53 protein-coding genes, 1 pseudogene and 1 riboswitch (1 of these 55 running past the window's edge) are annotated in these 54,537 nt (G+C 62.0%); of the genes and pseudogenes, 24 read left to right on the forward strand and 30 right to left on the reverse strand.

From position 1 onward, the window contains the following. Positions 1-167: 167 nt before the first annotated feature. Complete coding sequence (gene kynA / locus ACNAZA_RS16110; protein ID WP_415797559.1) at positions 168-1,043, reverse strand: tryptophan 2,3-dioxygenase; 876 nt, start codon at positions 1,041-1,043, stop codon at positions 168-170. A gap of 171 nt (positions 1,044-1,214) precedes the next feature. On the opposite strand from kynA, the gene ACNAZA_RS16115 reads away from it, so the two are divergent. After that, positions 1,215-2,060, forward strand: coding sequence for a methylated-DNA--[protein]-cysteine S-methyltransferase (locus ACNAZA_RS16115; RefSeq protein ID WP_415797560.1), 846 nt, complete (start codon positions 1,215-1,217; stop codon positions 2,058-2,060). A gap of 104 nt (positions 2,061-2,164) precedes the next feature. Further along, entirely contained in the window at positions 2,165-3,103 is a 939-nt protein-coding gene (locus tag ACNAZA_RS16120; RefSeq protein ID WP_415797561.1) for a DNA-3-methyladenine glycosylase family protein, read from the forward strand. Here ACNAZA_RS16120 and kynU read toward each other — a convergent pair whose 3' ends face one another. The 6 genes from kynU to ACNAZA_RS16150 form a co-directional block, all read right to left on the reverse strand. Beyond that, a complete protein-coding gene (gene kynU / locus ACNAZA_RS16125; RefSeq protein ID WP_415797562.1) occupies positions 3,104-4,411 on the reverse strand; it encodes a kynureninase in 1,308 nt (435 codons plus the stop codon). Positions 4,412-4,484: 73 nt separating this feature from the next. Beyond that, positions 4,485-5,117: an arylformamidase gene (kynB, locus tag ACNAZA_RS16130; protein WP_415797563.1), complete on the reverse strand. Its 633-nt coding sequence runs from the start codon at positions 5,115-5,117 to the stop codon at positions 4,485-4,487. Continuing rightward, a complete protein-coding gene (locus ACNAZA_RS16135; protein WP_415797564.1) occupies positions 5,114-6,499 on the reverse strand; it encodes an amino acid permease in 1,386 nt (461 codons plus the stop codon). Before ACNAZA_RS16135 ends, kynB begins: the two co-directional genes overlap by 4 nt. Positions 6,500-6,598: 99 nt before the next feature. Further along, entirely contained in the window at positions 6,599-7,402 is an 804-nt protein-coding gene (locus tag ACNAZA_RS16140) for an AraC family transcriptional regulator (RefSeq protein WP_415797565.1), read from the reverse strand. Beyond that, positions 7,399-8,037, reverse strand: a complete 639-nt coding sequence (locus ACNAZA_RS16145; protein ID WP_415797566.1) for a LysE family translocator — start codon at positions 8,035-8,037, stop codon at positions 7,399-7,401. The genes ACNAZA_RS16140 and ACNAZA_RS16145 overlap by 4 nt, the downstream gene beginning before the upstream one ends. Before the next feature lie 67 nt (positions 8,038-8,104). Further along, positions 8,105-8,425 carry a YkgJ family cysteine cluster protein gene (locus tag ACNAZA_RS16150; RefSeq protein WP_415797567.1) on the reverse strand — a complete coding sequence of 107 codons (321 nt, stop codon included), beginning with the start codon at positions 8,423-8,425 and terminating at the stop codon, positions 8,105-8,107. A 311-nt stretch (positions 8,426-8,736) separates the two neighbouring features. Here ACNAZA_RS16150 and ACNAZA_RS16155 point away from each other — a divergent pair, with 311 nt between their 5' ends. Genes ACNAZA_RS16155 through ACNAZA_RS16165 form a run of 3 tightly spaced genes read left to right on the forward strand, consistent with a single transcriptional unit; the run spans position 8,737 to position 11,237 of the window. Next, on the forward strand, positions 8,737-9,033 hold the full coding sequence (locus ACNAZA_RS16155; protein WP_415797568.1) for a FeoA family protein: 297 nt from the start codon (positions 8,737-8,739) through the stop codon (positions 9,031-9,033). A gap of 56 nt (positions 9,034-9,089) precedes the next feature. Continuing rightward, a complete protein-coding gene (gene feoB / locus ACNAZA_RS16160; protein ID WP_415797623.1) occupies positions 9,090-11,015 on the forward strand; it encodes a ferrous iron transporter B in 1,926 nt (641 codons plus the stop codon). Positions 11,016-11,042: 27 nt separating this feature from the next. Beyond that, positions 11,043-11,237: a hypothetical protein gene (locus ACNAZA_RS16165; protein ID WP_415797569.1), complete on the forward strand. Its 195-nt coding sequence runs from the start codon at positions 11,043-11,045 to the stop codon at positions 11,235-11,237. A 253-nt stretch (positions 11,238-11,490) separates the two neighbouring features. Here the strand turns inward: ACNAZA_RS16165 and ACNAZA_RS16170 are convergent, their stop codons facing one another. The 4 genes from ACNAZA_RS16170 to ACNAZA_RS16185 form a co-directional block, all read right to left on the reverse strand. Then, a complete protein-coding gene (locus tag ACNAZA_RS16170; protein WP_415797570.1) occupies positions 11,491-11,850 on the reverse strand; it encodes a YkgJ family cysteine cluster protein in 360 nt (119 codons plus the stop codon). 103 nt (positions 11,851-11,953) lie between these two features. Continuing rightward, entirely contained in the window at positions 11,954-12,208 is a 255-nt protein-coding gene (locus tag ACNAZA_RS16175; protein WP_415797571.1) for a hypothetical protein, read from the reverse strand. A 38-nt stretch (positions 12,209-12,246) separates the two neighbouring features. After that, positions 12,247-13,170, reverse strand: coding sequence for an ornithine carbamoyltransferase (gene argF / locus ACNAZA_RS16180; RefSeq protein ID WP_415797624.1), 924 nt, complete (start codon positions 13,168-13,170; stop codon positions 12,247-12,249). 20 nt (positions 13,171-13,190) lie between these two features. Further along, positions 13,191-14,387: an aspartate aminotransferase family protein gene (locus ACNAZA_RS16185; protein WP_415797572.1), complete on the reverse strand. Its 1,197-nt coding sequence runs from the start codon at positions 14,385-14,387 to the stop codon at positions 13,191-13,193. A 276-nt stretch (positions 14,388-14,663) separates the two neighbouring features. Between ACNAZA_RS16185 and ACNAZA_RS16190 the strand changes: the two genes are divergently transcribed. Next, positions 14,664-14,990, forward strand: coding sequence for a DUF3579 domain-containing protein (locus ACNAZA_RS16190; protein ID WP_415797573.1), 327 nt, complete (start codon positions 14,664-14,666; stop codon positions 14,988-14,990). An 86-nt stretch (positions 14,991-15,076) separates the two neighbouring features. Here ACNAZA_RS16190 and ACNAZA_RS16195 read toward each other — a convergent pair whose 3' ends face one another. From ACNAZA_RS16195 to rpsT, 3 genes are all read right to left on the reverse strand, one after another. Next, positions 15,077-16,441: an MATE family efflux transporter gene (locus ACNAZA_RS16195; protein ID WP_415797574.1), complete on the reverse strand. Its 1,365-nt coding sequence runs from the start codon at positions 16,439-16,441 to the stop codon at positions 15,077-15,079. 92 nt (positions 16,442-16,533) lie between these two features. Continuing rightward, positions 16,534-18,237, reverse strand: a complete 1,704-nt coding sequence (mqo, locus tag ACNAZA_RS16200) for a malate dehydrogenase (quinone) (protein WP_415797575.1) — start codon at positions 18,235-18,237, stop codon at positions 16,534-16,536. Positions 18,238-18,589: 352 nt separating this feature from the next. Beyond that, a complete protein-coding gene (gene rpsT / locus ACNAZA_RS16205; RefSeq protein WP_120970239.1) occupies positions 18,590-18,883 on the reverse strand; it encodes a 30S ribosomal protein S20 in 294 nt (97 codons plus the stop codon). 208 nt (positions 18,884-19,091) lie between these two features. Between rpsT and murJ the strand changes: the two genes are divergently transcribed. Together murJ and ACNAZA_RS16215 are read left to right on the forward strand one after the other, a co-directional pair. Beyond that, positions 19,092-20,657 (forward strand): murein biosynthesis integral membrane protein MurJ, encoded by a 1,566-nt coding sequence (gene murJ / locus ACNAZA_RS16210; RefSeq protein ID WP_415797576.1) that lies wholly within the window; start codon positions 19,092-19,094, stop codon positions 20,655-20,657. Between the two features lie 110 nt (positions 20,658-20,767). Continuing rightward, complete coding sequence (locus ACNAZA_RS16215) at positions 20,768-21,616, forward strand: SirB1 family protein (RefSeq protein WP_415797577.1); 849 nt, start codon at positions 20,768-20,770, stop codon at positions 21,614-21,616. Positions 21,617-21,619: 3 nt separating this feature from the next. On the opposite strand, the gene ACNAZA_RS16220 is transcribed toward ACNAZA_RS16215, so the two are convergent. After that, positions 21,620-22,681, reverse strand: coding sequence for an AI-2E family transporter (locus ACNAZA_RS16220; protein ID WP_415797578.1), 1,062 nt, complete (start codon positions 22,679-22,681; stop codon positions 21,620-21,622). Between the two features lie 28 nt (positions 22,682-22,709). Continuing rightward, positions 22,710-23,762 (reverse strand): phosphoribosylformylglycinamidine cyclo-ligase, encoded by a 1,053-nt coding sequence (gene purM, locus ACNAZA_RS16225; protein WP_415797579.1) that lies wholly within the window; start codon positions 23,760-23,762, stop codon positions 22,710-22,712. A 343-nt stretch (positions 23,763-24,105) separates the two neighbouring features. On the opposite strand from purM, the gene hda reads away from it, so the two are divergent. The 4 genes from hda to folK are packed head-to-tail and all read left to right on the forward strand — an operon-like array spanning position 24,106 to position 27,651. Next, on the forward strand, positions 24,106-24,804 hold the full coding sequence (hda, locus tag ACNAZA_RS16230) for a DnaA regulatory inactivator Hda (RefSeq protein WP_346427111.1): 699 nt from the start codon (positions 24,106-24,108) through the stop codon (positions 24,802-24,804). Between the two features lie 60 nt (positions 24,805-24,864). After that, positions 24,865-25,569: an HAD family hydrolase gene (locus tag ACNAZA_RS16235; protein ID WP_415797580.1), complete on the forward strand. Its 705-nt coding sequence runs from the start codon at positions 24,865-24,867 to the stop codon at positions 25,567-25,569. Continuing rightward, a complete protein-coding gene (gene pcnB, locus ACNAZA_RS16240) occupies positions 25,566-27,155 on the forward strand; it encodes a polynucleotide adenylyltransferase PcnB (RefSeq protein ID WP_415797581.1) in 1,590 nt (529 codons plus the stop codon). Before ACNAZA_RS16235 ends, pcnB begins: the two co-directional genes overlap by 4 nt. Beyond that, a complete protein-coding gene (gene folK / locus ACNAZA_RS16245) occupies positions 27,148-27,651 on the forward strand; it encodes a 2-amino-4-hydroxy-6-hydroxymethyldihydropteridine diphosphokinase (protein ID WP_415797582.1) in 504 nt (167 codons plus the stop codon). The genes pcnB and folK overlap by 8 nt, the downstream gene beginning before the upstream one ends. 117 nt (positions 27,652-27,768) lie before the next feature. Here folK and ACNAZA_RS16250 read toward each other — a convergent pair whose 3' ends face one another. Beyond that, complete coding sequence (locus tag ACNAZA_RS16250) at positions 27,769-28,737, reverse strand: Bug family tripartite tricarboxylate transporter substrate binding protein (RefSeq protein ID WP_415797583.1); 969 nt, start codon at positions 28,735-28,737, stop codon at positions 27,769-27,771. A 120-nt stretch (positions 28,738-28,857) separates the two neighbouring features. Further along, entirely contained in the window at positions 28,858-29,904 is a 1,047-nt protein-coding gene (locus ACNAZA_RS16255; protein WP_415797584.1) for a CDP-6-deoxy-delta-3,4-glucoseen reductase, read from the reverse strand. Positions 29,905-29,999: 95 nt separating this feature from the next. Between ACNAZA_RS16255 and ACNAZA_RS16260 the strand changes: the two genes are divergently transcribed. Continuing rightward, the gene (locus ACNAZA_RS16260; RefSeq protein ID WP_415797585.1) at positions 30,000-30,926 is read left to right on the forward strand and encodes an SDR family oxidoreductase; all 927 of its coding nucleotides are present in this window, start codon (positions 30,000-30,002) and stop codon (positions 30,924-30,926) included. 5 nt (positions 30,927-30,931) lie between these two features. Here the strand turns inward: ACNAZA_RS16260 and ACNAZA_RS16265 are convergent, their stop codons facing one another. Further along, positions 30,932-31,621 (reverse strand): DUF4124 domain-containing protein, encoded by a 690-nt coding sequence (locus ACNAZA_RS16265; RefSeq protein ID WP_415797586.1) that lies wholly within the window; start codon positions 31,619-31,621, stop codon positions 30,932-30,934. 165 nt (positions 31,622-31,786) lie between these two features. Next, complete coding sequence (locus ACNAZA_RS16270) at positions 31,787-32,395, reverse strand: hypothetical protein (protein WP_415797587.1); 609 nt, start codon at positions 32,393-32,395, stop codon at positions 31,787-31,789. A 249-nt stretch (positions 32,396-32,644) separates the two neighbouring features. Then, a riboswitch (FMN riboswitch) is annotated at positions 32,645-32,803 on the forward strand. Between the two features lie 98 nt (positions 32,804-32,901). Between ACNAZA_RS16270 and ACNAZA_RS16275 the strand changes: the two genes are divergently transcribed. Further along, positions 32,902-33,444, forward strand: a complete 543-nt coding sequence (locus tag ACNAZA_RS16275; protein WP_120970202.1) for a 6,7-dimethyl-8-ribityllumazine synthase — start codon at positions 32,902-32,904, stop codon at positions 33,442-33,444. Between the two features lie 237 nt (positions 33,445-33,681). Then, positions 33,682-34,818 carry a branched-chain amino acid ABC transporter substrate-binding protein gene (locus tag ACNAZA_RS16280; RefSeq protein WP_415797588.1) on the forward strand — a complete coding sequence of 379 codons (1,137 nt, stop codon included), beginning with the start codon at positions 33,682-33,684 and terminating at the stop codon, positions 34,816-34,818. Positions 34,819-34,996: 178 nt separating this feature from the next. Here the strand turns inward: ACNAZA_RS16280 and ACNAZA_RS16285 are convergent, their stop codons facing one another. Beyond that, positions 34,997-35,914 (reverse strand): LysR family transcriptional regulator, encoded by a 918-nt coding sequence (locus ACNAZA_RS16285; RefSeq protein WP_415797589.1) that lies wholly within the window; start codon positions 35,912-35,914, stop codon positions 34,997-34,999. Between the two features lie 107 nt (positions 35,915-36,021). Between ACNAZA_RS16285 and ACNAZA_RS16290 the strand changes: the two genes are divergently transcribed. Both ACNAZA_RS16290 and ACNAZA_RS16295 read left to right on the forward strand, forming a co-directional pair. Next, positions 36,022-36,681 (forward strand): NAD(P)-dependent oxidoreductase, encoded by a 660-nt coding sequence (locus tag ACNAZA_RS16290; protein WP_415797590.1) that lies wholly within the window; start codon positions 36,022-36,024, stop codon positions 36,679-36,681. Positions 36,682-36,829: 148 nt separating this feature from the next. Further along, positions 36,830-38,053 (forward strand): sugar transporter, encoded by a 1,224-nt coding sequence (locus tag ACNAZA_RS16295; RefSeq protein ID WP_415797591.1) that lies wholly within the window; start codon positions 36,830-36,832, stop codon positions 38,051-38,053. Positions 38,054-38,062: 9 nt separating this feature from the next. Here the strand turns inward: ACNAZA_RS16295 and ACNAZA_RS16300 are convergent, their stop codons facing one another. Together ACNAZA_RS16300 and ACNAZA_RS16305 are read right to left on the reverse strand one after the other, a co-directional pair. After that, on the reverse strand, positions 38,063-38,755 hold the full coding sequence (locus tag ACNAZA_RS16300; RefSeq protein ID WP_415797592.1) for a PepSY-associated TM helix domain-containing protein: 693 nt from the start codon (positions 38,753-38,755) through the stop codon (positions 38,063-38,065). A gap of 7 nt (positions 38,756-38,762) precedes the next feature. Then, positions 38,763-40,847 (reverse strand): annotated as a pseudogene (locus ACNAZA_RS16305) (TonB-dependent receptor). 304 nt (positions 40,848-41,151) lie between these two features. On the opposite strand from ACNAZA_RS16305, the gene ACNAZA_RS16310 reads away from it, so the two are divergent. Beyond that, the gene (locus ACNAZA_RS16310) at positions 41,152-42,201 is read left to right on the forward strand and encodes a porin (RefSeq protein WP_415797593.1); all 1,050 of its coding nucleotides are present in this window, start codon (positions 41,152-41,154) and stop codon (positions 42,199-42,201) included. Positions 42,202-42,332: 131 nt separating this feature from the next. Here the strand turns inward: ACNAZA_RS16310 and ACNAZA_RS16315 are convergent, their stop codons facing one another. The 3 genes from ACNAZA_RS16315 to ACNAZA_RS16325 form a co-directional block, all read right to left on the reverse strand. Further along, a complete protein-coding gene (locus ACNAZA_RS16315) occupies positions 42,333-42,680 on the reverse strand; it encodes a DUF4148 domain-containing protein (RefSeq protein WP_415797594.1) in 348 nt (115 codons plus the stop codon). A gap of 345 nt (positions 42,681-43,025) precedes the next feature. Then, positions 43,026-44,429 carry a heavy metal sensor histidine kinase gene (locus ACNAZA_RS16320; protein WP_415797596.1) on the reverse strand — a complete coding sequence of 468 codons (1,404 nt, stop codon included), beginning with the start codon at positions 44,427-44,429 and terminating at the stop codon, positions 43,026-43,028. Next, positions 44,430-45,113 (reverse strand): heavy metal response regulator transcription factor, encoded by a 684-nt coding sequence (locus ACNAZA_RS16325; RefSeq protein WP_415797597.1) that lies wholly within the window; start codon positions 45,111-45,113, stop codon positions 44,430-44,432. It lies immediately after the preceding gene. Between the two features lie 161 nt (positions 45,114-45,274). Here ACNAZA_RS16325 and ACNAZA_RS16330 point away from each other — a divergent pair, with 161 nt between their 5' ends. Both ACNAZA_RS16330 and ACNAZA_RS16335 read left to right on the forward strand, forming a co-directional pair. Next, positions 45,275-45,778, forward strand: a complete 504-nt coding sequence (locus ACNAZA_RS16330; protein WP_415797598.1) for a cupredoxin domain-containing protein — start codon at positions 45,275-45,277, stop codon at positions 45,776-45,778. Positions 45,779-46,061: 283 nt separating this feature from the next. After that, positions 46,062-46,409 carry a DUF4148 domain-containing protein gene (locus ACNAZA_RS16335; RefSeq protein WP_415797599.1) on the forward strand — a complete coding sequence of 116 codons (348 nt, stop codon included), beginning with the start codon at positions 46,062-46,064 and terminating at the stop codon, positions 46,407-46,409. A 146-nt stretch (positions 46,410-46,555) separates the two neighbouring features. Here ACNAZA_RS16335 and ACNAZA_RS16340 read toward each other — a convergent pair whose 3' ends face one another. The 3 genes from ACNAZA_RS16340 to ACNAZA_RS16350 form a co-directional block, all read right to left on the reverse strand. Then, positions 46,556-47,524 carry a tripartite tricarboxylate transporter substrate binding protein BugE gene (locus tag ACNAZA_RS16340; protein WP_415797600.1) on the reverse strand — a complete coding sequence of 323 codons (969 nt, stop codon included), beginning with the start codon at positions 47,522-47,524 and terminating at the stop codon, positions 46,556-46,558. Positions 47,525-47,621: 97 nt separating this feature from the next. Then, complete coding sequence (locus tag ACNAZA_RS16345) at positions 47,622-48,872, reverse strand: CaiB/BaiF CoA transferase family protein (protein WP_415797601.1); 1,251 nt, start codon at positions 48,870-48,872, stop codon at positions 47,622-47,624. A gap of 270 nt (positions 48,873-49,142) precedes the next feature. Next, positions 49,143-50,336 (reverse strand): acyl-CoA dehydrogenase, encoded by a 1,194-nt coding sequence (locus tag ACNAZA_RS16350; RefSeq protein ID WP_415797602.1) that lies wholly within the window; start codon positions 50,334-50,336, stop codon positions 49,143-49,145. Between the two features lie 193 nt (positions 50,337-50,529). Between ACNAZA_RS16350 and ACNAZA_RS16355 the strand changes: the two genes are divergently transcribed. The 3 genes from ACNAZA_RS16355 to tenA all read left to right on the forward strand — a co-directional run bounded on the left by ACNAZA_RS16355 (position 50,530) and on the right by tenA (position 52,806). After that, complete coding sequence (locus tag ACNAZA_RS16355) at positions 50,530-51,474, forward strand: LysR family transcriptional regulator (RefSeq protein ID WP_415797603.1); 945 nt, start codon at positions 50,530-50,532, stop codon at positions 51,472-51,474. A 115-nt stretch (positions 51,475-51,589) separates the two neighbouring features. Then, positions 51,590-51,970, forward strand: a complete 381-nt coding sequence (locus tag ACNAZA_RS16360; protein WP_415797604.1) for a lysozyme inhibitor LprI family protein — start codon at positions 51,590-51,592, stop codon at positions 51,968-51,970. A 164-nt stretch (positions 51,971-52,134) separates the two neighbouring features. Further along, complete coding sequence (tenA, locus tag ACNAZA_RS16365; RefSeq protein WP_415797605.1) at positions 52,135-52,806, forward strand: thiaminase II; 672 nt, start codon at positions 52,135-52,137, stop codon at positions 52,804-52,806. A 361-nt stretch (positions 52,807-53,167) separates the two neighbouring features. Here the strand turns inward: tenA and ACNAZA_RS16370 are convergent, their stop codons facing one another. After that, on the reverse strand, positions 53,168-54,100 hold the full coding sequence (locus ACNAZA_RS16370; protein WP_415797606.1) for a LysR family transcriptional regulator: 933 nt from the start codon (positions 54,098-54,100) through the stop codon (positions 53,168-53,170). Between the two features lie 141 nt (positions 54,101-54,241). Between ACNAZA_RS16370 and ACNAZA_RS16375 the strand changes: the two genes are divergently transcribed. After that, positions 54,242-54,537 carry the start of a DMT family transporter gene (locus ACNAZA_RS16375; protein ID WP_415797607.1) on the forward strand. It continues 586 nt past the right edge of the window, so 296 of the gene's 882 nt are visible here — the first part of the coding sequence; it begins with the start codon at positions 54,242-54,244; the stop codon falls past the right edge of the window.

Raw genomic sequence — 54,537 nt, forward strand, 5'->3', positions numbered from 1 at the left:
GGGCGGGTTTGCTGGCGGGGGGGGCTTGGGAGGCGCTCTGAGCGGAAGGCATGGGGAGATTGTTGCGATGTTAGATTTTTCTCGCAGCCTAAAGAATTCAGGCTGCCCGCGCTGTCACCAAAGAGCAGCAGGGGCAGCCTGAATGGCGACGACTTGTTTCGGCTGGCTTACAGCTCGGTGCGCAAGCTCCAGATTTCAGGGAACAGCACCACGTCCAGCATCTTCTTGAGATAGCTCACGCCGCCGGTGCCGCCGGTGCCGCGCTTGAAGCCTATGACGCGTTCCACGGTGGTCAGGTGGCGGAAGCGCCACAGGCGGAAAGCGTCCTCGATATCGGCCAGCTTTTCGCCCAGCTGGTACAGATCCCAGTATTTGTGCGGGTCGCGGTAGACGGTGATCCAGGCCTGCTGTACGCCTTCGCTGGCCTCATAGGGCTGGGTCCAGTCGCGCTGCAGGCGGTCTGCCGGCACGTCAATGCCTTCACGGGCCAGCAGTTGTAGCGACACGTCGTACAGCGACGGCGCTTCGTAAGCCGCTTGCACCTGTGTCAGCAGATCGCTGCGGTGCTCATGGGGCTTGAGCATGGCGGCATTCTTGTTGCCCAGCGAAAATTCGATGCTGCGGTACTGGTAGCTTTGAAACCCGCTGGATTGGGCCAGATAGGGGCGCATGGCCGTGTACTCGGGCGGCGTCATGGTCGAGAGCACCGTCCAGGCGCTGACCAGCTGCTCCATGATGCGGCTGACCCGGGCCAGCATCTTGAAGGCGTCGGGCTTGGTCTCGCCCGAGGCATTGGCAATCGCTGCCGTGGCGGCGCGTACCTCGTGCAACATCAGTTTCATCCACAGCTCGCTGGTCTGGTGCTGAACGATGAACAGCATTTCATCGTGCGCAGGCGAGAGCGGGTGCTGGGCCGTGAGGATTTGATCCAGATGCAGATAGTCGCCATAGCTCATGTCGCGGCTGAAATCGAGCTGGGCTTTTTCATCGCGAACAATGGCTGCGCCGCCATGCATGGGGCAGCCGGAGGATTCGGTAGTCATGTCAGAGTCGTTCGTTATCGTGTGCGGTGCGCGCAGCGTAACCCAAACCCGGGCCGTCGCGTCAGCTCGCTGACATCGCTTTGATGGCGCGCCGCTGCAAAAACGTGGATGCGCCCGGTTTTCTTCTTGCGTACAGTGGGCTGCAATCCTGTGGCGATCAAAGCAAAAACCATGTCCGATAACCCCATCATCACCCAATGCTGCCGCTGGCTGGAGAGCGAAGAGCCCGCTCCCACGCTGGCCGAACTGGCCCGACGCGTGGACCTGAGCTCCTGGCAGCTGCACCGGGCCTTCAGTCGCGCCACGGGTTTGACGCCCAAGGCCTATGCCAACGCCCAGCGCGGCCAGAGTCTGCGCGCCGCCTTGCAGGCCGACCAAAGCAGCTCGGTGAGCGATGCCGCCTATCTGAGCGGCTATGAAGCCAGCAGCAGCTTCTACAAACATGCGAGCACCATGCTGGGCATGCAGCCCAAGGCCTTCAGGCAGGGCGGCGCGAGCCAGACCATTCATTTTGCCGTGGCCGAATGCTCGTTGGGCAGTCTTGTGGTGGCCAGCACCGCCAGGGGCGTGTGCTGCGTGCTGCTGGGCGATGATGCCCAGGCCCTGGTCGATGATTTGCAGCAGCGCTTTGCCGCCGCCGAGCTGGTGGGGGCCGATGCGCAGTACGAGCAGACGGTGGCGCGGGTGATCGCCTTGATCGAGCGGCCGGCCTTAGGCCTGGCGCTGCCGCTGGATATCCAGGGAACGGCGTTTCAGCAGCGGGTCTGGCAGGCGTTGCAAGGCATTCCCGCCGGCCAGACCATCAGCTATTCCGCGCTGGCCCAGCGCTTGGGCAAGCCCCAGGCCGCCCGTGCCGTGGCCAGTGCGGTGGCGGCCAATCCGATTGCCGTGGTTGTGCCTTGCCACCGCGTGGTGCGCAATGACGGCAGCATCTCGGGCTACCGCTGGGGGGTGGAGCGCAAACGGGCGCTGCTGCTGCGTGAAGCTCAGCAGGCCCAGCAGGCCAAGACCGCGTAACTCTCGCTTTGATAGCGGATAGCGCTGGTATTGAAATCATTTTCAAGCAAATAGTGTTTGAAACCTATATCTGAAATGCGCTAATCGCTCTCAAAATCATAAGAATGATGGCTGATATGTACTGCGAGATCGAGCTGCCGGCGCACTACCGCTGGCAGGAATTTGCGGCTTTTCATGGACGCGATGGCCAGGGTCTGGCCGAATGTCTGGATCAGGAAGGCAGCAGCCTGCACAAGGCCCTGCTGCTGCAAGGCGAGCCGGCTTGCTTGCAACTGAGCTGGGATGAGCACCATGTGGCGGTGCAGCTGCACGGCACGGCGGCCCACCAGCATCTGGAGCAAGCCGAGCTGCAAGCCATGGCCCGACGCATGCTGGGCCTGGCCTATCCGCCGCAGGCTCTGGATGCCGCACATGGCCGTCACCCCGAACTAGGCCCTTTGCTGGCGCGGCAGGCGGGCCTGCATGTGCCGGGCACGCCCACGCCGTTTGAGGCGCTGACCTGGGCCATCATGGGTCAGCAGATCAGTGTGGCTGTGGCCATCTCGTTGCGGCGCAAGCTCATCGCACTGGCCGGCGTGCTGCTGGATCAGGCTGCCGGTGAGCCGCAGCTGGCCTATCCGGATGCGGCCCGTGTCGCCAGGCTGGATGTGGAGAGCTTGCGCGCCAACCATTTTTCCCAGGCCAAGGCGCAGACTTTGCTGGCGGTAGCCCAGGCCGTGACCTCGGGTCAGCTGCCGCTGGATGACTGGGCGGCGCAAAGTGCTGCGGGCTGGTCTGCCGACCAGGTGCAGGAGGTGGAGCAGCGCTTGCTGGCCATCAAAGGCATAGGCCCGTGGACGGTGAACTACACCTTGCTGCGCGGCTACGGCTGGCCCGACGGAAGTCTGCACGGCGACGTGGCCGTGCGCCGCGCCATCGGTCTGCTGCTGCAAAAAACAAAGCCAGATGCGGCCGAGGCGCGCATCTGGCTTGATCAATTCCAGCCCTGGCGCGCCTTGGTGGCTGCGCACCTATGGGCATCGCTGAGCAATACGGCTTTCTGATCAGGTCACGGCGTTGATCTGGTTGAACTCGGCTTTTTGCCATTCGCCCGATTCCAGCACCTGGCGCAGATACTCCACGGCATTCCACACGTCTTCAAAGCCCACGTACAGCGGCGTGAAGCCGAAACGCAGAATGTCCTTGTGGCGGCCGGTGCCGCCATCGCCCTTGCGGAAGTCGCCGATCACGCCGCGCGCGATCAGCGCCTGCACGATGGCATAGGCACCGCTGTCCTTGCCAGCCACGCCCAGACCTTCATCGCGAGTCAGGCAGACCTGGGAGCCGCGTGCCGCATGCTCGCGCGGTGTCGCCAGACCCAGGCCGTGGCCCTGGCAGCGCTCTTCCACGAGCTGGATGAACAGGTCAGTCAGCGCCAGCGATTTCTTGCGCAGCGCGGCCATGCCTCCGAAAGCCTCGGCCTCGGTGTAGATGTCGATGCCGCACTGCAGCACGCTCATGCTGATCATGGGCTGGGTGCCGCAGAGATAGCGCTGGATGCCCTGGGCGGGGTGGTAGTCGGGCACGAACTTGAAAGGCTCGGCGTGGCCGAACCAGCCCGACAGCGGTTGCCAGAAGCGGTTGATCAGACGCGGATGGGCCCAGACAAAGGCCGGCGAGCCCGGGCCGCCGTTCAGGTATTTGTAGCTGCAGCCCACGGCAAAGTCGGCATTCGCAGCCTTGAGGTCGATGGGCACGGCGCCTGCGCTGTGGCACAGATCCCAGACGCAGAGAATGCCCTGGGCATGGGCGGCGGCGGTGACGGACGCCATATCGTGCATGGCACCGGTGCGGTAGTTCACATGGGTGAGCATGGAAATCGCCACATCGGCCTGCAGCGCACCGGCGATTTCCTCGGGCTCCAGCAGCACCAGCTCCAGGCCGTATTCCTGGCAGACGGACTGGGCGATATACAGGTCGGTGGGGAAGTTGCTGCGCTCGCTGATCAGTTTTTTGCGCTCGGGCGCATCTTCACGGGCAATGCGTGCAGCGGCGCTCAGCACCTTGTAGAGATTGATGGAGGTGGTGTCGGTAAACACCAGCTCGCCCTGGCCCACGCCCAGCCAGGGAGCAAATTGATTGCCCAGACGCTCGGGCAGGGTGATCCAGCCGGCCTTGTTCCAGGAGGTGATGAGGTCCTGGCCCCATTCCTGCTGCACCACCTGGGCGGCGCGGGCGGCGGCGGCCTTGGGCTGGGCGCCCAGAGAGTTGCCGTCCAGATAGATCACGCCTTCGGGCAGGGCAAAGCGATCACGCAGCGGGCGCAGCGGGTCCTGGGCATCGAGTGCGCGGCAGTCTTGCAAGGTAGTCATTGTCTTCCTCTATTTGTTTTGATAGCTGTCAGCGCAGATGGTAGCTGGGCTTGGGGCTGATTTTTCTTGAAACTCAACGCAGAGCGCGCAACACGGCGCGCACCGGGGAGGCATCGGCCTCGCTGAGCTTGAGCGGCAGGGCAATCAGTTCGTAATCGCCTTCGGCCACCGCGTCCAGCACCAGATTCTCCAGCACGCGCAGGCCGCGCGCGCGGATCACCATATGGCTGTCCAGACTCTTGCTGCTGGCCGGGTCGATGCTGGCCGTATCTATGCCAATCAGCTGCACGCCGAGATCGGCCAGCTTCTTGACGGTCTCGGGCGCATAGGCGGCAAGTCCCGGGTCCCAGACCGTGGGGGCGTTTTGGTAGGTGCGGACCAGCACGCGTGCGGGCAGGTCGGCGTCAACAGCGTGCTCTATATGCTGCCACTCGATCAGCGGGCCGCAGCCTATGGCATGAATCACGCGGCAGGGGCCGAGAAAGGCGTTCAGATCAACAGCGCCAATGGCCGCGCCCTGCGCGTCATAGTGCAGCGGTGCATCGGCATGGGCGCCCACATGGGGGCTCATATGAATGGCGCTGACATTGACCGGGCAGGCCGGGCCGATGGTGGCGCACCACTCCTGGCTGTAAGGCGTATCGCCCGGAAAGACCGGTGCGGCGGGATGAATGGCGGGAGAAATATCCCAGATCTGGCGAGTCATTGTGATGCTTTGGGCGCGCGTGGGCGATACCACACAGCATAGATCACCACCAGCACCACCAGGAACGGCACGCCCACCAGGGTGGTGGTGCGGAACTCCTTGGTAAACAGCGTGGTGATGATCACGCCGGCCATCAGCGCCGCGCCCAGCAGGGTGAACACCGGAAAGCCCCACATGCGGAACTGCAGGCGCTGGCCCGGGTGTTCGCGCTGCCAGCGGGGGCGGAAGAACAAATGGGTGACGAAGACCATGAACCAGGCAAACATGGCGCCGAACATGGCAATCGACATCATCAGCTCCAGCGACTCCTGGGGCTTGAAGTAATTGAGCACCATGGCCACGGCCATGCCCATGCAGGAGACGGCAATCGCACCCAGCGGCACGCCGCGGCGATTGAGGCTGCCCATGGCGCGGGGCGCATAGCCGCCACGCGAGAGGCTGAACATCATGCGCGAGGTGACGTAGAGCTGGCTGTTCATGGCCGACAGCGAGGCCAGCAGCACCACGAAATTGAGCACATGGGCGCCGCCCGGAATGTGCAGATATTCCATGACCTTCACAAAGGGGCTGGTGTCGGTGCTGGCATGGTGCCAGGGCACGATGGCCAGCATCAGGGCCAGCGACAGCAGATAAAACAGCACCAGTCGCAGCACCGTGGTCTTGAAAGCCGAGGTGACAGCCTGCCTGGGGTTTTCGGCCTCGCCGGCAGCAATGGCAATGGATTCCAGGCTCAGGTAGCTGAAGATGGCCACGATCACGCCCACCCAGGTGCCCCAGAGTCCGTTGGGGAAAAAGCCGCCGCCCGCCGTGTAGTTGGCAAAGCCCACGCCTTCGGGGCGCGAGCCGAACACCACATAGGCCCCGATCAGGATAAAGGCCACGATGGCCGCCACCTTGATCATGGAAAACACATACTCCACCTGGCCGAAGGCCTTGACGCTGGTGGCATTCACGGCAGCCAGAGCCACGGAAAACAGGGCCACCCAGATCCACTGATCGACCTGGGGAAACCAGTAAGCCATGTATTTGCCCACGGCCGTCACCTCCATGCCCACGGCCAGCACCACGGCCGCCCAGTAGGCATAGCGCACCACAAAGCCCGCCATGGGGCTGATGTAGTGCTCGGCATAGGCGCCAAAAGAGCCGCTGGTGGGGTGGGCCACCGTCATCTCGGCCAGACAGCCCATGAGCAGCAAGCCGATCAGCGCGCCTATCGCATAGCTGATGAGTACGCTGGGCCCGGCAAAGCCGATGGCAAAGGCGCTGCCCATGAACAAGCCAGTGCCAATGGCGCCGCCAATGGCAATCATGGTCATCTGGGCGGCGTTCAGTTGCTGGTGCAACCCGGTCTCGCGCTGCTGAATGCTGTCAAAGTCGGCCATATGCCCTGAAATCCCTGAGTCGCCAAAACCCGCAAGTATGAGCTGTATCGCTGTTGGCGATGGCTGGCGTCGCCGATTCCCGGGCTGCTGTGCAGGGGCTCAGCGCGGCAGGGCGGCGCGGGCGTAGCTGCCCGGTGTGAGCGCGTGATGGGCCTTGAAGCTGCGCTGCAAATGGGCTTGATCGGCAAAACCCATGCTGTGTGCGGCGGCGGACAGGGTGCTGCCCTGGGCTAGCAGGCGGCGCGCGCCATTGAGACGCAGATTGAGTCGGTATGCGCCGGGCGTCACGCCGGTTGCGGCCTTGAAATGGCGAATAAAGCGCGAGGCGCTCATGCCGCAGGCCTGCGCCAGATGCAGCACGCTGGGCGGATCTTCGGGGGATTGGTGCAAACTGTTGAGCGCTAGATTGATGGCCTCGGCGTTCATGGCGGGGTTTGCGGCCGTCGCGGCCCGGCCATGCTGGCGTAGCAGGGTCAGCAAGTCATCGCTGGCCCGGGTCAGCTGGGCCTGGTCTTTGCTATGGGTCTGAATCAGCGTGCATAGCTGTTCAAGCACGCCGGCGGCCCGGGGGCAGCGCAAAGCGGGCTGAACAAAGTCCAGGGCCTGCAGACCGAGGCGGGCATGGAGCCAGTCCGCATCCAGATAGAGCATGCGGTACGACCAGTGGCTGACCTGCTCGGGATTGCAAGCATGCCAGACGCCGGGTTCGATTAGCACCACATCGCCGGGTACGACCAGGCCCGGCCTCTGCGGATGCTGAAACCGGGCCTGACCGGCATCCACAATGCCTAGCGAGTACTCGGCATGCATGTGCAGGCGGTAGCAGTGCGCAGAGTTGCGGCTGACCCTGAGCTCGGCCCAGGCCAGCTGGGCATGGCGATGGAACTGGTGGCTGGTGTTCATGATGGCAGCATCATGCCTGCAACACTGGCAAGCAGCAGGGCGGCGAGCAACTGGTGAAACCCATGCTGGCGCCTGGCGTTGCACAGCCAGCGGCTCAAGGCCTTGCCCAGTACGGCCCAGAAGCCGACACCCAGCAGGCAGGCGAGCAGGGAAATCAGACATAGCGCATACAGGGCGCCGGGCATGGGCTTGCTTTGCGGGAGTGTGAATACGCCCACGGCCGACAGCGCAAACAGCCAGGCTTTGGGGTTGAGCAGCTGTATGGCCGCCCCCTGGGAAAACAGCTGCCAGGCGCTTTGCTTTGGCGGGCTCTGCTCATGCCCGGCTTGCTTGGCCGGAGCCTTGGCCAGCACCCATGCCAGGCGCAGCAGATAGGCGGCGCACAGCCACTGGGCTGCGGCAGCGAATGCCGGCATTTTGAGCAGTAGTTGCTGCGCGCCTTGGCCCATGCACCAGACGATGGCCGCATAGCTGGTGCTGGCGCCCAGCACATACACCATGGCCGCAGCTGCGCTGTGCTGGCCGTGGCGCAAGGCCATCACATTGACCGGCCCGGGGGTGATGGCACCGACCAGGGCAAAGCCGGCCATGGCAAGCAAGGGAGAAAGAAGAGGGGTGAGGGAAGGCGTGAGCATGCCCTCAGTCTGGAAGGCGATGCCGGTTTTGTATTGAACGCAATTGCGCGCCGGCGGGCTGCTGTCTTCAGACCAGGCCGCTGTCCAGTGCCGCCATTCCATGGCGCAGGCGCACCCGGTTGCAGGCGTCCGAGCCGGCGGAAAACTCCCGGCAGGGCGAGGGGCGCCATTCGTAAATGCCGCAACTGGCTTTTTCGCCCACCTTGCCCACCAGGGCCGCGCAGCGTGGGCGGGCCCAGTCTGTGCCGCGCATGCGACAGGTGTAGTCCGTGACTTCGTCGATCAGGCCCGCAGGCACGGCTCCGCCATTGTCCTGGGATTCGTGCACGGAAAAATCCACACGAAACGAGGCGCAGCAGGCGCCGCAGGTGAGGCAGGGGTGGGTCATGGTGGGTTGGGGCCAAAAGCGGGCAGGGGTGGATTTTCTCTGCCTCGGCCTCTGGCGCGCGGGTGCCGGGCATAAGCCTGACTGCGCAGAAAGGAAACCTTTGGTGGCTCTGGCTCTGCCTCTCGGGAGAAGCAAACGCAGACTAGGCCCAAGCCGCCGGGTGCATACCTGACTTCAGCGCCACCTGTCCCAGGTCGGGCACTTTCTCGCCTGAACCATAATGAGAATTAAACTCAATAAAATGCGGAGCTATGAGTATTTTGCAGTCCTCGGCCCCCGGTAGCGCGGCCCCCGTTTTACCTTTGGATGGTGTGGCTGAGTCCCTCCAGCCACAGGCAGCTGCATTGGCAGCTACCGTCAGTCTCGACACATTGGCGCCCAACGTACCGGCCCGCGTGGTCGATCTGGTCAGCGCCAGCAATGCGGAGGAGCAGGAGCTGATGCTGCGCCTCATGGAAATCGGCTTCTTGCCCGGTGAGCGCGTGCGCATTGTGGCTACGGGCTTTCCCGGTCCCGACCCGCTGGCCGTGCGCGTGGGCGAAGCCACGTTTGCGCTGCGCCGATATGAAGCCTCCAAAGTCTTGGTGGCCCTGGAGGGCAAGGCATGAACGCGCGTGAGAATCCGACGACCGAGCCAGGCGTGCAAAGCATCTCTATCCAGCCCATGAACAAGGCCCAGAGCCAAGGCGCCACGGCGCCCGATGCGCAGGCGCCGCTGCGCGCGGCCCTGCTGGGCAACCCGAACTGCGGCAAGACCGCGCTGTTCAATCTGCTGACTGGCGCCCGCCAGAAGGTGGCCAACTACGCCGGCGTGACGGTGGAGCGCAAGGAAGGCTGGCTGACCACGCCGGCCAAGCGCCGCGTGCGCCTGCTGGATTTGCCAGGCACCTACAGCCTGCACGCGCATAGCGAAGACGAGCGCATTACCCGCGACATCGTCAGCGGCCTGCACAGTCGTGAAGCGCCGCCTGAACTGCTGATCTGCGTGACCGATGCCACCCATTTGCGCCTGAACCTGCGCCTGGTGCTGGAAGCGCGTGCCCTGGGTCTGCCCATGGTGCTGGTGCTCAATATGAGCGATATGGCGCGCCGCCAGGGCATTGTGGTGAACCGCGAAAAACTCAGCCAGGCGCTGGGCATGCCCGTGGTGGAAAGCGTGGGCGTGCGCCTGGATGGCGGCAAGGAATTGCTGGCCTGGCTCGATACCGATGCAGCCCGCCAGCTCACCGCCCCCTCCAGGGAAGGTCAGTGGCAGCCCAAAGCCGGCCTGGGCGCCAAGGAGCAGTTGCTGAGCCTGCACCAGCAGGTGGCCGAGATCATGCGGGTGGCGGTGCAGGAACCCCAGGTGGACACCCAGCGCGACGACCGCATCGACTCCGTGGTGCTGCACCCGGTCTGGGGCACGCTGCTGCTGCTGGTGACGCTGTTCCTGATCTTCCAGGCCGTGTTCAGCTGGGCCGAGCCATTGATGGAAGGCATTGAAGGCGGCGTGGCCCATTTTGGCGAATGGGTGGGCAATGTCATGCCTGAGGGCGTGTTGCGCAGCCTGCTGGTCGATGGCGTGATTGCCGGCACCGGTGCCGTGCTGGTTTTTTTGCCGCAGATTCTGATTCTGTTCTTCTTCATCCTGGTGCTGGAAGACTCTGGCTATCTGCCGCGAGCCGCCTTCTTGCTGGACCGCATCATGGGCACCGTCGGTCTGTCGGGTCGCTCCTTCATCCCGCTGCTGTCCAGCTTTGCCTGTGCCGTGCCCGGCATCATGGCCACGCGCTCCATCAGCAGCTGGCGCGACCGACTGCTGACCATCATGATTGCGCCGCTGATGACTTGCTCGGCGCGCCTGCCTGTGTATGCGCTGCTGATCGGTGCCTTCATCCCCGAGCAGACCGTGGGGGGCTTGTTCAATCTGCAAGGTCTGGTGCTGTTTGCCCTGTATATCGGCGGCATTGTCAGCGCCATGGCCGTGGCCTGGGTGGCCAAGCTGGCCCGCGAGAACAAGACGCGCACGCCGCTGATGATGGAGCTGCCCGCCTATCGCTGGCCCAGCGTGCGCAGCCTGATGCTGGGCTTGTTCGAGCGTGCCCTGATCTTCCTGCGCCGCGTGGGCGGCATCATCTTGACGGTGAGTATCGTGCTGTGGTTCCTGGCCAGCTACCCGGGCGCACCGGAAGGTGTGACCGAAGGCGCCATCCGCTACAGCTTTGCCGGCCAGATCGGACGCTGGCTGGAAGTGGTGCTGGCACCGATCGGCTTTAACTGGCAGATCGCGATTGCCCTGGTGCCCGGCATGGCCGCGCGCGAAGTGGCCGTGGGCGCCCTGGGCACGGTGTACGCACTGTCGGCCTCCAGCGATGACGCCATGGCCCAGCAGCTGGGCCCGCTGATTGCGCACAGCTGGTCGCTGGCAACCGCCTTGTCGCTGCTGGTCTGGTTTGTGTTTGCGCCCCAGTGCATCTCCACCTTGGCCATCGTCAAGCGTGAGACCAATGGCTGGCGCTACCCGCTGATCATGACCAGCTATATGTTTGGCCTGGCCTATCTGTGCAGCTTCATCACCTATCGTGTGGCGGTGGCCCTGGGTGCCGGTTAAGCGGCACCTGAAGAAAGGAAATGGCAAATGCAGGAAATCATTGTGGGACTGATTGTGGCCCTGGCCGCCGTGGCCCTGGTCTGGCGGCTCATGCCTTCGGCGCTCAAGCGCAAGCTGGCGCAGTCGCACCCCGCGCTGGCGGGCATCAACAAGGACAGCGGCTGTGGCGGCTGCAGTGCTTGTGGTGGCGACAGCTGCGCACCCGGCGCCAAAAAGCCTTGAGGCTTTAAAGCCGGCAAGACTGGTGAATAGCTAAAGCCTGAGGCGCTTCGCGGTGCCTCAGGCTTTTTTGTTTTTCGACGCGCTCGCGTGAGGCCATTAAAACAGGAGCTGGTTGCGATTGTTTATCAATGACTTCAGCAATGAATAGAGCTGAAGTGAAAGATGGATCAACGCAATCCGCTATCAAAATTCATAGCCTGGCGCTGACATCTGCTCCGGATCCAGCGCGTGTGGGACAAGCCGATCAAACCGATCAAGCCGTTTCCAGCCAGGCCTCCACTTCCTGCTCCAGCAGTACGGGCAGGCCTAATTTCTCGCGCGTTTCGTGGCAGCCGTAAGACGCAAACGGAAAGTCTCTGCAAGGCCTGGAGCGCTGCTCGTAAATGCCGCAGCCCAGGCAGCCATCGCCCAGATGGGGCAGCGCGGTCAGCGCCACGCAGCGCACGGGGTGGCGCTCCGTGCCGTTCATGCGGGCACGGTTGCCGCCCACTTCATGGGCCATGGCGTCGGGCACGGTGCCGCCCATGGATTGCAGCTCGTAGACGGAAAACTCCACACGGTAGTTTTGACAGCAGGCGCCGCAGCGCAGGCAGGGGTGAATGGCTTCGTTCATCGGGGTTTCTTCGAATTTCGGGCACGGGCAACAGGCTGGCTTCCTTCTGTGGAGTCAGCTGTATCCAGTGGTGATGGCGCTGCGCAGCAGCAGCGGCAGCTCACTAGGTGTGGCCTTGAAGAAACTTCAGATAGAACGTGTGAATGCGCACATAAAGCGCGCGTACGCGGGCGGCAAATGGCCTGCGCGGCCCGAAAACAGAAGGCACGCGCGTGTGGCGTGCAATGTGCGGATGGTGCAGCGCGCTGGCACCAAAGCCGTGGCTGGGGCCATGGGCCAGCCGGCGCACAAAAGCAAACACCGCCTGCGGGTGTGGAACCAGCAGGCGGTGTCTGAAGGGGGTGTGGCTCAGGTGCATGGATGGGGTGGTATGCAACTGGGCCAGGGCGTGGCAGATCAGCCGGGCTGACGGCCGATCAGCAGGTATTCCATCAGTGCTTTTTGCACATGCATGCGGTTTTCCGCCTCGTCCCAGACCACGGATTGCGGGCCGTCGATGACTTCGGCTTCCACCTCTTCGCCGCGGTGGGCGGGCAGGCAGTGCATGAACAAGGCATCAGTCCTGGCGGCAGCCATCATCTCGGCATCCACGCACCAGTCGGCAAAGGCCTTCTTGCGCGCTTCGTTCTCGGCCTCGTAGCCCATGCTGGTCCACACGTCGGTGGTGACCAGGTCGGCGCCTTTGCAGGCTTCCAGGGGGTCCTTGAAGACTTCATAGCAGCCGGGGTTGACGGGCTTGCCGTTGAAGGCCAGTTGTTCGTCCACCTCATAACCGCCGGGCGTGGACAGGTGCACCTTGAAGCCCAACAGATCGGCCGCCTGCAGCCAAGTATTGGCCATGTTGTTGCCGTCGCCCACCCAGGCTACGACCTTGCCCTTGATGGAGCCGCGGTGCTCGATGAAGGTGAAGATGTCGGCCAGGATCTGGCAGGGATGGAACTCGTTGGTCAGGCCGTTGATCACGGGCACGCGCGAGTATTCGGCAAAGCGCTCGATCTTGTCCTGGCCAAAAGTGCGGATCATGACCAGATCGGTCATGCGGCTGATGACGCGGGCGCTGTCCTCGATGGGCTCGGCGCGGCCTAGCTGGCTGTCGCCCGTGGTCAGGTGGACCACGGAGCCGCCCAGCTGGTACATGCCGGCTTCAAAGCTTACGCGGGTGCGGGTGCTGGCCTTCTCGAAGATCATGGCCATGGTGCGATCGACCAGGGTGTGATGCTTTTCGTAGCCCTTGAACTTTTTCTTGATCAGGGCAGCGCGCGACAGCAGGTAGTCGTACTCGTCGGCCGTGAAATCGGAAAATTGCAGATAGTGTTTGATGGCTGTCATCGGCTGGTCTTTCATTCCGACAGGAATTGCAGGATCAGGGGCTTGAGCTTGGCCACGACTTCGTCGGCTTCTGCTTCGGTCATGATCAGCGGCGGCACCAGGCGCACCACGGTGTCGGCGGTCACGCTGAACAGCAGGCCGGCTTCGGCACCGCGGCCCAGCAGCACGCCGCAAGGCTTGTTCAGCTCGATGCCGATGATCAGGCCCTCGCCGCGCACGTCCACCACGCCTGCCACCTCAGCCAGTTCCTGCTTGAGCTTGGCTTTCAAGTGTGCACCAACCTGGGTGGTATGTGCCAGCAGGCCATCTTCTTCCATGATGCGGATGGTTTCGATGCCGGCGCGCATGGACAGGGGGTTGCCGCCAAAGGTGGTGCCGTGGTTGCCGGGCTTGAGCACTTCGGCCGCCTTGCCGTGGGCCAGCAGCGCACCCACGGGAACGCCCGAACCCAGGCCTTTGGCCAGAGACATCACGTCGGGCACGATGCCTGCCCATTGGTGGGCAAACCACTTGCCGGTGCGGCCCATGCCCGATTGCACCTCGTCCAGAATCATCAGCCAGTCATTGGCGTCGCACAGCGCGCGCACCTGCTGCATGTACTCGGCGCGCATGGGGTGCAGACCACCTTCGCCCTGGATGGGTTCCATCATCACGCCCACGATATTGGGGTTGCCTTCGGTGGCTTGCTTCAGAGCTTCGATATCGTTGGCGGCAATGCGCACAAAACCGTCCAGCAGGGGGCCAAAGCCTTCGCGTACCTTGGGGTTGGCCGTGGCGCTCATGGTGCCCAGCGAGCGGCCGTGGAAAGCATGGTCATAGACCACGATCACGGGGTTCGCGATGCCCTTGTCCACGCCATACTTGCGGGCCAGCTTGATGGCGGCTTCGTTGGCTTCCAGGCCGGTGCTGCAAAAGAAGGCTTTGTCCATCTTGGCGCGCTCGGTCAGCAGCGTTGCCAGCTTTTCCTGGCCGGGCACGTAGTAGTAGTTGGAGCAGTGGATCAGCGTGGCAATCTGTTCCTGCAGTGCAGGCACCAGCTTGGGGTGGTTGTGGCCCAGGGTGTTGACTGCAATGCCGCCCAGTGCGTCGAGGTATTCCTTGCCGTTGACATCCCACAGACGGCAGCCTTGGCCTCGCTCCAAAGCGATGGGTACGCGGCCATAAGTGGTCATCACGTGGGGTTCGGCAGCCTCGATGAAAGCGGTCATTGCAAAAATCTCCTCTAGCGGGACAGTCAGTTGCGCAGTGGGATGGAAGGTTTGTTCCTGCACTGCAACATAAAAAATTGCGAGGTCCGATTCTAGAGTGCCCGGATAACCCCAACATTGCGCTTTGCGCATCGCAGCCATGCAATGAGCCTACGTCATACTAGGGTTGACATGCTTTGGCCTGCCCCGACTCTTATGCAAGAGCTAGAATAATCTATTGGGCATGTAGGCGGCGACCCCGCCCCGATGGCCCCGGATCCTTTTGGCGCATATTTGATGGTTACCCCTTCCAGCAAAGAACTGTTCATTCTGGGTATGACCCAGTCCGGCAAAACCTTTCGACCCAGCGACTGGGCTGAACGATTGGCGGGCGTGATGAGCCAGTTTCGGCCTGGCGGCGCCTGCGCAGGCAGCCATCTGAGCTATTCGCCCTGGTGTGTGCCCACGGTGATGAATGGCGTCAAGTGCGTGGTGGTCAACCGCGATCTGCGTGACTACGAACCCATGGCCTGGGACTTCTGTCTGAACTTCGCCAAGGACAACGACCTGCAAGTGGCCGAAGCCTGCCTGCTGCCCGATGAGGTCGCGGCTAAAAAAGGCTGAAAATATCTCTGCTGCCAAAGCAGCATGCAAACGACAAAGGCTTCCACGGGAAGCTTTTTTTGTGCCTGTCTTTGCCTGCAGCGGGCTCAGCGGCCGGTGTTCGCCGTAGCTAGCAGACGGGCCTCGCGCCAGGGGCCCCAGCGGTAATAGGCCAGGGACAGCAGCATGGACACCAGGGCGCTGAGCGGAAAGCTCCACCACAGTGCATCCAGCCCCCACAGAGGCTGCAGCCCCCAGGCCAGGGGTAGGCGCACACCCCATAAGGCCAGGGCCAGAATGGCCAGCGGTACCAGCACGGCTCCTGTGGAGCGCACGATTCCTGCGAGCACGCCGCTCACGCCCAGCAGCACAAACGAGAACAGTACGATGCGATTGAGGTGGCGCGCCGGCTCCAGGGCGGCGCTGCCTTCGGGCAGGAACCAAGCCAGCACCGAGCGGTCGAAAGTCAGGATCAAGGCCACGCAACTGCCGGTCAGCAGCAGGTGGCAGATCACTCCGGCGCGTGCCGTGCGGGCCACGCGCGGCCAGTGGCCAGCGCCCACGTTCTGGGCGGCAATGGTGGCGCAGGCCGAGGCCACGGCAATGGCCGGCATTTGCACATAAGCCCACAGCTGAAGTGCCGCGCTATAGGCGGCCGAAGCCTGGGCGCCGTGGCGGTTGACCAGGGTCAGCATCAGCACCAGAGAGAGCGCCACCAGCAGCATCTGAAGACCCATGGGTAAGCCCTTGGTGATGAGGCAGCGCACCAGTTCAGGCGCGGGCCGCAGGTAGCGGCGCTGGCGCCAGCCTATCCACAGCGGAGCCCGCCGCCGGCGCAACCAGGCCAGCAGGCCGATGAGGCCCAGGCTGTTGGCCACCAGGGTGGCCAGGGCCGATCCGGCCATGCCCCAGCCTGGCAGTGGGCCGGCGCCGAAGATGAACAAAGGGTTGAGTGCTGCGTCGCCCAGGGCCACGGCCAGCAGGGCGACAAAAGGCGTGCGACTGTCGCCCGTGCCGCGCAGCACGGCCGCCACAAAGATCAGCATCAGCATGGGCGGCAGTGCCAGAAAGAGCACGCGCAAATAGTCCACGGCCATGGCGGCGGTGGCGGGGGCGGCGCCCAAGGCGCTGAGCAAAGGGGTGGCCAGCGGCCAGCCCAGGGCTGCCATTAGCAGAGCTGCACCAAGAAACAGGATGGCACTGCTGCCTGTGATGCGACGTGCCCGTGCCCAGCGGCCGGCGCCCACGGCCTGGGCCACCAGCAAGTTGGTGGCCTGGCTGATGCCGAAGATCAGTGCGATCAGTGCAAACAGCAGATTGTTGGCATGCACGGCCGCAGACAGGGCGGCTTCGCCCAGGTGGCGCCCTATCCAGAAGGCGTTGACCGAGGTGTTGAGCGACTGCAGCACATAGCCGCCCCACAGAGGCAGGGAAAAGCGCAGCAGAGCGCGGCCAATAGAGCCTTGGGTCATGGAGCGGTGCATGAAAAGAGAGAGGAGGGCTGGCTCCAATAAAAAGCCCCGCGCGGCACGGGCCGGCGGGGGCTTTGCTGGAAAAACCGGGCTTAGAGCGCCTGCATTTCCTTGTTCAGCTGCGTGGGGTTTTGCGGCGCAGCGGGGGCGGCTGGAGCCGCAACGGGCGCATCGGCCTTCTTGCCCACGGTCAGCGGTACGTCCACATAAGGCAGCTTCAGGGCGGAGCTGGTCATGCGGCGGATCTCGTTGGTGTAGGCTGCATCTTCATTGATCTTGCGACCGTACGAAGGCACGATCTGCTGGATCTGGGCCTTCCACTCGGCGCCGGCCATCTGCTCGGGGAAGGACTTCTTGAGCAGGTTCAGCATGATGTGAGGCGCGGTGGATGCACCGGGCGAGGCGCCCAGCAGGGCGGCGATGCTGCCGTCTTCGGAGGCGACGATCTCGGTGCCGAATTGCAACACGGCACCTTTTTCCGCGTCGCGCTTGATGATCTGCACCCGCTGACCGGCGGTGACCAGCTTCCAGTCCTCGCGCTTGGCATGGGGGAAGTACTGGGCCAGCACGGCCTGGCGATCTTCATCGGTCAGTTCGGCTTGTTGCAGCAGGTACTGAACCAGATCCAGGTTGTGGATGCCGACGCGCAGCATGCCCATCAGATTGTCATGGTTGACCGAGGAGAACAGGTCCCACCAGGAGCCGTTCTTGAGGAACTTGGTCGTGGCCAGAGCAAAGGGGCCGAACAGCATCACGGGCTTGCCGTCCAGCTTGCGGGCATCCAGGTGAGGCACGGACATGGGAGGCGAGCCGGTGGAGGCAATGCCGTAGGCCTTGACGTCGTGGCGGGCAGCCAGTTCGGGATTCTCGATGGCCAGGAATTGACCGCCCACGGGGAAGCCGGCGTAGTTCTTGGATTCAGGGATGCCCGAAGCCTGCAGCAGCTTGAGTGCGGCGCCGCCAGCACCCACGAACACGAACTTGGCCTTGACGGTCTTTTCCTTGCGGCTATCGGCCAGATTGGCCACGGTCACGTTCCAGGTCTTGTCGGCGTTCTGGCGCAGGGCCGTGACTTCGCTTTGCAGGTGCAGATTGAAGTTGGGGCCTTGCTTGAGCGAGGCCACGAGCTGCTCGGTCCAGACGCCATGGTTCACGTCGGTGCCTAGAGGCATATAGGTGGCGGCCAGCTTCTGGCTGGCATCGCGGCCTTCGATCATCAGCGGAGCCCACTTCTTGATCTGTTCCTGGTCTTCGGAATATTCCATGCCGTAGAACAAGGGGTTCTGGATCAGGGCCTGCTGGCGCTTTTTCAGGAAGGTGATGTTGTCGTCACCCCAGACAAAGCTCATGTGGGGTGTGGGGTTCACAAAGGTTTCGGGCGACTGCAGGTGGCCGCGGCCGATCTGGTGGGCCCAGAACTGGCGCGTCACTTCGAACTGCTCGGCAATGCCCACGGCACGTTTGGTTTCCACGCTGCCGTCGGGCAACTGGGGCGTGTAGTTGAGTTCGGCAAAGCCCGAGTGGCCGGTGCCGGCGTTGTTCCAGCCGTTGGAGCTTTCCAGGGCCACGCCATCGAGGCGCTCGAAGACCTCGATCTTCCAGTCAGGCTGCAGCTCCTGCAGATAGGTGGCCAGCGTGGCGCTCATCACGCCAGCGCCCACCATCACCACATCCACGGGCTGCTCGTTCTCGGCCTTGGGGACGGAGCGGGGGAACAGCGGCCAAAATAAAAACAATAGCGCGGCCAGGATCAGGACTGCTAGAGCTCCCAATCCTGCTTGGATCGACTTTTTCATGATTTCTTCTAAGGCTTGACGACAAAAAAAGCCTGCATTCAGTCGGCAGGCTTTTTGCGAAGATACAGAGAGTAGTCCTATAGAAGACACAAGACTCTCCGACCCTGAGATTGTCCTAGGGAAGCCGGAATTTGACGCTAATCAATTGGTAGTAGTGCGATCCATGCCCTGTGCGGGCGGGTGCCGGTGAAAGCGTACGGCTGCGGCGTCTTCTGCAAAAGTGTTGAATTTCGGGCACAAAAAAACCGCCCGAAGGCGGTTTTGATGTTTTGCTGACAGCGCACCTATTGCAAACGGCAGAGGGCTTTGATGTGAATCTCAGCTCTCCGTGCTTGAGAGAGGGTTGCCGGTATTAAGCGGCGAGTGCCAGGGTCTTGACCTTGGCGGACAGACGGCTCTTATCGCGAGCGGCCTTGTTCTTGTGGAAGATGCCCTTGTCAGCGATCGCGTCGAGCACGGACTGAGCCTTGGCAAACAGTTCAGCTGCCTTGGTCTTGTCGCCGGCCACAACAGCCTTTTCGACGTTCTTGACAGCGGTACGGTACTTGGAACGCAGCGAAGTGTTGGCTGCGTTCAGCTTGACGTTCTGGCGAGCGCGCTTGCGGCCAGAAGCCAGACGGGGGTTCTTTTTGGCTTTAGTTGCCATGATTTAATTCCTTGTGTTTGAGGATGATGTCAGCAAAGCCGAAGATTCTACCACGGCTGTCCGCCAGGGTTTTGGCTGACTCATCCAGGCCCCTGGTGGACGGTCGCGGCGGCAGAGTTGCTACAGAGTGCAAAACCGGCGCGGGTACTGGTTTCAAATGGCACAGATCGGCCAGCAGCCCTGGCTGCGAACGCATACACTTCGCTGCGTGTCACTGTTCAAAGCCGCCTCCACCGTATCCCTGCTGACGCTGGCCTCCCGTATTTCCGGGCTGGTGCGCGATCTGCTCATGGCCTCCATGTTCGGGGCCAATGCCCTGACAGATGCGTTCAATGTCGCATTCAGAATTCCCAACCTCTTCAGACGGCTTTTTGCCGAAGGTGCTTTCAGCCAGGCCTTTGTGCCCGTGCTGGCCGCCAGCAAGGCCAAGGAAGGCGAGGAGGCCACGCGCCAGCTCATCAACCATGTAGCCACCATTTTGTTCTGGGCTCTGGTCGTGGTCTGCGTGCTGGGCGTGATCGGCGCGCCGCTGCTGGTGTGGTTGCTGGCCAGCGGCATGCGCCAGGCGCCCGAGGGCTACCACGCTGCGGTGGTCATGACGCGCTGGATGTTTCCCTACATCGGTTTCATGTCGCTGGTGGCGCTGTCGGCTGGCATTCTCAATACCTGGAAGAAGTTCGCCGTGCCTGCGGCCACGCCGGTGTTGCTGAACCTGAGCATGATTGTGGCGGCCGTGTTTGCCGCGCCCTGGTTTGGCCGCCACGGCATCGAACCCATCTATGCCATGGCTGCGGGCGTGATGCTGGGCGGTGTGCTGCAACTGGGCGTGCAACTGCCGGCGCTGATGAAAATGGGCTTGATGCCGCGTATCGGCTTTACGCCCGGCTCCTTGCGGGAGGCCTGGGATGAAGCCGGCGTGCGCCGCATTCTTTCTCTCATGCTGCCTGCCTTGCTGGGCGTGGGCGTGGCCCAGATTTCGCTGATGATCAATACGCAGATTGCCTCGTACATGGCGACCGGCAGCGTGACCTGGCTGTTTTATGCCGATAGGCTGATGGAGTTCCCCACTTCGCTGCTGGGTGTGGCCCTGGGTGTGGTTCTGACCCCCCAGTTGGCGGCAGCCAAGGCGGCGGGCGATTTGCAGCGCTACTCCAATATGCTGGACTGGGGGCTGCGCCTGGTCGTGCTGCTGGCCGTGCCCTGTGCGGTGGGCTTGCTCACTTTTGCCACACCGCTGGTGGCGACGCTGTTTCACCGTGGCGCCCTGCAAGATCACGATGTGGGGCAGATTGCCCTGGCGCTGATCGGCTATGGCGTGGGCCTGCTGGGGCTGGTGGCCATCAAGGTGCTGGCTCCTGGCTATTACGCGAGTCAGGACATTCGCACGCCGGTCAAGATCGCCATTGCCGTGCTGATCATTACCCAGTTGCTCAATCTGGCTCTGGTGCCCTGGCTGGCGCATACGGGGCTGGCACTGTCCATCGGTCTGGCAGCACTGGTCAATGCCAGCTGGCTGCTGATAGGCCTGCTGCGCCGCGGCGTGTACATGCCCGGCCCTGGCTGGATCAAGCTGCTGGCACAGGTGACAGCCGCCAGCATCTTGCTGGCCGCGCTGCTGCTATGGGCCAGTCAGCACTTTGACTGGATAGGCATGCGTGCCCAGGGCTTGCAGCGTGCCGGCCTGCTGGCGGCGCTGATGCTGGCCGCTGCCGCTCTGTATTTTGGCGTGCTGCGGATTGCCGGTCTGAACCTGCGCCAGCTGCTGCGACGCTAATCTCAGCGGGATGTCCACTCATCAAAAAGTGAGCGCCATGCGCCTGTCCTATATGCGTGTTGGTGCAGTTCTGACTTGCAGTCAGGTTTAACTAGGCATACAAAGCGGCTATGAGCTGGACTATTGATGAGCACCCCACGGCCCTGCAGTACTTTGCTTCCCTGGTGCAAAGCGATGAAAACTTTGCGCTGATGGAAGCGGCCATCAGCATTGCCCAGGATGCCGAACCCGATCTGGACCTGCAAACCGTGGTGGCCGAGATGGACCGCCTACAGGTTCGCCTCCAGCAGCGCCTAGCCGGCGAGAGCGATGCGCTGCAAAAGCTTAGCCTGCTCAATCGATTCTTCTATGTTGAACTGGGTTTTGCCGGCAACCTCAACAACTATTACGACCCGGCCAATAGCTATATCCACCATGTGCTGCAAACGCGGCGCGGTATTCCCATCAGCGTGGCGCTGATCTGGCTGGAACTGGCAGCAAGCATCGATCTGCCGGTCGAAGGCATCAGCTTTCCCGGCCACTTCATGGTCAAGGTGTTGCTGCCCCAAGGGCAGGTGGTGCTGGATCCGCTTTCGGGCGAGTCCTTCTCTGCCAATCGCTTGTCGGAGCGGCTGCAGCCGTTTCTGGACGATGCCGGCATCACCTCCGACGAGGCTGCGCCTCTGGGGTTGTTTCTGCAATCGGCCAAGGCGCGCGACGTGGTGGAGCGCATGTTGCGCAATCTGCAGGAAATTCATCTGTCCCAGCGCAACTGGCCCATGCTGGTGGCCGTGCTCAACCGCCTGCTGCTGCTGCGCCCCGAGATGGCTGAGCTGTACCGCGATCGCGGTCTGGCTTATGCCGAGTGGGGTGTGGCGGATAGAGCGCTATTGGATCTGGAGCGCTATGCGCAGACAGCGCAAGGGCAAGAGGCGGTTTTTATTGAAAAAACCATGGAAAATTTGCGCAAGGAAGGCTGAGGCTTAGACCAGTCTGACAGCTTCCAGCTCTTTCTTGAGGTAGGCGTAGAACAGGGGCGCAGCCACCAGTCCGGCAGGGCCGAACACCGATTCGGCCACAAACATCACCGCCAGCAGCTCCCACACGCCCATATGGGTGCGCGTACCCACCACCTTGGCGTTGATCACGTATTCAGCCTTGTGAATCAGGATCAGAAAGCCCAGGCAGGCGGCAGCGGCCACTGGAGACACCGACAGACCCACCAGAGTGAGCACGGCATTGCACAGCAGATTGCCGACGATGGGGATGAGTCCGGCCAGAAAGGTCAGGGTGATCAGGGCCGGGGTATAGGGCAGCTCCAGCTTCCAGATGGGCAAAATGGCCAGCAGGAAGATGGAAGTCAGCAAGGTGTTGAAGGCCGCAATCCAGAACTGGGCCGCCACAATCTGCTTGAAGGCCAGACCAAAGTACAGAATGCGCTGCCTGAGCGCTTGCACCAGTGGCGGGCGGCGTGTGGAGATGGGGCGTACGGCAGCCAGGGCGCCGATGATCAGGCCTACATAGGCGTAAAGCAGGCCGGTCAGCCAGGCACGGCCTGCATGGGCCACCACACCGGCCTTGGCGGCCAGATAGGCGGCCAGCTTTTGCTGAATTTCCTCGGCGCCATGGGGCAGTTGGGCTCCCATGTCGGCAGGCAGCTTTTCACGCAACTCCAGCACCGTGGCGGCCAGATAGTTCAGCAACTCCTTGTACTGGGCAGGTGCTTCGGTGATGTAGGTGCGGGTGTGGGAGAGGGCGCCGCTGAGCAAGGCCAGGGGTGCCAGAATGACGATGGTGGTGGCCAGGACCTGCGCCCAACGCGGCAGCAGATTGTTCGCACGGGCACGCGGGTTGGCGCGGGCCAGCAGGCGCGAGAAGCTGCGTGTGAGCACAAAGCCCAGGCACACGCACAACAGGCCTGGCAGCAGGCCCTGGTGCATGACCAGCAGCAGCGCCGCCCCCATCAGAAGGTAACTGGCCAGAACCACCTTGGAAGAGGGTTCTGGTGAAGAGGTCACCAAGGCGGCGGGCAGATGCTGCGGCATGCGCGGTTTCAAAGGGTTGAACTAGGAGTTAGCGTACTTCAACCGCTTGGCCTTCGCCACGTTCTGCAATGGCACCGATGGTGTAGACCTTCTCGCCCAGCTCGGTCAGAGTGGCTGCCGTGGCTGCAGCGTCTTCGGCTGCCACCACCACCACCATGCCGATACCGTTGTTGAACGTGCGGTTCATTTCGATATCGTCAATGCCTGCGGTCTTTTGCAGCCAGGCAAACAGCTCGGTCTGTGGCCAACTGCCGGCCTTCAGGTGGGCGGCCGTGCCGTCGGGCAGCACGCGGGGAATGTTTTCCAGCAGACCGCCGCCGGTGATGTGGGCCAGGGCCTTGATGGGGTGCTTGTCCAGCGCAGCCAGCACGTTCTTCACGTACAGACGGGTAGGTTCCATGATGGCGGCCTTGAAGGGCTTGCCGTCCAGGGTCTCGGGCACCGTGCCTTGGGCTTCGGCGCGCTCGATGCACTTGCGCACCAGCGAGAAACCGTTGGAGTGCACGCCGTGCGAGGCCAGACCCAGCACCACATCGCCAGGCTTGACGTTCTGGCCGGTCAGGATCTTGGACTTTTCCACGGCACCCACGGCAAAACCAGCGAGGTCATATTCGCCAGCGGGGTACATGCCAGGCATTTCAGCGGTTTCGCCGCCGATCAGGGCGCAGCCAGACAGCTCGCAACCCTTGGCAATGCCGCCGACCACAGCTGCGGCGGTGTCCACATCCAGCTTGCCGCAGGCAAAGTAATCGAGGAAGAACAGGGGCTCGGCGCCTTGCACCAGCACGTCGTTCACACTCATGCCCACCAGGTCGATGCCCACGGTGTCATGCATATTCCACTCGAAAGCCAGCTTGAGCTTGGTGCCCACGCCATCGGTGCCGGAAACCAGCACAGGCTCCTTGTAGCGCTTGGGGACTTCGAACAGGGCGCCAAAACCGCCGATGCCGGCCATCACGCCTTCGCGCATGGTCTTCTTGGCCAAGGGCTTGATGCGTTCGACCAGTGCGTCGCCGGCGTCGATATCAACACCAGCGTCTTTGTAGGAAATGGGGGTAGAGGAGGATGCAGAAGAGCTCATCGATGAATCCGGTGCAGGTGTGCCCTGGGTGGGCTAGAACCCCGGGATTCTACGGCTCCTGCCGACTTGGTGTGCGGGCAAGGTGTAGCATCAAAGGGTTTTGCTGGACCAATGCCTATGGCGACGGCATGAGCGTGGTGTGGCGAAAACAGCGGCTTCGCAGCCAACAGGGCGCGGCGCAGACTAAAATCAGACATTTTCTATCTCCGCGATCCGGGCCACGAGGCCTTGCGCAGGACTTCCGTATTTCCCATCCATTGATGCTGCTGACGACATTTTTGCCTGACTCTGCTGCATGGGCCGCCTCGGGCCTAGGGAAGGGGGCGCTGCGCGTATGCCGCAGATGAAGCAGCTGGCCTTGAATATCAGCATGGCGTCGAGCCCGACGCTGTCGCGTTTCTTTGTCGGTCCGAATGCCGCAGTGATCGATCACTTGCGCCATTGGGTGGGCGACGGTCAGCTGCAACAATCGCGTACGCCGGTGCCCACCTATCTGTGGGGCGAGTCCGGGTCCGGAAAAACCCATTTGCTCAAGGCCGTGCGTGAAGCGCTGCGCGAGCAGGGCGCCATGGTGGGCTGGATGGATGCGAGCACAGGCTTTCCGCCAGAGTTTGACGAACGCTGGGCTGCCGTGCTGATGGATGATGTGGATCTCTACACGCCTTTGCAGCAGGCCCGGGCCTTCAACTGGTTTGTCAACGCCACCAGCCCCGCCACCGGTTCGCCGCGCTGGGTGCTGGGTGCGGGGCAACTGCCCGTGGCAGACCTGAAGCTGCGCGAGGATTTGCGCACCCGGCTGGGCTGGGGCCATGTGTTTCAACTGCAACTGCTCGATGAGCCGGCCCGCCGTGCGGTCTTGCGTCAGGAAGCCGACGTCCGCGGCGTTTTTCTGAGCGACGATGTCATGGATTACATGCTCAGGCGTTTCTCACGCGATCTGGGCAGTCTGATGCAACTGCTGGACATGCTGGACGGTTTTGCCTTGCGCAACAAGCGCGCCATCACCATCCCCTTGCTCAAGACCATGATGGAAACTGAGTGACGCCGCGTGTGTCGTATTTCGCTCTGGCGCTGCCGGAGCCTGTTTTTATGTTGGATTTGCATGTCGACTTCTTCTGATTTGCCGAACAAGCCCAAGCTGGCCTTGTTTGACCTGGATCACACGCTGCTGCCGCTGGATTCCGACCATGGCTGGGGCGAGTTTTCCATTGCCATTGGCTGGTGCGACCGCGAAGCGTTTGGCCGCCAGAATGACGCCTTCTTTGCCGACTACCAGGCCGGTCAGCTCAATGTGCCCGACTACGTGCGCTTTGCCACGGCCGCCGTGGTGGAGCGCGGTCAGCAAGCGTCCGACGCAGCGCACCAGCGTTTCATGGACGAGGTGATCCGGCCTGCCATGCAGCCTGCTGCAATGCAGCTGGTGCAGCAGCACCTGGATGCAGGCGACACCGTGGTCATTACTTCGGCGACCAATGAATTTGTGACCCGTCCGATTGCGCAGGCCTTTGGCGTGCAACACCTGCTGGCTACGGAACTGGTGCGCGATGCGAGCGGCTGGTTTACGGGCGAGATCGAAGGCATACCCAATATGCGCGAAGGCAAGGTGCAGCGCATGCAGCAGTGGCTGGCAGACCGGGACCTGACCTGGGATGGCGTGGAAACCACTTTTTACAGTGACTCGTGGAACGATGTGCCGCTTCTGGAGCGTGTCAATCATCCCGTGGCCACCAACCCCGATGAGCGGTTGCGAGCTTTGGCTCAGGAACGCGGCTGGCGCATCGTGGACTTATTTAGCAAAGCACCATGATCAAAACGTTTATCGACAAGCTGCTGGGCAAAGAGCCCTCGGCCACACGTTCGCGCAAGCCCAAGTTCGGCAAGCGCGACGAGGTTCCGGTGCAAGTGCACGGCATTGACCCCAATCTGGTGGACCACCGTGCCGTGGATGTGGTGCAGACCTTGAAGGATGAGGGCTACGAGGCCTACATCGTGGGTGGTGCGGTGCGCGATCTGCTGCTGGGCTTGCGCCCCAAGGATTTCGACGTGGCCACCAATGCCACGCCCGAGCAGGTCAAAAGCCTGTTTCGCCGTGCCTTCATCATCGGCAAGCGCTTTCGCATCGTACACGTGGTCTACGGCCGCGGGCGCGAGAACGAAGTCATCGAAGTCTCCACTTTCCGCGCCTTTCTGGACAACAGTGCTGCCGAAGCCGTGAGCGGCAACGAACGTACCAGCAAAGTCCAGCTGGCCAGCATGAAGCATGCGGTGGATGCCAGCGGCCGTGTGCTGCGCGACAACGTCTGGGGTCCGCAGGACCAGGACGCCACGCGCCGGGACTTCACCATCAATGCCATGTATTACGACCCTGAGACACAGATCGTGGTCGACTATCACGGCGGCATTGCCGATGCCAAGAAAAAAGTGCTGCGCATGATTGGCGACCCGGCCACGCGCTATCGCGAAGACCCGGTGCGCATCATCCGCGCCGTGCGCTTTGCAGCCAAGCTGGCGGGCAAGGGATTCAAACTCGATGCCAAGACGGCCAAGCCGCTGGTGGAATGTGAGCCCTTGCTCAACGATGTGCCGCAAAGCCGTTTGTTTGACGAAATGCTCAAGCTGCTGCAGACCGGCCATGCCATTGCCTCGGTAGAGCAGTTGAAGGCTCTGGGTCTGTCGCGCGGCATCTATCCCTTGCTGGACGTGGTCATGGAGCGTGCAGACCACCCGTTTGTGCAGGCCGCCCTGATCGATACCGATCGCCGCGTGGGCGAAGGCAAGCCCGTGGCGCCCAGCTTTCTGCTGGCCTGCGTACTCTGGCAGGACGTGAAGACCGGCTGGGAAAAGCGTCTGGCCAAGGGCTCGCATCCCTTCCCCGCGCTGCAGGAGTCGATTGACGAAGTGTTTGACGCGCGCATTGGCGATGTGTCCGGCCGCGGCAAGCTGGCGGCGGACATGCGGGAAATCTGGGTCATGCAGCCGCGCTTTGACAAGCGCACCGGCGCCACCCCGCTCTCCCTGGTGGCGCAGCCACGTTTCCGTGCCGGTTTTGACTTTTTGCGCCTGCGTGCCGATGTGGGCGAGATTGAGGAAAGCCTAGCCGCCTGGTGGCAGGAGTTCCAGCAGGCCAATGACGCCGTGCGCGAAGACCTGATTGCCCAGGCCCGCGATGAGCAGCGTGCCCGTCAGCGTGCCCAGCAATCGAGCACAGCCAAGGCGCCGCGTGCGCCTCGTGCCAAGGCGGTACGTGAAGAAGGTGCTGTGGCTGATTCCGCAGAACCGGCCATGCTGGATCAGGTAGCGGCTGAGAATGGAGGTGCTCCCAAGAAGCGCCGCCGCCGTCGCCGCAAGCCTGCCGGCGCCGAGGGTGCTGGCAGCAGCGGCGGCAATGAGTAAGCCCCTGGCCGTACTGCCCCCGAATACGGTGGCGGTGGGCTTGGGCGCCAATCTGGGCGATGCGGGCCAGGTGCTGCGTGAAGCGGTGCAGGCCATGGCCCGCTTGCCTCAGACACAGTTGCTGGCAGTGTCTTCGCTCTACAGCACGGCACCCGTGGATTCTTCTGGCCCCGACTATCTGAATGCCTTGGCCTTGGTCGAGACGCAGCAGGCGCCGCTGGAGTTTCTCCATGCGCTGCAGGCATTGGAGCTGGCCGCCGGCCGCGAGCGGCCTTACCGCAATGCGCCGCGCACGCTGGATCTGGACATCGAACTCTGGGCAGACTGGCAGTCCGATGCTGCCGAGCTGCTCGTGCCCCATCCGCGCATGTGGGAGCGGGCGTTTGTGCTGGTTCCGCTGGCCGAAGTCGCACCGCAGTGTGTGAGTGCCGCGCAGCTGCAAGCCGTGGCCGACCAGTGCATAGCGCTCAAGGCCGGCCCCGATTGGTGGCGCTGAGAATTTATTCCTGATTTAATAGCTGCTTGCGCTTGCCCATAAAGCGCTGGATGCCAAAAACATCAAAGCCCCGTGGCCTTGCAGCAACGGGGCTTTTTGCTGGCTGGCGCCGGCGTATCAGTCCACCTTGGCGCCGGAGGCCTTGACGATGGGCTGGTACTTGGCGCGTTCGGCGGCCATGAACTTGTCGAACTCGGCGGGTGTGGAGCCCACGGGTTCGGCCATCAGCGTGTTGAAGCGGGTCTTGGTCTCGGGGGCGTTTAGGGCGTCGTTGAAGGCCTTGCTCAGCTTGTCCAGCACCGGCTTGGGTGTGCCGGCAGGAGCCACCAGACCCCACCAGGTGTCGATGGAGAAACCGGGGTAGGTCTTGGACAGGGGAGGCACGCCGGGCAGCAGTGGTGTGGCATTGAGCGATGTCACGGCCAGCGCCTTGAGCTTGCCGCTCTTGATATTGGGTGCGGCGGCAGCCAGGTTGTCGATGTTGAAATCCACCTCGCCCGACAGCAGGGCCAGCTGTGCCGGATTGGCGCCACGGTAAGGCACGTGCAGGGCAAAAATACCGGCTTTCTGCTTGAGCATCTCGCCGGCCAGATGGCCGGCCGAGCCGTTGCCGCCGCTGCCGTAGTTGAGCTTGGCAGGATGGCTTTTGGCGTAGGCGATCAAATCGGCCACGCTGTGGATCTTGAGCTGCTCGGCCTTGGCCGCATTCATCACCAGCACATTGGGCACGCGCACCATTTGCGTGATGCCGGCAAAATCCTTGCCCGCGTCGTAGGGCATCTTGGAATAGAGCCAAGGATTGACGGCGTGCGTGGCCGTGGCTGCCAGGCCTATGGTCATGCCATCGGGGGTGGCCTTGGCCACGGCATCGGCACCGATGTTGCCGCCGGCTCCGGCCTTGTTGTCGATGATGACCACGCCCAGAGAATCACGCACCCGCTCGGCCAGTGCGCGCGAGGTGATGTCCAGAGGACCTCCGGGCGCATAGGGCACGATCAGACGGATGGGTTCTTGGGCCAGGGCAAGAGGAGAGGCCAAGGCAGCTGCGGCCGCCATGACCGAGAGAAGGCTGTTTCTACGGTTCATGGCTGAGTATTGTGCAAAAAATTGCAACCCTAGCGGTGGGCGCAGTTATTGAGGCAGGAAAACTGCGCGCAAACCCTGGTTCGAGAAGCTTTGGCTCCAGGGTGTGCTTGAAGGCGCTGTTTACTTGTCGGCTTCGGAAGTGAAAGCGTCGGCGAAGAACTCCTCTTCCGGCAGGCCGCGATCCTTGATGTAGGCGCTGCGGGCCGAATCCACCACCACGGGTGCGCCGCAGGCATAGACCTGATGGCCGGAGAGATCGGCAAAGTCGTCGAGCACGGCCTGGTGCACAAAACCGGTGCGGCCCGTCCAGGCGTCCTCGGCCTGGGCATTCGAGACCACGGGCACGTACTGGAACTGGGGCATGTCGGCCGTGTGCTCGGCAATCCAGCTGGCGTAGTACAGATCTTCCGGGCGACGGCCACCCCAGTACAGCGAAGTGGGACGGTTGATGCCCTTGTGGCGCATGTGCTCGATCAGTGCCTTGATGGGCGCAAAACCGGTGCCCGAGGCCAGCAAGATGATGGGCTTGTCCGAATCCTCGCGCAGGAAGAAGCTGCCGAACGGGCCTTCCACGCGCAAAATTTCCTTTTCCTTCATGGCGCCGAACACATGGTCGGTGAACTTACCACCGGGCATGTGGCGGATATGCAGCTCGATGCCGGGTGCGGTTTCCTGCACATGGGGTGCCGTGGCCATGGAGTAGGCGCGACGTGAACCGTCGCGCAGTATGAATTCCACATACTGACCAGCGTGGTAGCGGAATTTTTCGCTGGCCGGCAACTGCAGGCCCACTTGCATCACGTCAGACGATTTCTTTTCCAGACCCGATACGCGCACCGGCATCTTCTTGATGGGGAACGAGCTGGCATCGGTCACCTGGCGCGACTCCAGCACCACGGGTGTGTGAGGCGTAGCGCAGCAGGTCAGCACATAGCCGGCGGCCTCTTCCTCGGCAGACAAGGCCTTGTCGGAGTGCGCACCGTGGCTCACTTCGCCGCTCAGCTTTTTGCACTTGCAGGAGCCGCAGGCACCATCCTTGCAGCCATAGGGCAGGCCTACGCCGGTGCGTATGGCGGCGGCCAGAATGGTTTCGGCGCCCTGAGTGGCAAATGTACGGCCGCTGGGCTGAACGGTGATCTCGTAAGAGGCGTGGGCAATCTCGGTCATGACGTTTTTGGTTATCCTTGAACGCGTTTCTCGTAGTCATGCCTCTGCCGCAACCGCAGCAGCGTGGATGACCACCTACGCAGCAGGTCTCAATTTTGCCCTCAAATCAAAACCCATTGGGCGCGCTGCCGGCGCGCTTTCGTCGTGAACGTGTGCTCATCATCGGATGTGGCGATGTGGGGCAGCGCGCTGCACGGGTGCTGCAGCCGGCCGGTCGCAGCGGCCGCGGCGTGGCCCTGCTGGCGCTGACACGCGATACCAGTCGTCAGGATGCGCTGCGCTCCAAGGGCATCCGCCCTTTGCTGGGTGATCTGGATCAGCCCGCCACGCTGCGCCGCCTGGCCGGTATTGCCACACGGGTGCTGCATCTGGCCCCGCCGCCCAGCACGCCGGGACTGGCGCTGGATCCACGCACCATGGCCTTGCTGCAGGTGCTGCGCTTGCGCAGCCTGCCTTTCAGTCTGGTGTATGGCTCGACTTCGGGGGTCTATGGGGACTGTCAGGGGCAATGGGTGGCCGAGTCCCGCTCGGTCGCGCCTGCCACCGAGCGGGGGCTGCGCCGGGTGAATGCGGAGCGGGCCGTGCGTTTCGCTGGCCTGCGCGCCAGCATCCTGCGCATTCCCGGCATCTACGCTCCGGATCGGGAAGGCGGCACACCGCGCGCGCGATTGTTGCGTGGCACGCAGGTGCTGCAAGCCGATGACGATGTCTATACCAACCATATCCATGCCGACGATCTGGCCCGCGCCTGCGTGCTGGCCTTGTGGCGCGGCAAGGCCCAGCGTATCTATCACGTCAGTGACGACACGCAGCTCAAGATGGGGGATTACTTCGACCTGGCGGCCGATCTGTACGGTTTGCCGCGCCCGCCGCGCATTGCGCGCGAACTGGCTGCGACAGCGCTTCCCGCCACGCTGCTCAGCTTCATGAGCGAGTCGCGCAGAATGCGTAACCAGCGGCTCAAGACCGAGTTGCGTCTGGCGCTGCGCTATCCCACGGTGCTCCAAGGGCTGAAGGAGTAGCCCACTCAGGGAATGGGGTGCACGCCGCCTCGGTCGTCATAGCAACGGAACACATTGCAGTTGACGATTTTGGCCGGGGGGAGCGACGGCACAGGTCGTAACGGAGGACGCGGATGGGGCCGTCCGTAGCCAAACTGCGGGCGGTTGATGGTATTGGGCTGCAGCGCCCGCGTTTGCTGCAACTGTTGATAGGCTGCTGCGCCCAGGCAGCTCATTTCCATCTGCTGCTGGGCGGCCTGGCTGCGCTCGCCCCAGGTGGCCGGGTCCGGATTGGCTTCGGCAAGTATGCTGTTCAAGCGTTCCCTGGCCTGTCTGCAGGCGGGGGTGTTTTCCAGGTTGCCGCTTTGTGCCTGGGCTTTTTCTTGCGCAGCGCGCTCTTTGCGTTCCTGCTCCTCGCGCTGGCGGCGCTGGGCTTCGTCACGCGCTATCTCGGCCTTGCTGCGTTCACGGGCGGCGGCGGCCTCGGCACGCTCTCTGGCAATCTCCTCGGCACTGCGCGGGGCCTGCACCAGTTGCGCCGCCTCGCCAGCCAGACAGCTGCCATTGGTATAGGTGACTTCGCCGGTTTTGGCATCGGTGCAGCGCATCACCTGAGCTTGCACGGGTGCGGCCAGACAGAGTGCCGCAGCCCATGCCGCCCAAACCAGTTTTGACGCAAAGACCGAACGGCGAGAGGAAATTTGAGAGGTCACCATATCAAACCGTAGGAGTTTGGAATGCACTGTCATGGCTCAATTTCTCTGAGCTCGCCTTCAATGCCTGCAAATTATGGTGTGCTTGCCGTAAAAATAAAAACGGCTTCAAGTCCGCCGACTCGGGATGGCTGCAGCCGGTGGTCTCAGTCCCGTTGGCAGATCTTGTCAGCGCCAGTCTCCGCGCGGAGGCACTACATGTGGAGGGCGGTTTTCGCGACGCTCTGGCTCCTGCTGTTGCGGGCGATTCTGGCGCTCCTGATCGCGCTGCATCCACTGCTGACCGCGTTGACTTTGCTGTTGTTGGCGCTCACGTTCACGTTCACGCTCGCGGCGCTGCTGTTCCTGCATGCGTTTCTGGTCGCGCTGCATTTGCTGCTGATCGCGTAGTTGCTGGGCGCGGTCGCGCTCCTGCTGACGCTGCCATTGCTCGCGTTCGCGAAATTGCTGCTGCCGCTCCCGGTTGATTTCACGTTCACGGGCCAGTTCCCATTGGCGGCGATCTCGCTCGCGCTCAAAGGCATTCCAGTCAGGGCGCTCACGATAAACCGGGTAAGCCGGGTAGACCGGCTGTGCGCCGTAAATCGTGGTGGTGGAGACGCTGCCGCTATAACCTGAGCCGTAGCCACCGCCATAGCCTGAGCCATAACTGCCGCCGTAGCCGGAGTCGTATCCAGACGGCACCGCACAGGCCGCAGTCAAAGCAACCAGGCCGACGGCTGCCGCAAGGCGGGCCGCTCGGCTGGTGATCACGCGGGAAATCAAGGCCTGGTTCATGGGTATGTCTCTAGGGGTTGCGGCCCGACAAAAGCAGACCGCTTATGTGTTGTCTAACGCTTGAGGCGGGCAGTCAGTTGACCTGGGCGGTCTGGCGAGCCAAGAGGCTTGGGTGCGTCGAGTGCATGCTTGCGGCTGACGCCGGGGTGACCCTGATGGCCGAATCGGTGCAAAAGCATGGCTAGAATGGTTTCGTTTTCCGCAAATTGCAGGCCGCATCTCGGTGACCTGCTCCGATTTTGCGGAGCAAAGCGTTCTCAGGGCGGGGCGAAATTCCCCACCGGCGGTATCTGCAGCCCGACTGCAGCAGCCCGCGAGCGCCTGCAGGCCCGGCCAGGGTCTGCAGGGTCAGCAGATCTGGTGAGATGCCAGAGCCGACGGTCATAGTCCGGATGAAAGAGACCGCGCAGCACTTTTCATGCAGGGTGCGCAATCGCTTGCGCTGCCGCATGGCGGGATGTCTGTGCACGCCCTGATTCATTGGCCATATCGATTGAAGGCAAACCATGAATCAGACCCCTATCTCCATGAATTTCGAAACTCACGCCACTTCGCAGGGCACTCCCTGGAAGGCCGTGGCCAGCCGCAGCCGCATTGCGGTCATCAGTGCCAGCTGGCACACCGATGTGGTGCATCAGGCCCGCGACTCCGCCCATGCCGAGTTGCAGGCGCAGGGCGTGCCGGCCGCCAATATTCAGCATTTCAACGTGCCCGGCGCGTTCGAGATTCCGCTCTTGGCCAAGAAGCTGGTGCAAAGCGGCCGCTTTGATGCGGTGATTGCCTGTGCGCTCATCGTCAACGGCGGCATCTACCGCCACGAATTCGTGACCACGGCGGTGATTGACGGCCTGATGCGGGTGCAGCTGGATTCGGAAGTGCCGGTGTTCTCGGCCGTGCTCACGCCGCGCGACTTTCATGAGCACGGCGATCATGTGGAGTTCTTCCGTCAGCATTTTGTGAAAAAAGGCGTGGAAGTCTCCCATGCCTGCCTGGCCGCGCTGGAGCAACTGGCCCAGGTCGAGGCTCTGGGCCAGGCCAAGGCTGCCTGAGTCCGGATCGCTTGAGGCCGCTGTCTTGCTGCCGCGCATGACTCCGGCGTGGCGGCCGGCCGGGCGCAGGGCTTGAAGATCAGGCGAATGCAGCACAGCTTTCAGCGTCTGCCGATCCATGAAAACGCTGATTGTTGTGCCGGTGTCGCAGTCCTGAGCCCCTGGCGATTGCGCCATTGCCAATATGCGGTGCGCAGGCATAAGGTTGCAGCTTGTCTCAACCGAGTGGAGTGCACAATGAATAAGTTTGGCAAGCTGTGTATTGCGACCGCGATCGCTGGCATGGGCACAGCGGTGATGGCCCAGGAGCAGGTCATCAAGATCGGCCACATCGGCCCTGTGTCCGGCCCTCAAGCCCATTTCGGCAAGGACGATGAAAACGGCGTGCGCATGGCCATCGAGGAGCTCAATGCCAAGGGCATGGTGATTGCCGGCAAGAAGATCAAATTCGTTCTGGTGGCCGAAGACGATGTGGCCGACCCCAAGCAAGGCACGGCCGCTTCGCAAAAGCTCTGCGATGATAAGGTGGCCGGCGCCGTGGCTTTCGTGAACTCGGGCGTGGCCATTCCTTCGTCCAAGGTGTTCAATGACTGCGGCATTCCCATGATTACGGGCGCCGCCACCAACCCCGATCTGACCAAGCCCGGTTGGAACACCACGTATCGCGTCATCGCCAATGACAACGCCCTGGGCGCTGCGCTGGCCACCTATGCGGCCAAGGATCTCAAGCTCAAGAACGTGGCTGTGATCGACGACCGTACGGCCTACGGCCAGGGTCTGGCCAATGTGTTCAAGAAGGATGCCGAAAAGCAAGGTATCAAGATCGTTGCCAACGAGTTCACCAACGACAAGGCCACGGACTTCATGGCCATCCTGACCTCCATCAAGGCCAAGAAGCCCGATGCCATCTTCTACGGCGGCATGTACGGCCAGGCCGGCCCCATGCTGCGCCAGATGGCTCAGCTGGGCATGAATGACGTCAAGATGTTTGGCGGCGACGGCATTTGCGTGACCGAGCTGGCCAAGGTGGCGGCCGGTGCCAAGCCGCTGGAAAACGTGGTCTGCGCCGACGGCGGTGCCTCGATCGCCAAGATGCCCGGCGGCACGGAGTGGAAGAAGCGCTATGACGCCAAGTACCCCGGCCAGTTCCAGGTCTACAGCCCTTACTTCTATGACGCGACGCATCTGCTGGCCGATGCCATGAAGCGCGCCAACTCCTGGGACCCCAAGGTCTATATCCCCTTCCTGCAGAAGTCGGACTTCCAGGGCGTGACCTCCAAGATTGCTTTCGAGAAGAACGGCGAAATGAAGAACCCCAGCTACACGCTGAGCCGCTATGTGAACGGCGCCAAGACGCCTATCGAGCAAAAGTGAACATCAACGCTTGAGTGCTGCCGGGTGCTGCACAGGTACCCGGATACGACAAGGCCTGCCACTGCGGCAGGCCTTTTTTATGCTCTTGAAATATGAGCGGATAGCGCTTTATGCATCTGAATATCAAAGTAAAACAGGGCTGACCTCATTGCTGAAAATGCGCAAGCTGCTTTGCTATTCATAGCGTCTGCTGCATGCCATCCAGTTGTGCAAAGTACTGGCGCAGCACCTCCATGGCCTGTCTGACCTTGGCGCTTTGCACATCGCGTTGCGGGGTGACGGCCCAGATGTCCAGCTGGCCCATATCCCAGTCCGGCAGCAGCCGCACCAGGCGGCCCGCGCGCAGGCTGGCTGTCACGTCATGGGCCGAGAGCAGGGCCACACCCAGGCCGGCTTCGCAAAACTGCTGCACGGCGCTGCGGTGGTTGCTCACCATTTGCGGCAGCACCTGAAAATGCGCTTGCTCGCCGCTGGCGTCATGCTGCCAGTGCAACTCCAGCGCCGGTTTGTCGCTGCGGCTCATATCCAGCCAGTGGGCCTGGGTCAGGTCGGCAGGGTGGCGCACCGGCTGGTTTTGTGCGGCTATCCATTGCGGTGCTGCGCACAGCACGGTGGCGCTGCGGCCCAGCAGGCGAGCCACCCAGCTGGAATCTGCCAGCGCGCCAAAGCGCAGGGCCAGATCCACCCGGGCCTGTATCAGGTCGATAGGCGCATCGTCCATCAGCAGCCGCAGGCGCAGCGCCGGGTGGCGGGCCAGCCACGCGCCCAGGGCGGGCGCGGCATGCTGGGTAAAGCCGGCCGGGGCGGACATGCGCAGCTCGCCGCTGGGCTCCTGGCGCTCGGCGGCCAGTTCGGCCCGGGCCCGGTTGGCGACCTCGCACATGGTGGCGCACTGGGTATAGAAGCGCTGACCGGCATCGGTCAGGCTCAGTTGCCGGGTGGAGCGGTGCAGCAAGGTGATGCCGGCTTCGCGTTCGAGCTGGCGTATGTGCTGGCTGATGGCCGAGGGCGTCATATCCAGCAGGCGTGCCGCGCCGCTCATGGAGCCTTGTTCGACCACGGAGGCGAAGATCGCCATGCGTTTGAAATCTTCCATGCACTGATTGTGAAGTACAGCTTCAAAGTCTTCGTGGCTCAAAGGGGTTTTTATTCGGGCATGAAACTTTTAATCTTTAGCCCTGTTGAAACACAAGGATGAATCTCATGAAAGTCGCTTTGATTGGTGCCACGGGTTTTGTCGGCGCTGCCGTGCTGCAGGAGTTGCTCAACCGTGGTCATGAGGTGGTGGCCCTGGTGCGCCACCCCGAGAAATTTCCGGTGCGCGAGCATGTGCAGATCATCAAGGCCGATGTGCTCCAAGCCAACGAGGTCGAGCGCGCCGTGGCCGGTGTGGATGCCGTGGTCAGCGCTTTTAACGCAGGCTGGACCAATCCCAATATCTACGCGGATTTCATGCAGGGCTCGCGCGCCATCGTGCAGGGCGTGAAAGCGGCCGGCGTGAAACGCTACATCGTAGTGGGCGGCGCAGGCAGCTTGTATGTCAACGGTCAGCAACTGGTGGATTCGCCGGAGTTTCCTGCCGCCATCAAGCCCGGTGCCATGGCCGCCCGCGATATGTTTACCGAGCTGCAAAAAGAAGCGGCACTGGACTGGACGCTGCTGAGCCCGGCCGTGGGCTTTCACGGCGGCTCTGCTGCACAGGCCCAGGGCCGTACCGGCCAGTACCGCACGGGCAAGGATGAACCGCTGATGCAAGTCGATGGCACGCCAGGCGATATCTCGGCCGCCGATCTGGCCGTGGCGCTGATTGACGCACTGGACCGGAACACCCATCTGCGCGAGCGCTTTACGGTCGCTTACTGAGAGATAGCTGCATAGCTCTTGCAGACCCTGCCGTGCTGCAAGGGCTTGGGCCGCAGGGGAGTCGGCTGTCACCGCTGGCGCGCACAATAAGCGGCCTTGCCTGTGACGGCAGGCCTTTGGCGGCCTGCGCTGGGCCGATTGCCAGACCATGTCCAACTCCTCTTCTTCTCCTGCTTTATCGGCGGCCGAGCGCACGCCGCTGCAAGCCTGGCTCAGCGTGATCGCGCTGGCGCTGGGCGCTTTTGTTTTCAACACCAGCGAGTTCGTGCCTGTGGGCCTGCTCAGCGGCATAGGCTCCAGCTTTGGCATGCCGGTGGAGCAGGTGGGGCTGATGCTTACCATTTATGCCTGGGTGGTGGCCCTGGCCTCGCTGCCCTTCATGCTGATGACGCGCAAGGTGGAGCGGCGCAAGCTGCTGATGTGGGTGTTTGGCGTGTTTGTGCTCTGCCACCTGGTATCGGGCGTGGCCTGGAGTTTCACCTCGCTGGTCATCAGCCGCATCGGCATTGCGCTGTCGCACGCCATTTTCTGGTCCATCACGGCATCGCTGGCCGTGCGTGTGGCGCCGCCGGGCAAAAAAGCCCTGGCGCTGAGCCTGCTGGCCACGGGCACCTCCATGGCCATGGTGCTGGGTATTCCGCTGGGCCGTGTGGTGGGCGAGCTGCTGGGCTGGCGCATGACATTCCTGGCCATAGGCGGCGTGGCCGCCGTGGTGATGCTGGTGCTGGGCAAGCTGCTGCCTGGTTTGCCCAGCGAGAACGCCGGCTCTCTGGCCAGCGTGCCCATGCTGTTCAAGCGCCCGGCGCTGGTGGGCATTTATGCGCTGCTGGTGGTGGTGATTACCGGCCAGTTCACAGGCTATAGCTATATCGAGCCCTTTGTGCAGAACATTGCCGGTTTTGAAGGCGATGTGACCACGGCCGTGCTGCTGCTGTATGGCGGCATGGGCATTGTGGGCAGCGTGCTGTTCAGCTGGATGGGTATGAAGTTCCCGCGCGGCTTTTTGCTGGCCTCCATCGCTGTGCTGGCGCTGAGCCTGCTGCTGCTGGTGGCGGGCAGTACCGAGGTCTGGAGTCTTTATCTGCTCAGCGCCGTCTGGGGCGTGGCCATGATCTGCTTTGCGCTGTCCATGCAGTCCAAGGTGCTGAGGCTGGCGCCAGACGCCACCGATGTGGCCATGTCCATGTTCTCGGGGATTTTCAACATCGGCATTGGCGCCGGAGCCTTGTTGGGCAGCCAGGTCAGCCTGCACTGGGGCATGGGGCAGATCGGCTATGTGGGCGGCGTGCTGATTGCGCTGGGCGGCGCGGGCTGTGTCTTCATGATGCTGAAGCTGGCCGAGCAGTTCAAACTGTCTCCGGGCTCGCACTGAGCCGGAGCTTCAGGCCAGCAGCGCCAGCGTGACCAGCAAGGTGGTGCAAGTGCCCATCAGGCCCAGGGCCAGCAGGCGCGACCCGTGCAGCTTGGTCCACAGCAGCAGGCCGGTGATGGAGAGCATGATGAGCGCTCCGGCCAGGGTGTCGGTGAGCAAAATCCAGGCGGCACTGGCGCCGGTTGCCATGTGCAGGCGGTTGAGGCGCGACAGCCAGTTGGGGTCTATGCGTTTGATGGTGACCGATTGGTTGCCCGCCCAGTAGTCGGCATTCACGGTAATGCGCGGCGTGGCAAAGGCAATGCCCCAGTGCTCGGGCTGTATCGCTCCCGGCCAGGGCGCAGGCCCGGCCGGATCCACTACTTTCTTGTGCGGCGCATGATCGATGCCCAGCTCCAGTTGCAAATGCCGGGTCAGCGTATCGATATCGGCAGGCAGGGGCTGGGGCAGAGTCATCTGCCATTGGGTGCTGGCATTGGTCGGCCCCGGGATCTTCATGGTGGCGCGGTGGTTGAGCAGCAAGCCTGTGCCGCCAAACAACAGGCCCAGCACCGCCCCCCACATTCCAAGCCAGGCATGGGTGCGCCGCAACCACTTGAGCACGGCCGGGCGATGCCAGCGCGCAGGCACAAACAGATGGCCGCCACTTCGGGGTTTATCGGCGGCTGGCTTGGAAATCGGGGAGAAGGTGCTTGCGGGCATGTGAGGCTTAGAAACGGTAGCGGGCAATCAGCTGCGCGGAGCGGGGGGCACCGGGCAGGTTCAGATTGGCCGAGCTGCCGTGGCCGGAGACGATGTAGCGGCGGTCAAACAGGTTGTTGAGCTTGAGCTGCAGATCCCAGGCGCCCTGGCGGTAGTAGGCCATGGCGTCCACCGTGGTGTAGCCGGGCAGGGTCACGGTGTTCAACGGATCGGCATCCCGCGCGCCCACATAGTTCAGGCCACCGCCCAGGCCGAAGCCGTTACCCAAAGCCTTGGTCAGCCACAGATTGGCGCTGTGGCGCGGGGTCAGTGTGGCGTGCTTGCCTTGGATGCCCGGGGTGGGCGAGCTGGTCATTTCGCTGTCCAGGAAGGCGTAGCCGGCTCAGACTTGCCAGCTGGGTGCAACCTCTCCGCTAAAGGTCAGCTCCAGGCCGTTGGTGCGCTGCACGCCCAGGGGCACCAGCTTGTTGAGCACGGGATCCAGGCTCTTGATATTGGTGCGCTCGACCCGGAACAGAGAGGCGGTAGCCGAGGCCTTGCCGTCCATCAGATCCCACTTGGCGCCGATTTCTGCGCTGGTGGTTTTTTCCGGAGCGATGTCGACGTTGTTGGCCGCCAGCGAGAAAGCTTCGCCCGAAGGCTGGAAGGACTTGCTGTACGAGGCGTAGTAAGACCAGTTGGCGCTGGGCTGATAGACCAGGCCCACACGCGGGCTCCAGGCCGTATCGGTGCGGCTCAGGTTGGGGCGTCCGGCAATGCGTTCGCGCGTGGCCTGCTCGAAGCGGTCATAGCGGATGCCGGCCAGGGCCTTCCAGTTTTTGGACAGGGTGAGCAGGTCCTGAACATAGGCGCTGGCCACATTGAACTTGCCCAGGTTGTCGTTGCTGGGAGCTCCCACGATGTCGATAGGCACCACCGGCAGCACCGGGTTGAACAGCGAAATCGTGCCTGCGGACTGGGACAGCACGCGCTGGCTCTTGTCCTGGCGACCAATTTCCACGCCATACAGAAACTGGTGCTCCATGCCGGCCAGCGTGGTCTTGTGCGTCAGTTCGGTCTGGTTGAAGAAGCCGTCTTCGTCGCGATTGACATTGCCGCGGGTCAGCGAGGCGGTCAGGGCTTTTTCATTGACTGATCCCACCAGGGTGTTGCGGCGTACCAGAGAGTAGTCATAGGTGCGGAAGGCATTGCGCAGCGACAGGCTGTCGCTGAAGCGGTGATTGAGCGTGAGGCTCAGTGAGTCCACTCGGGAGGTGCTCACATCCGCATCACGGGCATTGGCTGCACCATAGTAGGCACCGGGGCGCACATTGATGGGGCGGCCGTAGAGGGCGGGGATGCCGAAGTCGGTGATGCGGCTGTCTTTCAGATGATCCACCTGCAGCAGCACATTGGTGCTGGCCGAGGCCTTGAACAGCATGGAGGCCGACAAGGCCTCGCGGTCCAGAAACTGCGGATCACGATAGCCGTCCGCCTTCTCCAGTGCGCCGGTGACGCGAAAGGCAAAGCGGCTGTCTTCTGGCGCGCGTGCCAGGTCGAACTCGCCGCGGCGCTGATTCCAGCTGCCCACGGTCAGGCCCACTTCGCTCAGGTTGACGCCGGGCTTTTTGGTGATGCGGTTGATCAAGCCACCCGAAGAGCCTCGGCCATACAGCACCGAGGCCGGGCCTTTGAGCACTTCGATCTGCTCGATGTTGGAGAGGTCGCGAAAGTACAGAGCATCGTCACGCAGGCCGTCCACAAACTGATCGGCAATCGCCGAGAAGCCGCGAATGGTGACCTGGTCGCGCTGGCCGTCGCCGTGTGACAGACCCACGCCGGGCACCAGCTTGAGCGCATCCTGCATGGACTGCACTGCCTGGTCGCGCAGCAGGCTTTGCGGAATGACGTTCACGGTCTGGGGAATGTCGCGCAGTGGCGCTTCCATCTTGGTGGCGCTGGTTGCCGTGGGCGGGTTGTAGCTGGGCGCCAACTCGCGACCGCTTTGTACCTGTACTTCACCCAGGGTGACCTCGGCGGCCTGTTGAGCCATGACGGCGCCAGAAAATGCCAGCCCCAATGCGGCAGCCAGAGGCGAATACCTCAATACCATGAATACCTCGCGTTGTATGGATTTTTGTGCTGGCTTGGCTGGTATGGGCCCGGGCGAAATGCACCGGCTTCAATTGGCTACCACCATCTGAAAGTGCGAAAAGCGCGCGAAGTATAAGTGAAAACAATTCTCACTTTACGAGTCGTTTACATTTCAGAAACAACCGTGTTACGCGCTGCTGCACAAGTCCTTGCCGTCCCGCCTGACGGGCAAGGACTTTGGCGCTTGAATCTGGTGTGACGAAAGTTGGCGCGGCTTTTGCATGGGTCTGTAGGTCAATGACTTCAAAGAGAGGAAACTACCCATGAAAGCTGTTTCGATGAGCCTGTGCGCAGCCGCGCTGTCCTGTCTGGGCTTGCAGGCCCAGGCGCAAAGCCAGGTGCAACTGACCGGTATGGTCGATGCCTATGCGGGCTCCATGAAGCTGGCGGGCCAGGAACGCGTGGCTTCGGTAGGTTCGGGCGGGCTGACCACCTCCTGGTGGGGCATGAAAGGCACGGAAGACCTGGGCGGGGGGCTCAAGGCCGACTTCAATCTCACGGCCTTTATGCGTGTGGATACGGGCTCCATGGGGCGCTTCGATGCCGACCCCTTTTTTGCGCGCGATGCCAATGTAGGCCTGAGCGGCGGTTTTGGCCGTGTGGGTCTGGGCCGTGACAAGGCCCCTAACTTCCTGCCCACGATTTTGACCAACCCCTTTGGCGACTCGTTCACCGTCTCGCCCCTGGTGTTGCATGCCAATATGACGACGGCGGCCTGGGGTGCTGGCAATCTGACCACGTCATCCGACACGGGTTGGAGCAATCAAATCGTGTACTCCACGCCCAGTTTTGACGGGCTGAAGGCCAATCTGCACTACCAGTTCGGTGAGAAAAACAGCCAGGGCGACAAGAGCAAGAAAAGCGTGGGCTTGAACGCTCTGTATTTTGGCGGTCCGCTGAGTCTGGTGGCTTTCTATGAGCGTGCCCAGATCAGCAACCCGGTTTCTCTGGCCGTAATGCCGACCAAATCCGACTGGATGGTGGGCGGCAGCTATGACTTCAGCGTGGCCAAGCTTTATGCAACTTACGGTCAGGCCAAGGTCAAGGATCAGGATCGCAAGAACAGCACCTACTCTCTGGGCCTGGATGTGCCGGTACGTGGCACGCCAGGTACCTTCAAGGCGGCGGCCGCAAGAACCAAGGCAGAGCAGGGCAATGCCAGCGGCACGCGCACCACCGTCAGCCTGGGCTACGACCACTTTCTGTCCAAGCGCACCGATGTCTATGCTGTGCTCATGTACGACCGCGTGAGCATGAGCATTCCCAACCCCTCGGGCACCAGCCTGCTGGCGGGTGTAAGGCACCGATTCTGAGCGCAGGCACTGCTGCTGTGCACCTGATGCACCTTTAAAAATCCTGAGCCAGTGTTGCAGGGCATGCCATAAAAAAGAGCCACAGTTCTGTGGCTCTTTTTTATGCGCTCAAGCAAGGTGCAGCCCAGGTTTTATCCTCCCATCGCCCGATTGCGTGCGTCGCGCTGTGCAGGCGTTTCATTGAGCAATTCCCTGATCACTTCTTCGCGCGTTTTGCCGCTGCCCTGGGGTGTGCGAGAAGTCAGCGGGTAGTTGCTTTCGCCGTATGAGAGACGGCCTTCGCGCATGGCGGCCTCGGTTTCCGCTCTGACTTGGGCGCGCGTTTTCTGGCTGACGAAGTGTCCGGGATGAACGATCACGCCTTTTTCATTGTTGGCTGGGTGCTCATAGGCAGCAGATGCCATACCGGGCAGACTTAGAGCCACAACGGCGGCAGCGTTGGCAAGCAGCAATGAGATGGACAGATGGCGTTGGGACATGGTGCAGCTCCTGATGGAAGTGGATGAAACCTGCATCGCCCATGCTTTGGCAAGGTGATGAGGAGATGGGTTCATCGTAGAAAACCGCACCCAACAGAATCGGGACAGCACGATGATATTGCTGTCATTTTTCTTGGACTTGATAGCAGACTCGGCATGACTGGATAGGCTGCCGCAGCGACCTGCAAGAGTCCAAGGCCAGACTGCTTTGTGGCAGTGGAACAGAGCAGTTCTTGAGAGACGAAGGCAAGAGCAGGGAGGTTCTGCTCTTGCTGGCTGGCTTTCAGATCAGGAGCTTGAGGTTGGACTTGATGCGAAATATTGACGAGGTCTGGGAGAGGTGCCTCAGGACTTGGCTTCGCCAAGAGGAAAGCTCATGGCAAAGCGAGTTTGTCCATTGGCTGAGGTGGCGCTGATCCGGCCTCCGTGGGCTTCAACGATGGCACGGGTAATGGCCAGGCCCAAGCCGCTGCCTTCGGCGGCAGGGTGCGCTCTGGAAGGGTCGGCTCTGTAGAAACGGTCGAACAAGCGGGGCAGGGCCTGCGGGTCAATGTCCTGCCCCGTGTTTTCCACCGAAACCAGGATGGAGGACGCAACCTTGGAGATGCGGACCGTGACCCGGCCCGCATCGGGTGTGTAGCGCAAGGCGTTGGACAAGAGATTGCTCACCGCACGGCGAAACATCAGGCGGTCACCGGCAATGCTGCTATCGCCTTCCAGAGCGAGCTGAATATTCTTTTCTTCGGCCACGGCCTCATAAAACTCCAGCAATGCCAAAGCTTCCTGGCGTACGGAGAATTTTTCCTTGTGTGGCAGGCTTACCCCATGCTCGGTTTTGGCCAGAAACAGCATATCGGACACCATGCGTGCCAGGCGCTGAAACTCCTCGGCATTGGAGGCCAGAATGTCTCTGTAGGTCGAGGCATCGCGTTTGCTGCTCAGTGCCACTTGCGTCTGCGTCAGCAGATTGCTGATCGGCGTGCGCAGCTCATGTGCCAAGTCGGATGAAAAATCCGTCAAGCGCTGGAAATCGTTCTGCAATCTATCCAGCATGCGATTAAGTTCCTGCGCCAGATCGTGCATTTCCACGGGCATGGCCTCTACCGGCATGCGCTCCGTCAGCTGTTGACTGGTGACCACTGCCGCGCGTGATTTCATCTCCCGCAGTGGAGCCAGTCCCTGGCGGGCGGCAAACCACGATAGCAGGGCGCAGACGATGACGGCCGCCGCTGCATAGGCCAGCAAGCTGTTGCGAAGCCCGTCCAGAAATTGGACATGGTGTTTGACATCGGCGGCGACCATGACCTGCATTGACGATGGACTGTAGGCGGTAGAGGCTTCAAAGCTCAGTGTCTGAAAGCCGGCGTTGTTCTGCAGGCCTGCTCCCAAGGACTCATGGCCGGCGTTGTGTTGCGGCTCCGAGTGCGGTGGCTGCTGATCGGACACGAAGGACTGGAAGACCGTCTCGCCGTGTGCGTTCTTCACCAGCACATGCAGATCATGGTGATCGCCCAAGGCGTCGCTCAGACGTTCACGCGCATCGTTTGTCGAAGTGGCATTGCTCAGAATTCTCTGTATCAGCTTTTGCTTGTCCTGCAAGGCCATGCGATCCAGCTCGACAAAATGCCGCTTGATCTCGACAAGAAACAACCCTCCCAGGCCGAGCACTGCCGCAGTTGCCGCCAAGGTAAAGAAAAGGGTCAAGCGCCGAGTCAGAGAGAGCTTGCCTATGGATGAAGGTGAGTGCACTTACTCTTCCTCCGGCAGATCCAGCACATAGCCCATGCCGCGTACGGTTTGAAGCAGCTTGACGGGCTGGCCGTCGTCGATCTTGGCGCGCAAGCGACGCATTGCAACTTCAATCACATTGGTATCGCTGTCGAAATTCATGTCCCACACCTGGGATGCGATCAGGGAACGCGGCAGCACCTCGCCATGGCGGCGCATCAGCAGTTCCAGCAGGCCAAATTCCTTGGCTGTCAGATCAACACGCTTGCCCTTGCGAGAGACTCGGCGTCGCAGCAGGTCCAGCTCCAGATCGGCCACCTTGAGCATGGTGCTTTCGCTGCCGGGCTGACCTCTTTTCAAAATGATGCGCACCCTGGCCAACAGCTCGGCAAAGGAGAATGGTTTGACCAAGTAGTCATCGGCCCCCAGCTCCAGCCCTTTGACCCGGTCTTCCACCTGGTCGCGCGCGCTCAGAAACAGCACAGGCATTTCAAGTCCTTGCTTGCGCAGCGACTGCAGAACTTGCCAGCCGTTGAGGCCAGGCAGCATCACATCCAGGATCAGCAGGTCGTACTGACCATGTGAAGCCATGTGCAAGCCGTCGGTGCCGTTGGGCACAAGGTCACAGATGTAGCCCGCCTCGCTCAGGCCTTGCTTCAAGTACTCGCCAGTCTTCGCTTCATCTTCAATGATCAGAATTTTCATGTGCCCTCCATTCGATGTCTGGAGATGAGTGTGCCAAAGATGCGCAGCTGCGGCGCGTAGATAAGAGGAATGTAATTTTCAGGACATCCGGATGAAAGGGCGCGGACTCAAAAATGCGCACATCACGAGATCAAAAGCTGGTCATTTCAAGGAGAGCATTTATGAAGTTCGCGCAATTCACGATTCAAGGTCTTCTCGTTTCGGTGGCCCTCATCGCATCCGGTGCCGCGCTGGCACATGGCGATCATGCGGACGGGCATGAGGCTGGCGTTGAGGTCGCCATTGGCGCTGCCATCGGCCAGCCCGGGGTTGCGGCCCAGGTCGGCCGCAGCATCCACATCGAGATGACGGACAACATGCGCTTCACGCCGGCGTACATAGAAGTTAAGCGCGGTGAGACCGTGCGCTTTGTCATCAAGAACACGGGCCAGGTCCCGCACGAGCTGGTGCTGGGTGTAGACAAGGATCTGCAGCAGCATAAGGCCCAGATGCTGATGTCTCCCGGCATGGTGCATGAGGAGCCTGGCAAGCTCAGCTTGCAGCCCGGCAAGCAGGGCGAAGTCGTCTGGCAGTTCAGCAAGGAAGGCGTTGTGAATTTTGCCTGCCTGGTTCCCGGTCACTACGAAGCGGGTATGAAAGGCAGCATCCAGGTCAGCAGCAAGTAAAGCGTCGCCGACACGGTCGGTGTGATTTCACCCAGAGCAGCCAATCCTGAGCCACAGGATTGGCTGCTCTTATTCTTTTGCTAGCTTGAGCCCGGTATGGGTGGATTCTGACTTTTTTCATCGTTGTGGCTATCGCTTGCCAAGGTGGCGCAAGCTGACAGGAATATCACTGTGCCGTCCTGATCCTGTTGGGTTTGGCTTTCTACGATGAAGTCATCTGCTCATCCAATTGCCAAGGCAAGAGAGAGTTGGATTTCATCCACTTCTATCAGGAGGTCACACCATGTCCCAACGTCATCTGTCCATTTCCTTGCTGCTTGCCAACGCTGCCGCTGTGGTGGCTCTGGGTCTACCTGGCATGGCTTCTGCGGCCTACGAACATCCGACCACGACCGAGCAAGGCGTCATCGTTCACCCCGAGCACTTCATCAGTCAGAAAACCCGCGCCCAGGTCAATGCGGAGACTGAAGCTGCCATGCGCGAAGGTCGTTTGTCATATGGCGAAATCAACTACCCCTGGTCTCCTCCTGCAACCCAAGGTCCAGGCAAAACCCGCCAGGAAGTGATCCAGGAGCTGCTCAACGAAACGCCGGCACAGCGCGACGCACGCAATCGGGCGATGGGCGGATAAAACCCGGACTGCACCCTGTGGGTGCAGTCCGGGTTTGTGCCTTGCTTGAGCGCATAAAAAAGAGCCACAGATCCGTGGCTCTTTTTTCGCGATACCCCCGCAATGCGGGCTGCACCGGCGAGGTTTTTTCATGGCTGCGACTGAGCTTACTCGTCCATCTTCAGGTTCTGCTTTTGCACCACGTTCTTGTAGACCGCCAGCTCTTCGGCCATTTGCTTGGCAAAGGCTTCGGGGGTGTCGGCCATGATGATGGAGCCGCTTTCCTCGATGCGCTTTTTCACCGCAGGGTCTTGCACGGCCTTGCGCACGGCAGCGTTGATCTTGTCCACCACTTCCTTGGGCAGATTCTTGGGACCGACGATGCCGTAGTACGCCATGCGGTTCACTTGCGGCAAGCCCATTTCCTTGAAGGTGGGCACATCAGGCAGCACGGCCAGGCGCTGAGGCGCTGCGACGACGAGGGCCGTCAGGCGCTTTTCCTTGACGAAGGGCAGGGTGGAAGGAAAGTTGTCAAAAATCAGCGGCACCTGACCGGCAACCGCGTCATTGAGCGCCGGGCCCGATCCACGGTAGGGCACGTGGGTCATCTCGGTCTTGGTCTCGAGCTTGAACATTTCCATCATCAGATGGGTGATGGAGCCCTGGCCTGGCGAGGCGTAGGAGTACTTGCCGGGATTGCTCTTGATCTCGGCCAGGAAGCTCTTGTAATCCTTGCCGGCAAACTTGGGGTTGGCGGCAATGATATTGGGCGTGGCGGCGATGTTCACGATGGGCGTGAAGTCGGTGGCCACGTTGTACGGGATCTTGGGGTTGATGGCCGGATTGGTGGCCGTGGTGGACACGGTGGCAATGCCCAGGTTGTAGCCATCGGGCTTGGCGCGTGCAGTTTCAGCAGCGCCAATGCTGCCGCCGCCGCCGCCCTTGTTTTCCACCACCACGGACTGGCCCAGCTCGCGGCTCAGCGGCTCGGCAATCACGCGGGCAATCAGATCGGTGGTGCCGCCGGCGGCAAAGGGCACCAGCAGGCGAATCGGTTTGTTGGGGTATTGGTTCTGGGCTTGTGCCGTGCCGCAAATAGCCAGTGCGGCCAGCACGGTGGCTGTGAACTTGAACATAGTGTGTCTCCTTGGTTGGCGTGTGACATGCCAGCCTCTCGTGGAGGCTGCATGTGATGAATGGGGCTGATGCCCTCTGTTGTTCAGGGGACGTCTTTCAGACGACTCCCTGGTGATGAAGCTGTGCAATCGCGTCGGTGCCCAGGCCAAACTCGCGCAGTATCTCATCGGTATGCTGGCCCAGAGTGGGTGGCGCGCTACGATAAGTGACGGGAGTGGCGGACAGGCGCATGGGGCTGGCCACCGTGGCAACCTGATGAATGCCGTCGGCTGCGCTGCGCTGCAATTGCAGCTGAATGCCGCGGGCCTTGACTTGCGGATCGTCAAAGGCTTGCGCCACCGTGTTGATGGGGCCGCAGGGCACGGCCTTGTCTTCCAGCAGCGCAATCCATTCGGGCGTGCTGCGGGTCAGCATCACCGGTTGCATGCGCTCCAGCAACTCGGCGCGGTGGTGTACGCGGGCGGTATTGGTGGCAAAGCGCGCATCCTGCGCCCAGTCTTCCTGGCCGATGGCGGCGCAAAAGCGGGCAAACTGGCCGTCATTGCCAATGGCCAGCAGCACATTGCCGCCACGGGTGGGAAAGTCTTGATACGGGGCCAGGCTGGGGTGAATATTGCCGGCGCGCTGTGGCGGCTTGTCTGTGGCCAGAAAGCCTGCGGCCTGATTGGCCAGCACGGCCATGCCCACGTCCAGCAGCGCCATGTCGATGTATTGGCCCTGGCCGCTGTGGTGGCGGGCATTGAGTGCCGCCAGAATGGCATTGCTGGCATACAGGCCCGTGAACACATCGATCACCGCCACGCCCACTTTGAGCGGGCCGCCGCCGGGCTCGCCATCGGCCTGACCTGTGATGCTCATCAGTCCGCACATGGCTTGCACCATCAGGTCGTAGCCGGCGCGCTCGGCATAAGGGCCGTCCTGGCCGAAGCCGGTGATGGAGCAATAAATCAGGCGCGGGTTCAGCGCCTTGAGGCTTTCGTAGTCCAGGCCGTAATGGGCCAGGCCTCCTACCTTGAAGTTTTCCACCACCACGTCGGCCTCCTGGGCCATCTGGCGCAGCAGGGCCTGGCCTTCGGGATGGGCCATGTCTACGGTGATCGAGCGCTTGTTGCGGTTGCAGGCCGTAAAGTAGCTGGCTTCGCGCGTGTCGTTGCCCGCCTCGTCCTTGAGGAAGGGAGGGCCCCAGTGGCGCGTGTCGTCGCCCGCCACCGGGCGCTCGACCTTGATCACATCGGCACCCAGGTCTGCCAGCATCTGTGTGGCCCAGGGACCGGCCAGCACGCGCGACAGATCCAGCACCTTGATGCCTGTCAGTGCGCCGATGGGAGTGGAGGTGGATGCATTCATGTCGGGCAGTTGGGTAGATCGGGAACTATGAAATCAGAAGCTGCTTGCGCTGCATTTGTATGGGTTTTGATGTAGAACCTATTCAAAAGCCATGCAAATCAAGCGGTACCAGCTAACAAATTAATAGGGAGATAGCACTCTTCTCCATCGCCCTGGATAAAAAGGGGCAGCAAGCAAGAGCCGCCTCGCGGCGCAGCTGCCGTCCCCCTCCCAAAGAGAGAGGGGGGAAGCGGCGGGGCCGCCCAGGCGTAAGCCGCTCAGGGGGAGCTATCAGTTCGCAAACGCTGCGATGCCGGTCTGGGCGCGGCCCAGGATCAGGGCGTGCACATCGTGCGTGCCTTCATAGGTGTTGACCACTTCGAGGTTCACCAGATGGCGGGCCACGCCGAACTCGTCGCTGATGCCGTTGCCGCCCAGCATGTCGCGCGCCATGCGGGCAATGTCCAGCGACTTGCCGCAGTTGTTGCGCTTGACCAGCGAGGTGATCTCGATCACGTTCTGGTGCTCGTCCTTCATGCGGCCCACGCGCAGGGCGGCTTGCAGGCCCAGCGTAATTTCGGTTTGCATGTCGGCCAGCTTCTTCTGGATCAGCTGGTTGGCGGCCAGAGGGCGGCCGAACTGCTTGCGGTCCAGTGTGTACTGGCGGGCGGTGTGCCAGCAGTCTTCGGCCGCACCCAGGGCGCCCCAGGCGATGCCGTAGCGAGCGCTGTTCAGGCAGGTGAACGGGCCCTTCAAGCCGCGCACATCGGGGAAGGCGTTGTCTTCGGGGCAGAACACGTCTTCCATCACGATCTCACCGGTGATGGAGGCGCGCAGACCCACCTTGCCGTGGATGGCGGGAGCGGACAGGCCCTTCATGCCCTTGTCCAGAATGAAGCCGCGGATCTGGCCTACCGTGCCGTCTTCGGCCACTTCCTTGGCCCAGACCACGAATACATCCGCCACGGGGCTGTTGGTGATCCACATCTTGTTGCCCTTGAGGCGGTAGCCACCGTCCACCTTGTAGGCGCGGGTGGCCATGGAGCCGGGGTCGGAACCGTGGTCGGGTTCAGTCAGGCCGAAGCAGCCGATGAACTCGCCCGAGGCGAGCTTGGGCAGGTACTTCATCTTCTGCTCTTCGGTGCCGAATTCATTGATGGGCACCATCACCAGCGAAGATTGCACGGAAGCCATGGAGCGGTAGCCGGAGTCCACGCGCTCGATTTCGCGCGCCACCAGGCCGTAGCTCACATAGTTCAGGCCGGCGCCGCCGTACTGGGTGGGGATGGTCGGGCCCAGCAAACCCAGTTCGCCCATCTCACGGAAGATGGACAGATCCACCGACTCGTTGCGGAACATGGACTGCACGCGGGGCTTGAGCTTGTCTTGGCAGTAATCGCGTGCTGCGTCGCGGATCATGCGCTCGTCTTCGGTCAGCTGCTGGTCGAGTTGGAAGCAATCGTCCCATTGGTAGCCGTGTGCCATGTTCATCTCCTGAATGCAAAGTGTTGAGTTGCAGGCCCACGCCTGACTGCTTGAGTGCATCTTAGGTTTCAAAAACAGGAGCGGGCAAACGATGATTAATCATCTATTAATGATTTAATTGCATGTATAAAACGTGAAACAAGGGTTTTCCCGCTGTTTTTGCATTTATTGATGCGATGTAGGCATAAGAGATATGCGAAGAGTACTTCCCTCCACCCAGGCTCTGGCCTGTTTTGAATCGGCCGCCCGCCATGTCAGCTATACCAAGGCGGCGCAGGAGCTGTCGCTGACGCAAAGTGCGGTTTCCCGTCAGATCATTGCGCTGGAGGAGTTTGTGGGCGTGGCCTTGTTCAAGCGCACGCGCCATGGCGTGCTGCTGACCGAGGCCGGCGTCCACTACGCCAGGCAGGTAGGCCGCTGGTTGCAAGGGCTGGAGCGCGACACGCTGGATCTGATGAGTCACCAGGGCGAGGGCGGCCCCATCAACCTGGCGGCCGTTCCCACGTTTGCCACGCGCTGGCTGCTGCCGCGCCTGCCGCAGCTGGCCAGGGAGCACCCGGACATCACCGTGCACATCGATGTGCAGACCCGCCCGTTTCTGTTTGCCGATACCGTTTTCGATGCCGCGCTTTTTGCCGGCACGCCCGAGCAGGTGTCCCGCTGGCCCGGCGTGCAGGCGCAGTGGTTGATGGGTGAAGAGGTGCTGCCCGTGTGCAGCCCGGAGTTGCTGGCCACCGCCCAGCAGCGCGACCCGGGCCGTGCCTGGCTGCCTGTGGGGCCGGAGGTGATTGCCAAACTGCCGCTGCTGCAGCAAAGCACCCGTCCTCAGGGCTGGTGCCAGTGGTTTGATGCCATGGGGGTGGATGCTCCCCGGGCGCTGGACGGCATGCGGCTGGAGCTTTTCTCCATGCTGGCCGTGGCCGCAGCCCAGGGACTGGGTGTGGCGCTGATACCGCCCATGCTGATCGAGCAGGAAATTGCCCGCGGCGACCTCATCATTGCCTGCCCCCAGGCGTTGCGCGGCAATCGGGCCTATTACCTGGTGACGCCCGAGCTGGCGGCGGATTCTCAGCAAGCCCCGGCACTCAGGGTCTTTAGCCAGTGGTTGCAGAGCAAGGCCAAAGAAGTGCGTGCCTGAGTAGGGCGCTTGCTCGGTTTGGGTTGAAGGTGAATGCTGTGGATGGGCCTGCAAGTTGAGGCAAACTGGGTTGGGCCCATGCCTTCATGAAAGCCCAAACCAAGGAGTACACCGGATGAAGAGGATTTTTGCTGCCCTGACATTGATTGCGCCGTTGGCTGTATTTGCCAACTCCAATTGTGACAAGCCGGTCAATGACTTTGACGGCCTGTACTGCCTTAACAAGGTGTACTCGGAAGCCGACAAGGAGCTGAACCAACGTTATTCGGAGCTGGCCTCCAAGCTCGATGCTTCGGGCAAGTCTGCGCTCAAGCAAGGCCAACTGGCCTGGATGAAACAGCGCAACAGCCAGTGCTCCAGAAAGGACGACACCGGCTTTTATGTGAACCTGCGCTGCGCCACCGAGACCACCATCGCCCGCGTGGATTTCTTGCAAAGCCGCGTGCGCGAGTGCAAAAGCTCGGGTTGCCAAAACAGCAAGCTGCTGGAGCAGTGAGCCGGTATTGACGGCGGCAGCGGACCAGTCAAGCGGCATGGCTGCCTGCCCACATGACAAACGCCAAGCCCAATGCATGTGCTGGATTGACGTGTGGCCCTGTTGAGAATCTCGATCATTGGAAAACTATGCCTCCCTGAGAAGGAGGTTCAGAGAAGGTGTTTATGTTGTTTAGTCAAAGCCTGTGGCAAGCCAATGAAGCGCTGTTTCAAAGCACCTTGGACTTGCCCTTTAACCAGGAACTGGCCGCAGGCACGCTGAGCCAGGAGCGCTTTCGCCATTACATGATCCAGGATGCGCATTACCTGGTGGCCTATGGCCGGGCGCTGGCGGTGACGGCGGCCAAGTCCGACAACGCCGAAGGTGTGGTGCAGTTTGCCAATGCCGCCAACGAGGCCGTGGTGGTGGAGCGCAGTCTGCATGGCGGCTTTATGCGCGATTTTGGTGTGACGTCCGAGCAGTTTGCGGCCACGCCGCTGACTCCGGCCTGCCACCACTACACCCAATTTCTGCTGGCCACGGCTTGGAGCGCGCCTTATCCCGTGGCCGTGGCGGCGCTGCTGCCCTGCTTTTGGATTTATGCCGAGGTGGGGCGCGATATTCATGCACGTTCAGCATCCGACAATCCTTATCAGGCCTGGGTCGATACCTATGCCAGCGAGGAATTCCATGCCGCCGTGCGCGGGGTCTGCGGCACCGTGGACAGGTTGGCCGATGAAGCCACTGAGGCCACGCGTGCCGCCATGCATGCGGCCTACCGCGATGCGGCGCGGCTGGAATGGCTGTTCTGGGACAGCGCCTACCGGCTCGACGAGTGGCAGGGCGCGCTCAAGTAAGCCGGATGGAGCGACGTTGCCAAGCCATGTTTGATTAAAAATTAATCAGTCATTGCTTTTTCTTTGCAAGACAAGGACTTAGGCCTGTTATTCAGGTGCTGGACTGTCCTTGTCCACAAGCTTGTGGTGCTGCTGTGGGGAAAACTCGATCAGACCGCGGCAAAGCCCCCGCTGGCATTGCGCAAGCCGCTATGAAATGCGAAGTTTGGCGTGGATGATGGTCAGATAGCTGTGATTGCCTAAAAAATAAGCGCTATCGAAAACATGCAATGCCGACAGTGACTTAGGCTGCTTATCCTTGTGGCTTGTGGTGCTTGTCCACAAGCTTGTAGTGCCTGAATGGGGAGAACTTGGCAAGGCTTCACTTTCCGGCTTCCACCAAGTGATCGATCAGCGCTCTGACCTTGAGCGGCACGTGGCGTGACGGCATGTATAGCGCATAAGCCGTGCGCGGCGCGTAGCCGCCGGTCAGCTCCCAATCGGGCAGCAGCTGCACCAGCTGACCTTGTTCCAGCAGTTGATGAGCGCAGAAGTCCGCAACCAGACCTATGCCCTGGTGCTGCAGCGCCAGCGTGGTAATGCCCAGGCTGCTGGCCACCGTCAGTGGTGCGGGCAAGCTGGTGGTGATGAGAGGGCCGCCAACGCCATCGCGCGGCTGCCATTGCAGTTGGTTCTGGAAGGCGCCGTAGCCCAGAGCGATGCATTGCGCTCCCCGTTCGGGTAACTGAGCCGGGTGGGTCAGGGCGCCGCCCAGGCCATGCAGATACAGCGGCGTGGCCACCGCGATATAGCGCACCGGTAGCAAGGCCCGGGCCACCATATGCGGCGGCAACTGCTCGGGCCGCGCGATGCGTATGGCCAGATCCAGGCCTTGCGCAATCAGGTCTTCGGGTTGATCGCTGAGGGCGATATGCAGCTGTACCTCGGGCCAGCGTCGGCGCAGGGCGGGTAGCTGGGCGGTCAGCCAGATTTCGCCAAACACGGTAGGGGCCGTCAGGCGTACCGTGCCGCGCGGCGTGTCGCTGTAGTGGCCTGCCGTGGCATGGACGTCGCGAGCCGTGGCGGCCAGCTGGCTGCAGCCGGCATAGACTTCTGCGCCCAGCTCTGTCAGCGATAGCGAACGGGTGGTGCGGTGCAGCAGGCGCACTCCCCAGTGTGCTTCCAGCCGCCCGACGCTGCGGCTCACGGCCGAGGTGGTCAGATTGAGTTGGCGCGCCGCTGCCGCAAAGCTGCGCAGCTCCACCACCTTGGCAAAAACCAGCATCTCGGAAACCAGCAGGGGCTCAATGTGCATGGTGTGGCCAAGGGTAATTGTTGAATTCAACGCAATAGTACGTGGATTGGCGATGTATTGATGCTCTGATCGATATGGTCAACCATAGCGCCCATGACATATCCAACTTCTACTTCTGCCGTGCCGGTCCATGGCAAACCGATGGCTGCAGACCATGGGCCTCAGGCCGCCTCGGGCGGCGGCAGCTGGCGCATGGTGCTGGCTATGGTGCTCTCGGGCACCATAGGCTTGCTGGTGCTGGAAAGCGGTCTGCCGGTGCTGGTCGTGGTCTGGCTGCGCTGCGTTTTGGGAGGGCTGGGGCTGGCGGCCTGGGTGCTGTATTCGCGCCAATGGCAGTCGCTGCAGCGTGCCGAGGTGTTGTGGCTGCTGGTGGGCGGGCTGGCGCTGGTGCTCAACTGGCTGTGTCTGTTCTCGGCCTATCGCTACAGCTCGATTGC

This window comes from Comamonas aquatilis (assembly GCF_965139575.1).
GTDB classification, from domain to species: Bacteria; Pseudomonadota; Gammaproteobacteria; order Burkholderiales; family Burkholderiaceae_C; genus Comamonas; species Comamonas aquatilis.

Coding starts and splice junctions, on each gene's coding strand:
- kynA (WP_415797559.1), bottom strand. CDS start 1,043: ATGACTACCGAATCCTCCGGCTGCCCCATGCATGGCGGCGCAGCCATT.
- ACNAZA_RS16115 (WP_415797560.1), top strand. CDS start 1,215: ATGTCCGATAACCCCATCATCACCCAATGCTGCCGCTGGCTGGAGAGC.
- ACNAZA_RS16120 (WP_415797561.1), top strand. CDS start 2,165: ATGATGGCTGATATGTACTGCGAGATCGAGCTGCCGGCGCACTACCGC.
- kynU (WP_415797562.1), bottom strand. CDS start 4,411: ATGACTACCTTGCAAGACTGCCGCGCACTCGATGCCCAGGACCCGCTG.
- kynB (WP_415797563.1), bottom strand. CDS start 5,117: ATGACTCGCCAGATCTGGGATATTTCTCCCGCCATTCATCCCGCCGCA.
- ACNAZA_RS16135 (WP_415797564.1), bottom strand. CDS start 6,499: ATGGCCGACTTTGACAGCATTCAGCAGCGCGAGACCGGGTTGCACCAG.
- ACNAZA_RS16140 (WP_415797565.1), bottom strand. CDS start 7,402: ATGAACACCAGCCACCAGTTCCATCGCCATGCCCAGCTGGCCTGGGCC.
- ACNAZA_RS16145 (WP_415797566.1), bottom strand. CDS start 8,037: ATGCTCACGCCTTCCCTCACCCCTCTTCTTTCTCCCTTGCTTGCCATG.
- ACNAZA_RS16150 (WP_415797567.1), bottom strand. CDS start 8,425: ATGACCCACCCCTGCCTCACCTGCGGCGCCTGCTGCGCCTCGTTTCGT.
- feoB (WP_415797623.1), top strand. CDS start 9,090: ATGAACAAGGCCCAGAGCCAAGGCGCCACGGCGCCCGATGCGCAGGCG.
- ACNAZA_RS16165 (WP_415797569.1), top strand. CDS start 11,043: ATGCAGGAAATCATTGTGGGACTGATTGTGGCCCTGGCCGCCGTGGCC.
- ACNAZA_RS16170 (WP_415797570.1), bottom strand. CDS start 11,850: ATGAACGAAGCCATTCACCCCTGCCTGCGCTGCGGCGCCTGCTGTCAA.
- ACNAZA_RS16175 (WP_415797571.1), bottom strand. CDS start 12,208: ATGCACCTGAGCCACACCCCCTTCAGACACCGCCTGCTGGTTCCACAC.
- ACNAZA_RS16185 (WP_415797572.1), bottom strand. CDS start 14,387: ATGACCGCTTTCATCGAGGCTGCCGAACCCCACGTGATGACCACTTAT.
- ACNAZA_RS16190 (WP_415797573.1), top strand. CDS start 14,664: ATGGTTACCCCTTCCAGCAAAGAACTGTTCATTCTGGGTATGACCCAG.
- ACNAZA_RS16195 (WP_415797574.1), bottom strand. CDS start 16,441: ATGACCCAAGGCTCTATTGGCCGCGCTCTGCTGCGCTTTTCCCTGCCT.
- mqo (WP_415797575.1), bottom strand. CDS start 18,237: ATGAAAAAGTCGATCCAAGCAGGATTGGGAGCTCTAGCAGTCCTGATC.
- rpsT (WP_120970239.1), bottom strand. CDS start 18,883: ATGGCAACTAAAGCCAAAAAGAACCCCCGTCTGGCTTCTGGCCGCAAG.
- ACNAZA_RS16215 (WP_415797577.1), top strand. CDS start 20,768: ATGAGCTGGACTATTGATGAGCACCCCACGGCCCTGCAGTACTTTGCT.
- ACNAZA_RS16220 (WP_415797578.1), bottom strand. CDS start 22,681: ATGCCGCAGCATCTGCCCGCCGCCTTGGTGACCTCTTCACCAGAACCC.
- purM (WP_415797579.1), bottom strand. CDS start 23,762: ATGAGCTCTTCTGCATCCTCCTCTACCCCCATTTCCTACAAAGACGCT.
- hda (WP_346427111.1), top strand. CDS start 24,106: ATGAAGCAGCTGGCCTTGAATATCAGCATGGCGTCGAGCCCGACGCTG.
- ACNAZA_RS16235 (WP_415797580.1), top strand. CDS start 24,865: ATGTCGACTTCTTCTGATTTGCCGAACAAGCCCAAGCTGGCCTTGTTT.
- pcnB (WP_415797581.1), top strand. CDS start 25,566: ATGATCAAAACGTTTATCGACAAGCTGCTGGGCAAAGAGCCCTCGGCC.
- folK (WP_415797582.1), top strand. CDS start 27,148: ATGAGTAAGCCCCTGGCCGTACTGCCCCCGAATACGGTGGCGGTGGGC.
- ACNAZA_RS16250 (WP_415797583.1), bottom strand. CDS start 28,737: ATGAACCGTAGAAACAGCCTTCTCTCGGTCATGGCGGCCGCAGCTGCC.
- ACNAZA_RS16255 (WP_415797584.1), bottom strand. CDS start 29,904: ATGACCGAGATTGCCCACGCCTCTTACGAGATCACCGTTCAGCCCAGC.
- ACNAZA_RS16265 (WP_415797586.1), bottom strand. CDS start 31,621: ATGGTGACCTCTCAAATTTCCTCTCGCCGTTCGGTCTTTGCGTCAAAA.
- ACNAZA_RS16270 (WP_415797587.1), bottom strand. CDS start 32,395: ATGAACCAGGCCTTGATTTCCCGCGTGATCACCAGCCGAGCGGCCCGC.
- ACNAZA_RS16275 (WP_120970202.1), top strand. CDS start 32,902: ATGAATCAGACCCCTATCTCCATGAATTTCGAAACTCACGCCACTTCG.
- ACNAZA_RS16280 (WP_415797588.1), top strand. CDS start 33,682: ATGAATAAGTTTGGCAAGCTGTGTATTGCGACCGCGATCGCTGGCATG.
- ACNAZA_RS16285 (WP_415797589.1), bottom strand. CDS start 35,914: ATGGAAGATTTCAAACGCATGGCGATCTTCGCCTCCGTGGTCGAACAA.
- ACNAZA_RS16290 (WP_415797590.1), top strand. CDS start 36,022: ATGAAAGTCGCTTTGATTGGTGCCACGGGTTTTGTCGGCGCTGCCGTG.
- ACNAZA_RS16295 (WP_415797591.1), top strand. CDS start 36,830: ATGTCCAACTCCTCTTCTTCTCCTGCTTTATCGGCGGCCGAGCGCACG.
- ACNAZA_RS16300 (WP_415797592.1), bottom strand. CDS start 38,755: ATGCCCGCAAGCACCTTCTCCCCGATTTCCAAGCCAGCCGCCGATAAA.
- ACNAZA_RS16310 (WP_415797593.1), top strand. CDS start 41,152: ATGAAAGCTGTTTCGATGAGCCTGTGCGCAGCCGCGCTGTCCTGTCTG.
- ACNAZA_RS16315 (WP_415797594.1), bottom strand. CDS start 42,680: ATGTCCCAACGCCATCTGTCCATCTCATTGCTGCTTGCCAACGCTGCC.
- ACNAZA_RS16325 (WP_415797597.1), bottom strand. CDS start 45,113: ATGAAAATTCTGATCATTGAAGATGAAGCGAAGACTGGCGAGTACTTG.
- ACNAZA_RS16330 (WP_415797598.1), top strand. CDS start 45,275: ATGAAGTTCGCGCAATTCACGATTCAAGGTCTTCTCGTTTCGGTGGCC.
- ACNAZA_RS16335 (WP_415797599.1), top strand. CDS start 46,062: ATGTCCCAACGTCATCTGTCCATTTCCTTGCTGCTTGCCAACGCTGCC.
- ACNAZA_RS16340 (WP_415797600.1), bottom strand. CDS start 47,524: ATGTTCAAGTTCACAGCCACCGTGCTGGCCGCACTGGCTATTTGCGGC.
- ACNAZA_RS16345 (WP_415797601.1), bottom strand. CDS start 48,872: ATGAATGCATCCACCTCCACTCCCATCGGCGCACTGACAGGCATCAAG.
- ACNAZA_RS16350 (WP_415797602.1), bottom strand. CDS start 50,336: ATGGCACACGGCTACCAATGGGACGATTGCTTCCAACTCGACCAGCAG.
- ACNAZA_RS16355 (WP_415797603.1), top strand. CDS start 50,530: ATGCGAAGAGTACTTCCCTCCACCCAGGCTCTGGCCTGTTTTGAATCG.
- ACNAZA_RS16360 (WP_415797604.1), top strand. CDS start 51,590: ATGAAGAGGATTTTTGCTGCCCTGACATTGATTGCGCCGTTGGCTGTA.
- tenA (WP_415797605.1), top strand. CDS start 52,135: ATGTTGTTTAGTCAAAGCCTGTGGCAAGCCAATGAAGCGCTGTTTCAA.
- ACNAZA_RS16370 (WP_415797606.1), bottom strand. CDS start 54,100: ATGCACATTGAGCCCCTGCTGGTTTCCGAGATGCTGGTTTTTGCCAAG.